Source organism: Paraburkholderia jirisanensis (assembly GCF_054782355.1).
Genome location: NZ_BAAGSQ010000026.1, coordinates 964,613 through 1,021,827, shown reverse-complemented (window position 1 = coordinate 1,021,827; position 57,215 = coordinate 964,613). Strand labels below are relative to the sequence as shown.

Genomic DNA, 57,215 nt, shown 5'->3' with positions numbered 1-57,215 from the left:
CGTGCGGCCGATCTTGGCGATATTGCTGGCCACGTGGTGAGCTCGACCGAAGCAAGTCTGCGCCGGCTCGGACTCGAATGCGTCGACTTTCTGCAAATCCACAATGGCCCGCGCGCCGGCCCTACTGCGCTCGAGGGTCGTGGCTACAAGACGCTGAGCTTTGACGATTTCCTGCGGCCTGGTGGCGCACTCGAAGGACTCGAGCGTGTGCTGCGTGAAGGCAAGGCGCGTCATGTGGGCTTCATCTGCCGCGGCGACGATGGCGCAGAAGTGAATGCGCTGCTCGATACCGGGCTCTTCAGCATGATCAATGTGTCGTATACGTTGATCAATCCGACCGCCGGGTTGGCACGGCCCGCGGGCCTCGCGGTTGAGCGCGACGGCGGCGACGTGCTCAGTCACGCACAACGGCGCGGCTGCGGAGCGGCGATTTTCAGCGCGCTGGCTGGCGGCTTTCTGACCGACGAAAGCGTCGCCGGCGCGAGCCGCCATCCGCTGGCGCGCGGTGTCGATGCTGAAGCTGCCGCGACGCAGGAGGCTCGAAGAAAAGCTCGCGTGTTGCATCGGGTCGTGACCGAACCCGGCTGGACGCTCGCACAGAGCGCGTATCGCTTCGTGCTCGAGCATCCGGGCGTCACGACCGTATTGGGTGGGTTTTCCGCGCTAAGCCAGGTCGAGGAATTATGCGCCGTCTCCGACGCACCGCCATTGCGCAGCAGTGTTCTCGAAGAACTCAATCTGCTATGGCGTAGAAATTTTGCTGGCGCATAACGGGCACCGCAGCCGATACGAACAATAAAACCCCACGGAGACACTATGACAACGCGACGTTCAGTCGTGAAACTGTGCGCGCTGATGCCGTTCGCAGGCTATGCGACATCCGCCTCGGCAAACGAAGCCATTTCGCCCAACATGGCGCTTACGCAGTACACCGGCGCCGACCGCACAGAGCGCATCGAGCGCGCGGCAAAAGAAGAAGGCGAACTCACCTTCTACACGTCGATCGCGCAATCGGATCTCGCGCCGCTCATCGATCCATTCGAGCAACGTTATGGCGTGAAGGTCAATGTATGGCGCGCCGGCGACGAGCAGGTCGTACAGCGCTGCGTGGCGGAAACGCAGGGCCGGCGTTATATCGTCGACGCGGTGCACACCGGCTCGTCGTTTCTCGATGCGTTACGCCGCGAAAAGATCCTGCAACCGGTCGCATCGCCGTTGCATGCGCAACTGATGCCCGACACGCTGCCTGACCACCGGATGTGGGCCTCCACCATGCTGTCGGTGTGGGTGCAGGCGTACAACACGAACGTCATCCAGCGCAGCGACCTGCCGAAGCGTTTCGAAGATTTGCTCGCGCCGCACTGGAGAGGCAAACTCGGCATCGAGGCAAAAAGCGCCGACTGGTTCGCAACGATCGCCACGCAGATGGGCGGCGACTCGGGTGTGCACTTTTTTCGCACGCTTGTCGAGAAAAACGGCGTATCGGCACGAGTCGGCAATTCGTTGCTGACGAACCTGGTGGCTGCAGGTGAAGTGCCGCTCGGGCTTGAGGTCTACAACTACATGCCGGCGCAGGCCAAACGCAAGGGCGCGCCGATCGACTGGTTCCTGATGGAGCCCGCGGCGGCACGCGCAAATGGCGTGGCGGTGACGAACCATGCACCGCATCCGGCCGCCGGCCTGCTGATGTACGACTATCTGCTGTCGATCGACGCGCAGCGCATTCTGGCCTCGCTCGATTATGTGCCGACCAATCGCACCGTGGCCTCGCCGCTGCAAGATACCAAGGTCACGCTGGTGGATCCTGCAATGCCGCTCAAGCAGAAGATGGCATGGACGCAGACCTTCAATCAGATCTTCCTGCACGCGTCGGCCTGAACGGGCCGACATGTTGTGCGATGCAGGTGCGCGTTGAGTGCCCTGCATCGTTGCGCTGGCGCGGCGCTAAAGGACACTAGCGGTGGTTGGCTTTCACGCCGAACTTGCCGCCCACGTATTGTGCGAACGACACGAGCAGCAACAACGCGACCACCAGCATCACACTCAGCGCCGACAGTTCGACATACTGGCCGTTCTGCCACAGCTCCCAGATCACAATCGATACCGTCTCCGAGCCCGGGCTATACAGCAGCACCGAACTCGACAGCTCGCGAATCGATACGATCAGCACATAGATCCAGCCGGCCAGCAGGCCTGGTTTCAGCAATGGCAACACGATCCGGTAGAAGGTCGTAGCCCAGCTCGCGCAGCTCATCGCGGCAGACTCTTCGAGTTCCTTGTTGATCTGCGTCATCGAGACTGACGTGTAACGCATGCCGTACGGCAAAAAGCGCGTTACATACGCGAGCAGCAATATCCACAATGTGCCGTAGATGCCGATGTCGACTTTCAGCGAAACGATCATGAACGACAGGCCCAGCACGAGCCCGGGAAACACCAGCGGCAGCGATGCGAGGTTGTTCAGCAGCGTACGTCCGGGCAGCTTCGTCTTGATCACGATCCAGCTGACCACCGCGCACAGCAACATCACGGCCGTCGCGCAGCCCACCGACAGCAGCAGGCTATTCACCACCGCGCGGCGCAATACCGACAGATGCAGGATGTAGCGATACGCACCGAACGACAGATGCTGCAACGCGTCGAGCGACGGCGAACGATAGTATTTCTGCAGCGACGACCATAACAGCACCGCAAATGGCAGCGCAACCAGCAGCACGAAATACAGCGCAAAGATACCGACGGTCAGATAGCGCCAGCGGCCAATGTCGACTACGCGCGGCCGGAAGCCCTTGCCGGTCATCGTAGAGAAGCGTTCGCTGCGGCCCGTTACACGCGCCTGTATGTACAGGCACAACGACGTAATCACGACCAGCAGCATCGAATACGAGGATGCGAGCCCGACCTGGCTCGGGTACTGCTCGATCGCTTCGTAGATCGATGACGTGAACACTTGCAGCTTGACCGGCAAACCGATCAATGCGGGCACCTCGAACGATTCCAGCGCGCGCACGAACAGGATCAGCAGCGTCGACGCCACCGCGGGCAACGCAAGCCGCAGTGTGATGCGCCACATCGTGCGGCCGAGACCCGCACCGCACATCAGCGACGATTCTTCGAGCGATGGGTCCATGCCGCGAAACGCAGCGGACATCAGCAGGAACGCCATCGTCGAATAATGCAGGCCATCCACCCAGATCATGCCGCCGATGCTGTAGATGTTGAACACCGGCTTCGTGATACCGAACACTGCACCCAGTGCGACGTTCAGCACGCCGATTTTCGGGCTGGTGAGAAAGATCCACGAAATCGTAAACAGGATGCTGGGGATGATCAGCGGCACGATCGTAACCGCATAGAACAGTTTGCGAAACGGCGTGTTGGTACGCTCGATGATCCACGCGAGCACGGCGCCGATCACGAACGAGACGATTGCAGCACCAAACGCGAAGTGCAACGACGTGACAAGCGTATGCAACGTGCGCTTGCTGCCGAACGCAGTGACGTAGTTGCCGAGCGTGACGACCGCCGGCGAGTCGGCGCTCTGTGGCGTGAAGAAGCTCTGCCAGAACAGGAAGGTGAGCGGAATCAGCGCGAGCACCGCAACCACCGCGACCGCGCCGCCGATGATGAACCACTTGCTCGACAGGCGGTTGCGCCTGAGTGCGTCAGGTGCCGCGTCGGTCGTCAATTCCACGTGCTGTCCCCTTCCGAGTCTCGGCCCTGCGTTAGCCCTGCGGCGCTCGAATGCGCATGTTCCGCATCAACGATGACCGGAACTTTATTCTTAGATACCTAAGCATCAGAACTAGAGGAAACCCCGAGGTAGGCGTGGGTCGTTCGGAAAAATGTTCCTGTGCGGGGCGCACGTGGTGAGGTAGTTGTAGTGATGCGCAACCGCCGCGCGTCGCGCAGGGCCGATGTGCTGCGCTGCAGGATTTCGGCACCCGGAACGCCGCGTGCGAGAATCTGGCGAAAAGATTGTCGATTAACGCTCTACGGCGCCTTGAAGCGCATTTTTCTCATGCATGACAAATATCGACGTGTGGATACGCGGCTCGCACTCAGCTTGCGCGCCGCGACGCTGGCCGACGAACCCTTTCTGCTGGAGCTGCGTGGGCTCACGATGACCGAACATCTGGCGCGCGCTGGCGAACCCATCGACGCAGCAACTCATTACGAACGCATGCGTTTTCATTTCGATGACGCGCAAATCATCTGCTATGCGGACGCGGACGTAGGCTTGTTGAAACTCTCGAAGCCCGCTACCGACTGGTACCTGTATCAGATACAGATCCTGCCGAGCCATCAACGCAAGGGACTCGGCACGCAGATCATTCGCGCCGCGCTCGCGCAGGCCCGCGCGGCCGGCGCGACGATTACGCTGCACGTGCTGCGCGGCAACCCGGCGCGGCGTCTATATGAAAACCTGGGATTTGAAGTCGTTTCCGAAAGCGACATCGACTTCGTGATGAAGAGTAGCGGCCAGTAGCACGCTGCCCGTTATTGCGGCCCTGCTTCGTCGATCAACCGGCCCAACAGCTTCTTCAGCTGTTTCGTATTGCGCGGCCCCAGCGCCTGTTCGATCGCATCGTGATGCGCATCGATGCCTGGTTTGAGCCGTGCCAGCAATTCCAACCCACGGTCGCTGATAAATACCAGCACCTTGCGGCTGTCGTAGTCGTCCGCCGCGCGTTGCACGAGGCCGCGACTCACCAGCTTGTCGATATTCTTGGTGAGCGCCGGCAGGTTCAGCAGCACCTGTTCCGCGAGCTCGCTCATCGAGTGCCCCTGCTCGTCCGACACGGCCTGCAGGATGCGCCAATGCTCCTCGTTCACCTGTTCGTCGGCGACCCGCTGCGCGAGGCTCAGCTTCATGTTGCGGTGCGCCGACGCAAGCAGCCACGAAAGGTACTGGGAGAGATCGTTTTCCGGCATGAGAGATGCATTGAGAATCGAATAACGCCGTCGATTCTACGCATATAAATTTTCCGTGGAAAGTATCGGTGCAGAACTACACTGCACCTGTGCCGGCCTGCGCGCACGTGCCCGTTGCTGGTGCATGCGTCGCGGCTTTCCGCGCTTGCATGCATCGACGCCAAGCGGTCCCGTCAGCCTAACTCGCGAAATCCGACCGTCCATGAAACAGCGCTTTGCTTCTCGCCGTAGCAAGCCCGACTCCGAACTGACGATTGCCTTATGCGTGCCGCTCGGCGGTTCGGCGGGCATCTGGGGCCCTTGCGCACTCGCCTCCGCGCGTCTTGCGGTCAGCGAGCTCAATGCCGCATCCGGCATCGCTGGGCGTCCTTGCAAGCTGGTCTGCGTGAGCGCCGGCGACGACGCGCGCGCGCTCGAAACGAGCCTTGCCGAACGGATCGACGATGGCGCCGTCGACGCGCTGGTCGGCATGCACACGAGCGCCGTGCGGCACGATCTGCTCAAAGCGATCGGCGGGCGCATCCCGTTCGTCTATACGCCGCTCTATGAAGGCGGTGAACGTACGCCCGGCGTGTTTGCCATCGGCGAGACCACGCCGAACCAGTTGCGCCCTGCGATCCGCTGGCTTGGCACGCAACACCGGCCGCGGCGTTGGCTGTTCGTCGGCAACGACTATGTGTGGCCGCGCGCGACGCATCGACTGGCGCGCCGCTTTGTCGCCGAAACCGGTGGCGAGGTGCTCGACGATATCTATGTGCCTTTTGGCAGCAACGACTATGGCCATGTGCTCGATGTGATCCGCGCCAGGCGAATCGACGCGGTGCTGGTGTCGCTGATCGGCCAGGATACCGTCGACTTCAACCGCGCGTTCGGCAACGCAGGACTCGCGAACCGTGCGCTACGCCTTTCCTGCGCACTCGGTGAAAACGAACTGTTGGGAATCGGCGCCCCTCATACGACCGATCTCTACGTCGCCTCCGGGTATTTCGCCTCGCTCGAATCCGACGCGAATCTCGCCTTCAAGGAACGCTATCACAGCCATTTCGGCGCTCGCGCGCCGACGCTCGATACCTTCGGTCAGTCAACTTATGAAGGCATCCACTTCCTGGCTGCGCTACTCGACGACGCGCAGCAGCGGCGTCTCGCACAAGGTGCCGGGCTCGCGCAACTCGGCACTGCGCCACTACCGTATCGCAGCGCACGCGGTGCGCTGTACGCGGGTGGCCGCGTGAACCACGTGCCGATCCATCTGGCGCGTGCAGAAGGCCATCGGTTCCAGGTGTTGACGCCCATCTGATCTTGCTCTGCATCGCTCAGCAATTTACTTTCCATGGAAAATATTTTGTTGACGCGGAAAATATGTGTTCATACCATGGCTCGCAGATCGGGGCGCCGCTAGCCGCGCGACCCCGCCCGCCAGCTTGCCGGCTCTGCCGTACCGGCTGGTCTGGTCTATCTCCGATCGAGTGAGGAGCAGCCATGGCAGTAAGACGTCCCACGTCCGCCCAGCTTGATGAAATCGCTTCGAGTCTCGGCATGCATCTGTCGGAACCGGAACTCAAGAGCTATCTGCAGCTGCTGCAGCCGAATTTCGATGCGTACGATCTGATCGATGCGATGCCGGACTACGTGCCGCGCGTCACCTATCCGAGAACGCCCGGCTACCGTCCGACCGGTGAGGAGAACCGCTATAACGCGTGGTACGTGAAGACCGAAATCAAGGGCGCGCCGTCAGGCAAGCTGGCCGGCAAGACGGTCGCACTGAAAGACAACGTGTGCCTCGCCGGCGTACCGATGATGAACGGCGCATCGACGCTCGAAGGCTATGTGCCGGATGTCGACGCGACGATCGTCACGCGTCTTCTCGATGCGGGCGCCACAATCCTCGGCAAGGCGACCTGCGAATACTTCTGTTTCTCCGGCGGCTCGCACACCAGTGCACCCGCACCGGTGCACAACCCGCGGCGTATCGGCTATTCCGCAGGCGGCTCATCGTCGGGCAGCGCGGCACTGATCGCCGCCGGCGAGGTGGATCTCGCCATCGGCGGCGACCAGGGCGGTTCGATCCGCATGCCCGCATCGTATTGCGGCGTCTACGGCATGAAGGCGACGCACGGGCTCGTGCCCTACACCGGCGTCATGCCGATCGAGTTGACACTCGACCACACCGGCCCGATGACGGCCAACGTCAGCGACAACGCGTTGATGCTCGAAGTGCTGGCCGGCCCCGACGGGCTCGATCCGCGTCAATCTGCGGGGCAAACCGCCAAGCCATACAGCCAGCTGATGAAGGAAGGCGCACGCGGCCTGAGAATCGGGGTGTTGTCCGAAGGCTTCGGCTGGCCGCAATCGCTTGAGGCATCCGACGCGAAAGTGCGTGAAGCCGCCGACCGCCTCGCTGCACTCGGCGCAAAAGTCAGCAACGTCTCGATTCCAATGCATCGCCACGGCGCCGCGATCTGGTTGCCGATCGCCGCCGAAGGCGCGACGCAGCAGATGATGAAAGACAACGGCCACGGCTTCAACTGGAAAGGCCTGTACGTGACCGGCATGATCGACTATCACGCGGGCTGGCGCGAGCGCGCAGACGAATTGTCGGAGACGCTGAAGATCACGATGATGCTCGGCGAATATTTCATCAAGCATTATCGCGGGCGTTACTACGGCAAGGCGCAAAACCTGTCGCGCCAGCTTTGCCACGCATACGAAGCCGCGTTCGCCGACTATGACCTGCTGCTGATGCCCACGCTTCCGCTTACCGCTACGCCGCTGCCGAAACCCGGCGCTCCGATCGAGGAAGTGATCGGCCGCGCCTTCGAAATGCTGCCCAACGCCTGCCCGTTCGACCTCACCGGCCATCCGGCGATGAGCGTGCCGTGCGGCAACGTCGATGGCCTGCCGGTCGGCATGATGCTGGTCGGCAAGCACTGGGACGAAGCGACCATCTATCGCGCTGCCTACGCGTTCGAACAATCGGTCGACTGGACCACGCTCTGAAATCCGAACGGCGCGTCCCGAGTGACGCGTCTCGTTCGACGTCTGTTCCCGCCGCCGGCTTGCCTGCCCGACTCACTCAATCAATCGTTGTGTCCACACCGGAACCTTTCTATGGATCGCCGTTCGTTCATCAAGACGTCCGCCATCACGCTTGCCGCCGGCACGGCCGGCACGCTCCCGTTCGCCGCCGCCGCGGCTGACGAGATTCTGGTCGGCAGCATCATCGACATGTCGGGTGGTCTCGACATCTATGGCAAGCCGATGACCGACTGCATGACGCTCGCGGTCGAGGAATGGAACGCGCAAGGCGGCCTGCTTGGCAAGAAGCTGCGTCTGTTGAACTACGATCCGCAATCGAGCATGCAGCTGTACACGCAGTTTGCGCAGCAGGCAGCGCTGAAAGACAAGGTAGCGGTGGTGCACGGCGGCATCACGTCGGCGTCGCGTGAAGTGATGCGCCCGGTGCTCGACCGTTATCGCACGCTTTACTTCTACAACACGCAGTACGAAGGCGGCGTGTGCGACCGCGATACGTTCTGTACTGGCGTGACGCCCGGGCAAACCGTGGCCAAGCTGATTCCGTATGCGATGAAGAAGTGGGGCAAAAAGGTCTACGTGGTCGCTGCGGACTATAACTATGGGCAGATCACGTCGCAGTGGGTGAAGAAGTTCGTGCAGGAAAACGGCGGCTCGATCGCCTCGATCGATTTCTTCCCGCTCGATGTGACCAACTTCGGCTCCACGATCTCGAAGATCGAAGCGGCCAAACCGGACATGCTGGTGTCGGCGCTGGTCGGTGGCTCGCATATGTCGTTCTACCGGCAATGGGCTGCGGCCGGTCTGCACAAGAAAATTCCGCTCGCGTCGACCACCTTCGCCGGCGGCAACGAACAGATCGTGCTGTCACCCGACGAATGCGACGGCTTCCTGGTGTCGTACAACTACTTCGAAAATCTCGACAACCCCACCAACAAGGCGTTCAAGGACCGTTTTCACAAACGTTTCGGCACCGACTATCCGAACATCACCGAACTGGCGATGGGCACGTATCAGGGCTTCAACCTGTGGGCCACTGCGGTAAAGAAAGCCGGCACGCTCGAGCGGACTAAAGTGATCGAGGCGCTCGAATCGGGCATCAGCATCGATGCGCCGAGCGGTAAGGTTGCCGTGGATGCCGCCACGCATCACTGCGTGCTCAACGTCAGCATCGCGGAAGTGCGCAATCACAAGCTGAATATCGTACAGACCTTCGATGCGCAACCGCCGAGCGACACCAGTGCGGTGTGCAACCTGATCAAGAATCCGCGCGACAACCAGCAGTACGTGATCAAGCTGTAATGCAACGGCAACTGTTGCGCGTGCAACCAACGTGACAAGGAGCGGTAGATGGACCTTGCTGTCATTGTGCTGATTCAGGTGCTGTATGCGATTGCAAGCCTGGTCGTGGTATCGGCCGGCCTCGCGGTGGTGTTCGGCATGATGAAAGTGATCAACCTCGCGCATGGCGAATTCATGATGCTGGGTGCGTATGCGGCAATCGAGTCCGTCAGGATCGGCGTGAACCTGTGGGTCGCAATGCTGATCGTCGCGCCGCTGTCGGTCGCTGCGATCGGCGTGCTGCTCGAGCGCGTATTCATTCGCCGCCTGTACGGCCGCATGATCGACACGATGCTCGCTACGTGGGGCCTCTCGCTGCTGCTGATCGGCATCGTCACATCGGTGATGGGCAATACCACCGCCGGCATTTCGGCGCCGCTCGGCAACTTCACGGTGGGTGCGTATTCGGTCAGCAGCTACACGCTCGTGATCATTGTCATTGCGATCGTGCTGGCCGTCGCGCTGCGTTGGGTGCTGTTGCACACGTCCCTCGGCCTGATTGCGCGCGGCACGATGCAGAACCCGCAAATGGCCGACGCGCTAGGCATTAACCCAGGTCTTGTCTACTCGGCCACTTTTGCGCTCGGCGCAGGGCTTTCCGGCCTTGCCGGCGCATTGCTCGCACCGATGACCGGCGTCGTGCCGACCATGGGCGGCGCGTTCGTCGCCAAGGCGTTTATCACCGTGATCGGTGGCGGGCCCGCGATCGTCGCCGGGCTGATCAGTTCGTCGGCGCTGTTCGGCGCAATCAGTCAGGTCGCGACGTTCGCAATGACGCCGGTATTCGGCGAAGTCGCGTTGCTGGCCGGCGCGATCGTGATGCTGCGTTTGCTGCCGCAGGGCATTACCGGCCGCTTCTTCAAAGGTGCACTATGAGCACGCCGCTTCCCGAGCAACGCACGTCGATACCCGTGCCGGGCGCGCTGGAACGCTTTGCGCATTCGTGGAAGAGCGCGGCGCTCACGCTCGCGGTCGGTATTCTGCTGCTTGCAGGACTGCCTTACGCACTCGACGACTTCGCGTTGGTGCAAGCCACCGTCTATGCGGTGATGGCATTGCTCGCGGTAAGCCTCGGCTTCGTGTGGGGCTTCGGCGGCATCCTGTGCTTCGGACAATCGGCGTTTTTCGGGCTGGGTGCCTATACGTATGCGATCGCCGTGACCAATCTCGGCGACAGCACGGTACCGCTACTGCTCTCCATCGTGCTGCCCGCCGCATTCGCGGCCGTGCTCGGCTATCTGATTTTCTACGGGCGGCTGTCCGACGTGTACATGGGCGTGATTACGCTGACTGTCACACTGATCCTGTTCAACGTCGTCAACTCGACGGCCGGCCCCGAATGGAAAATCGGTCATGCGCCGCTCGGTGGCTTCAATGGCATTCCCAACATCGCGCCGCTCAATATGCCCGGCAACGTCGACGATGTGATCGGGCCGCGTGGCATGTTCGAGCTGACGGTGGGCGCGCTGCTGCTGGTTTATCTGCTGCTGCGTGCGCTGCTCGCGGTGAAGCTCGGCCGCGTGATCGTCGCGTGCAAGGAAAACGAGCAGCGGGTCGCGCTGCTTGGCTACGACTCGCGCGCCTATAAGCTGTTTGCGTTCGTGCTCGCGGCAGGCATCGCGGGGCTGGCCGGCTGCCTGTTCGCGAACTGGGGTGCGTTTACCAGTCCGACCATATTCGGCCTCGCGCAGTCTGCGCAGATCATTATCTGGGTGATCGTCGGTGGGCTCGGCACGTTGGTCGGCCCGATTGTCGGCTGCATTGCGATTCAATGGCTGACCACGCAAATCGGCACGCAACAGGCGATCAATTCGAATTTCGTGCTGGGCGCAATTCTCGTTGTGTTCGTGCTGATGGTGCCGAAGGGTATCGTGCCGAGCGCCGGCCAACTCGGTGTGCGGCTGTTAAAGGCGCTACGCAGGGGTAACCGCGCCGGCTCGGCGGGATCGCATGAAGCCACAGCGCAACGTGCATACGGCGCAGCGCCTGCCGCGGAACCGGAGGCCAGTCGCTCCGCACCCAACCGCTCGCGCAAGGAGGCTGCGTAATGACCACGCCGCTTCTCGAAACACGCGATCTGAACGTGCGCTTCGGTGGTGTGCACGCGACGCGCGACGTCAACTTCACGTTGGCCGAAGCCGAGTTGCGCTGCGTAATCGGGCCGAACGGTGCAGGTAAAAGCACATTCTTCAAACTGCTGACCGGTCAGGTACATCCGACGTCGGGGCAGATCCTGTTTCGCGGCAAAGACATCGCCGGCATGCAGCCGCACGAGCCGGCGCGCCTTGGTATCGGTATCAAGACGCAGGTGCCGAGCCTGTTCAACGGCTTGTCGGTATGGGAAAACGTCTGGCTCGCGGCGCGGCGCATCAATACGCCGACGCAAACCGAACGCATCACGCGTGAAGTGCTCGAACGGGTCGGCATGAGTGCGTACCGCGAGGCGCTGGTCGGTCTGCTTGCGCACGGGCAGCGGCAATGGGTCGAACTGGCGGTAGTGATCGCCGCGGACCCGCCGCTGATTCTGCTCGACGAACCGGCAGCCGGCATGAGCGATGGGGAAGTTGCACGCACCGCCGAACTCATTCTGGAGATCAACCGGCGGTACGCGCTGGTGGTGGTCGAACATGACATGAGTTTTATCCGCAAGATCGCCAAGACCGTCACGGTGCTGCATCAGGGCGCGGTGATTCGCGAGGGCACGCCCGAACGCATCATGAGCGATCCGTTGGTACAGCAGATCTATCTGGGCAAAAAGCCGCATTGACGAGGGGTTAGCGATGCTCGAAGTGAACGGCCTGTGTGCCGGCTACGGTTCGATTCCGGTGCTGTACGACATCTCGCTTGAGCTCGGCAGCGGTGAGTCGCTCGGCATTCTCGGCCACAACGGCATGGGCAAAACAACCTTGCTACGCACACTGATCGGTGCGCTGCCGACTAGCGCCGGCTCGATCCGCTTCAAGGGCGAGGACATTACGCGCGCCGCGCCGCATACGCGGGCGCGGCGCGGCATCGCCTATGTGCCGCAAGGGCGCGAGATCTTTCCAACGTTGAGCGCGTACGACAACTTGCGCCTCGGCCTGGTCAAGACCGGCCGCAAGCCCGACGATGCATTGGAAGCCTTGCTCGACGATTTTCCGCGCCTCAAGCCGCTGCTCGAACGGCCTGGCGGCTCGCTGTCGGGCGGCGAACAGCAGCTGCTCGCGCTAGCTCGCGCGCTGGCGGGGGACCCCGTCTTGCTGTTACTCGACGAGCCGACCGAGGGCATCCAGCCGTCGATTATCGAGGAAATCGCCGAGACGTTGGCCACGCTGCGCGACAGCAAGGGCCTCACGATCGTGCTGGTCGAACAGAATCTCGACTTCATTGCCGCCGTATCGCAGCGCGTGCTGGTAATCCGGCGCGGGCAGATCGGCGATGAGATTCCGCGCGAACATCTCGGCGATCTGGAGATCGTTAGCCAGTACACAGGCGTGCACGCCTGACGTGCCATCGGCAACGGGCAGCGCACGCTGCCCGTTGCCCACACAACTTTCGTTAAGGCAGCTCAGCCGCCGATACACCAGCCGGCAAGGTCGCGCCATCACGCACGTAGAGCGGAATCTTGTCCATATCCGGCACGATGTTCAGTGTCTGGGGACCGGTCAGCGTTTGCCCGGTCCAGAAGTCGTGCCACGTGCCCGCCGGCAAATAGACCTGCCGCGCGCCGATGCCGAGCGTGGTCAGCACTGACGTGGCAGGCGCAACCAGCAGATCCGGCCCGAACAGATACTCGTCGTCGGCTGCCACCGCCGATGCGTCGCTCGGGTACGCGAACGGCAGCGGCCGCACGATCGGCGTACCGTCGCTGATATTCTGCTGCGCTGCTGCGGCAATGTACGGCACCAGACGGTCGTGCAACGTCGCATAGCGCCGATACACCGTCACCGCATTTTCGCTGACCCACCACGGCGGCACCGGCGTTTGCATCACCGGAGACAGCGCGCCCAGTTCGGTCCAGCGGATATAGGTGCCTTCAGTCGGCGTCAACAACGGATTGCTCTCGCCCGCCGCGCCGGTGTTCTGACGGCCGCCCGCATAGCCGCCGATGTCGCCGCCGGTAAACGAAAAGCCGCTCATCGCCTGCGATTCAAGACCGCGCAGCGCCTGCGTCAGGCCATCGTCGCCGGGCTCGCTCTGGTTGTCGGCTTCCCAATGGCCGGCCCAGCGCATCGAACCGTTCCAGCCGCCGCGCGCGAGAATCACGAAGTCGCCGGTCGGACGCTCCGTGTGGAATGCATCGAAAATCGCGTGATGGTATGCGTCGATGTACGCATTGTGGTTGAGCCGGTTCGGCAATCCGTTGTGCCATACCGACGTGTCCGACAGGTCTTCTTCGCCACGATCGACCTTGACGCCGTCCACACCGCGCCGGATCAAACCGCGCAAGCCGTCGCGCCACGATGCGTACGCATCCGGATTGGTGAAGTCGACGTGTATGTCGAGGCCTCGCGGCGGATAGTAGGTCGCTTCGTTGTTGTCAGGCCGGGTGCCGGTGATGGTCCAGCCCTTCGCCTGTGCATCGGTGGCAAAGGTGCCGTTGTAGTACGACGACAGCCACACCATCAGGCGTATGTTCTTTGCGTGCAGCTGCTGGATCATCGCGTCCGGGTCGGCAAAGCGCGTCGGGTCGAAATTGAAACTGCCCTGCCCCGCGTCCCATGGATTGTCGAGCCACACCGCGCCAAGCGGAATGTTGCGGCTCTGCATGCCGTCGACTAGCTGGTTGACCGAATCGGTACTCGTGTCGCCGTCCTGCCACACCATCGGGCGCCACATCCAGCTGGGCGGCGTCCATTGCGGGCGGCCGACGCGCGCCGTGTATGCCGACAGGATCTGCGCGGGCGTGCCGCGGTAGTAGACGATGTCGAGCGCGTTGTTTTCGATCGTCGCACGCACCGCGTCGGACCGTTCGTCGCTCTTCGCAAACACGATTTCGCCGCGTGCATCGGAATCGATGGCGGCGCCCGAGCCGGACGGCGACCAGAAGAACGACGCGGCGATTTCATTGGTCGACGTCTGCCGGTTCGAATCCGGACCATGGCTGATCCACAGCGGCAACGCGGTGCCGCGCAGATTCACCGATGAAAAACGCTGGCCGCCGCCGAACCAGGCTTGCCCGCTCGCGCTGGTCCATGCGGTCGACACAGCAGTCACGTTGGCTGCGGCCGGCGCGTAGTGCAGCCTCACGGAGCCATCGGTGGCATAGGTCAGGGTCAACGTTGCGCCCAGGCCGTCATCGGTGTTGACCGACACCGTGGCGACATTGCCTGCCAGCTGCACGGCGCTGACGCCGGTTGCGTAATGCCACTGCGCACCGTTCAGGTAGGCGAGCGGCTGGTAGGTGACTTGCGGCAGCCCCGGGTACGCCTGGTCGATGCCGTCCTGCAAATCGTGGAACCGTGCGTAATCGGGATTGACCAGTTGCATTTGCGCGCCGGACGCCGCGGCAGGTGCGTCTTCGAACAGCGTGCTGCCGCCGGTCGTGCCCCAGCGCGCATGCCAGTCGCCGCGATCGAGTGTCAGTGTCGTCGCGCCATCGGTAATGGTGAACTGCTTGTCCGTTTGCGACAGGCTCAAGCCGCTGGCACTGCTCGTGCCGCCACCACTGCCGGTGGATGCCGGTGCACCGCCATTGTCCGAATTGCCGCATGCGGCAACCACGAGTAGCACACTGGCTGAAAGCACATAGCTCTTTAGCGGATTCATTGCGCTGCTCCATTTAGGCAGTATGGCGACATGCGTACGCATATCGCACGAGCGGGTGCCGGCTCGTTGCGAAGACAAACGGTCATTCGGTTTAGACATCGGTGTGGTTCCGTCAAGCAATCGGGCAGATTTTTTACGCCTTTTTAGCGACTTCAGCCTTGTATGGAGGCCAATGAGGCGGCCATCTTAGTGACACTGAATTTCATTTGCGTGACGAAGCATTTATAGCTTTATGAATGGCTCGTTTGTTCTTTTCATAGGAAACACCGGTATTTTTTATTTCCAGGCGTTTGGAATTTATTTTTCGAACCAATAGGCCATTCATTCGATCGCGGCTGTCATGCACTTGACACCTTAAAATGCAGTAATTCCGCACCTGTCTCAATGCCGTTTGCGCTCGCGCATGGCAATTTTCTAATTCTCATTTAATCTGGAATAGCCAATCATGGACCGCCGCCATTTCCTCAAGTGGAGCAGCCTGATGACTGTCTCGGTCGCCAGCTCGACCGTGCTTAGCGCGTGCGGCGGAGACAACAGCAGCCATAGCGCAAGCAGTGGCGCATCCACCGCGAGCAGCACGCCCAATGCCTTTTCGCTGGGCGTCGCCTCCGGCGATCCGAAAGCGGACAGCGTCGTGCTATGGACACGCGTGGACGGCGGCGATGGCGAAGCGCCGATCAACGTCGCGCTGCAAGTCGCGCTCGATGCGGATTTCAAGTCGGTGGTGCTTGACACCAATGTCAATGCCGAAGCTCAATGGGACTACACGTTGCGCCACAAGGTGACCAATCTGAACGCGGGCACCGTCTACTATTACCGCTTCAGCGCCGGTTCGGTGGTCAGCACGACCGGCCGTACATGGACCACGCCGGCCGCGGGCCAGGCGCTCACGCAACTGCGCTTCGCGGTGATCTGCGCTCAGGACTGGAGCGTCAACCATTGGGCTGCGTTCGACGCGATGCAAAGCGAAGAGCTCGACTTTGTGGTGCACGTAGGCAACTACGTGTACGAACAGATCAATCGTCCCACGTCGATTACGCCGGCGCGCGATCCGCAGCATGGCAGCTTCGTGCTGCCGCAAGGCGCGAAGCTGGCCGACGGATCGATCTACGCAAGCTCGGTGGACGACTACCGGATGCTCTACAAGACCTATCGTTCCGACCCGCGGCTGCAACGCGTGCATGCGAAATGGCCGGTGATCGCGACGTGGGGCGACCACGAATTCTCCAACGACGCATGGCAAGACCACTCGACCTACACCGCTGACGATTCCACGCCGCAGACCGCACGCCGGCGCAATGCGAACCAGGCCTGGTTCGAATTCATGCCCGCCGATGTGTCGCTTTCGACAAGCGACCCATCGTTCCAGAACATCCAGATCTATCGCGCGTTCTCGTTCGGCGATCTGGCTACCCTTGTGATGACGGACGAGCGCCTGTACCGTGCCGACCATGAAGTCGCGCAAACCACGGATAGCGCAATCGGCAGCCGCTATGTAGTTGCAAAAAGCGCGGTGGACAATGCGGAACAGGGGCGCCTCGCCACCGCCGGCAATGCGCTGACGCCGGTATCGATGCTCGGCGACACGCAGCGGCAGTGGTGGCAACAGCAGATGAGCGGCGCCAAAACCGTGTGGAAACTGTGGGGCAATGAAGTACCGCTGCTGCGCATGCAGATCGACGGCTTCAATGAGGTTGTCAATGCGCTCACGCAGGCGGTAGTCAGCACGTCCGCCGCACTCCTGCCGTTCGAGACGACGCTGCGCAGCTTCATGCAAGGCGACCTGTCCGATGCGGTCGCGCAAAACCTGATACCCGCGCCGTTCGCGCGGCTGACGGCCTTCGGCAAGCAAGCGGGCTTTTCCGATGCGGACATCGCCGCAACGGTGGCCGGACTGAACCAGATGCTGCCGCCCTATTCGGCAATGACGATGTTGCTGATGAGCGCGGACCAATGGGACGGCTACAACGCCGAGCGCAAGAACCTGATGCAGTTTCTCGCCAACGGCGCGATCAGCAATGTGGTTGCGTTGAGCGGCAACCTCAATGCGTTCGTTGCTGGCACCGTGATGGACGATTTCGATGCCACGACGCCGCAGCCTGTGATGATCGATCTCGCGACGGCCGGCATTTCGAGTGAATCGCTGTTCCACGACTACGAAGCGATCCTGAACAGCAACGTTGCGACGCAGCCCTGGCTGAATCCGCTGTTTTCGGCTGGCACGCTTGCATCGCCCGACGATCTGCTGAAATCGAACAACCCGTGGCTCGCCTATACGGATACCGATGCGCAAGGCTACACCGTCGTCTCGCTGACCAGCGGCCAGTTGAGCGCCACGTTCAGGAAGGTCAACCCGATCGTCGGCGGCCAGGTGCCGGCCGTGGCCAATGCGATCGCGAGCTCACAGGTGGTGACGGTTGCCGCGAATACGATCGCAGTGAACGTGGTCGCCAGCCAGGCGACTTAGGCGGCGGCCTTCACTTGCGCGGCGCCTCGTTCGCCTTCAGGAAATCGATGAACGCGCGCAGCGGCGCCGGCACGTGACGACGCCCCGGATAGTACAGAAACGGCCCGGAAAAACGCTGCCACCATGGCTTCAGGATCGGCTCGAGCGCGCCGCTGTCCAGATGCGGGCGCAGCGCGTCTTCGTATAGGTGGATCACGCCGAGCCCTGCCACTGCAGTGGTGATCGCCAGATCGATTGCCGCGCCCGGGCGCACCAGCAGCGGCCCGGAGGGGTCGACGCGGATCACCTCGCCATTGCGTTCGAAATCCCATGTCGGTGTCGCGCCACCGGAAAACTGGCCGCGCAGGCACGCGTGTTTCAGCAGATCGCGCGGATGACGCGGCCTGCCGCGTGCCTCCAGGTATGCAGGCGCCGCGGCGGTCGCAAAACGCTGCACACGCGGGCCGATCGGCACCGCGATCATGTCCTGTGCAAGACGTTCGTCGTAACGGATGCCCGCATCGCAACCCGCCGCCAGCAGGTCGACGAAACCATCCTCCACGACTACCTCGACGCGAATCTCCGGGTACGTGCGAAGAAACTGCGCGAGGATCGGCGGCAGCACGATGCGCCCGATGCCGGCCGGCACGTTCAGCTTGAGTGTGCCGGCCGGTTTGTCGCGGTACACATTCAGCACGTCCAGCGCCGCCTCCATTTCGCTGAAGAGCGGCGTTAGCCGTTCCAGCAGGCGCTGCCCTGCCTCGGTCGGCGCGACGCTGCGCGTAGTGCGGTTCAACAGGCGCATGCCGAGCTTCGCTTCAAGACGTCGCACCGCCGTGCTCAGGCTTGCCGGCGATACACCATCGATGCGCGCGGCATCGCGAAAGCCGGCCGCGCGCGCCACCGCGACGAACACAGCAAGGTCGTTCATTTCCATCGCCATTGTTCACCTTTTTGAACAGCCTGTACAAACTGGATGGGATTATCTAACAACTTGCGCCGGCCCATACTGGCGTTCAAATCTTGTCGAGGAGAACGCAATGCCGAACTTCAAACCCGCTACCACGTTCGAAATGGCCGGACGGCCGGTGAACCGTATGGGCTACGGCGCGATGCAACTCGCCGGCCCCAATGTGTTCGGGCCGCCGAAGGATGCGCAGGCCGCCGCCGCGGTGCTGCGCGCGGCGCTCGAATCAGGCGTCGATCACATCGATACCAGCGATTTCTATGGGCCACACGTGACGAACCAGCTGATTCGCGAGGCGCTCGCACCGTATCCGGCCGATCTGACGATCGTCACCAAGCTAGGTGCGTTTCGCGGCGACGACGGTTCGTGGCAGCCCGCGCTCGAGCCGCAAGACCTCGAACGCGGTGCGCACGACAACCTGCGCAATCTCGGCGTCGACGTGCTCGATATCGTCAACGTGCGGATTTTCGGCAATGTGCATACGCCCGCCGAAGGATCGATCGAAAAACAGGTCGAGGCGCTGGCCGAACTGCGGCATAGAGGGCTCGTGCGCCATATCGGCCTGAGCAATGTGACGTCGGCGCAGGTTGCCGAGGCGCGCAGCATTGTGCCGATCGTTTGCGTGCAGAATCTGTACAACGTCGTGCAGCGTGACGACGATGCTTTGATCGATGAACTCGCGGCGCAAGGCATCGCGTATGTGCCGTTTTTTCCGCTCGGCGGCTTTACGCCGATCCAGTCGGACGCGCTGTCAGGCATTGCCACTGCGCTTGGCGCAACGCCGAAGCAGGTGGCGCTCGCGTGGCTGCTGTATCGATCGCCGAACATCCTGCTGATTCCGGGCACGTCGTCGCTCGCGCATCTGCGTGAGAACCTCGCGGCTGCACAACTCGAACTGCCGGACGCAGTGCTTGAGCAGTTGAATGCGCTCAGCAGCAAAGGCGGTGACGCTTGATGGTATGCGAGGCGGTGTGTGGCTGTGCCTGCAGCACACGCAGGCGCTGCGCATCGGTGACGCTGTATTGCGCGAATGTCATCGCCAAGCCACGCGTCGTGTGAATTCACGCCACCGGCGGCGCGCGGCGCACGACCGCAACGCTGAGTGCAAGCGAACCGCGCGACGTCACCGCACGCCGCTCAGGTAACACATCCGGCTGCGCCGCGGCATCCGCGAGGCCGCGGTACAACGCGGGCTGTCGCGCAGCGCGCCAGTGCCGGCCAATGTTTTCGCGTGCCAGCGCGAGATCGAGTTCTGCGCATACGAATGGCGCGTCCTCGTTAGCACCCGCGCCGTTTGACTGGGCGCTATCAGCGAGCAGACTGCCGTGCGGATCGACGATCATCGCCGTACCGCACGGATGCGTACCGTCCGCTTCATCATTGCCGCCGTCGCTGAACACCACGAACGTGCCGTTGTCCAGTGCTCGTCCCGGCCACGTGCGACCCAGCAGTTGCCGCGTGTCTGCGCCGCTGCTCGTCTGTGCGGCCCGGTTGGCGCGATACGGTGCGATCAGCAGGTTCGCGCCCATCAGTGCCGTCATCCGCGCATTCTCGCTCGCATGATTGTCGGCGCCGACCAGAATGCCCGCGTGGACGCCCCAACCTGTATCGAACACGGTGAATGCCGCTCCGCCGGCAATGCTGCGGTGTCCGGCGCAGACGAGCTGCCGATGGCGTACCCGCAGCCCGCCCGGCATACAAACCGCGTAGCTGTTGAACAGGCGCCCGTCGATGCCGCGCTCGAGCCAGCCGACGCCGGCGGCCACGCCAGTGCGCTCTACCGCTTGCGCTACCGCGTCAATCGAAGCGCCTTCAAATGGCTCGGCGAGCGCGTCGAGTTGCGCGCGGCGCTCCCGTGCGCCGATCCTCACACCGCTGACGCTGGCCTCCGGAAACACCGCGAGCCGGATGTCATGCGTCACCGCCCGCTCGAGCGCGGCAACGATCCGTGCGACGTTGTGCGGTGCGTCGCCGTAGCGCGCGCTAAATGGAACCGCCGCAACCCGCAGCGTTGAAACAGGCGACGCACCCATGACGTTCAACCCACCAGTCAAAGAAGCCAGTCGCTATTGAACTGCTACACGATCGATCAGTAAAATGAATTATTCGAGCTGTTCGATTACTATCTGGAATTGAATGAATGGAAATCCGCCTGCTGCGTGCTTTTTTGACCGTCGCCGAATTGCGTCACTTCGGCCGCGCTGCCGACGCACTGGCGCTCAGCCAGCCTGCACTCAGCAAGCAGATCGTGGCCCTCGAGGAAAATGTCGGCGCGCGGCTGTTCGAGCGCGGCCGGCACGGCGCCGAGCTGACGCCATTCGGCGCGGCGTTTCTCGTGGATGCGCAGAGCCTCGTGCGCGACGCCGACGCGGTACTCGCACGTGCCCGCGAAGCAAGCAGCGGTAAGCGCGGCTTTTTGCGGGTCGGCCTTGGGCTGTCGACACTAAGCTTCGCGCCGCCGCTGATCGCCGCATTCCGGCGGCTGCACCCGAATGTCGGCGTGACGTTGAACGATATGTCGTCCGCCGAGCAAACCCGCTACCTGATGTCAGGCAAGCTCGATATCGGCTTCGTGCGCTTGCCGGCCGACCCCGCGCTGGCTTCGTTCGCGGTGGTCAACGAAGCGCTGGCGCTGGCCGTGCCTCAGCATGCGCGCTGGAAACGCCTGCCGGCAGATTTGCAGCAGTTGAACGATCCCGGTTTCATTACGCTCGCCCGCAGTCGCGGGCCAGGGCTCGCCGCGCAGATCGACCTGTGGTGCGGCAAGCGCGGCTTCGTACCAAACGTGATTCAACAGACCGACGATATCCAGTCGGTGCTGGCATCGGTGGCGGCGGGAGTCGGTGCGGCGTTCTTGCCGTCGCACGCACAGTACCTGCTGCGCGATGCGCGCGTGCTGAAACTGGGCGGCGACGCGGCGCAGTGGCAGGTCGGCATCGCATGGCGCGCCGACCGCGACGACCCGGTTACGCAGCGCTTTGTCGCGTATGTGCGGGACGCGGTGAAGAAGCGGAATTGAAGCCGCGGGCGCGCGCCGCGCACACAGCGCAGCAGGGTGAGCTTGCTGCGCTCATGTTGCGTGGCGCGCCGCCCACGTTACGACCGTTGCCGCAGCGTGCCTACCACGCCGCCGTCAACGCATCGACGCCGCGCAGGTTGCCGCGTTTGTTCCAGCTCAGCTGGTCGAGCCCGGTCAGCCTGAGCTCCGGCAAGCGCTCGAGCAACACGCCGAGCGCGGTTTCCAGCTCGATCAATGCCAGCCGGTAGCCGAGGCAATGGTGAATGCCGGCGCCGAAAGTCTGCACACGCCCTTCGTCGCGATCGATGTTCAGGCGGTCCGGCTCCGTAAATTTAGCCGGATCGCGGTTGGCGGCTCCCAGCGACAGGAACAGCACCGTGCCGCGCGGAATCCGCACGCCGGCCACTTCGACATCCTCCTGCGCCGAGCGCACCGTGTTCTGCACTGAGCCGTCGTAGCGCAGGCATTCGAGCACAGCTCGTGGAACTCGCGCGTGATCGCCCTTCAGCAGTTCGAGTTGCTGCGGATTGCGATGCAGCGCGATCAGCATGTTGCCGATCATGTTCGACGTGGTCTCGTGCCCAGCCAGAAACAGCAGGATCACGTTCGATACGATTTCGTCATGAGAAAGCGTCTCGCCGTTTTCTTCGACGGCAATCAGCATCGAGATCAGGTCGCTGCCGGGTTTCGTGCGGCGCGCCTCGATCACCTCGCCGAAATACTGCTCGAGAAGTGCGTATGCATCGCTGCACTTTTGCAGTTCCTCGGCGGCGAGCGGCGCGGGTTCAAACACCTTCGCGATCTGGCTTGCCGCGCTACCCACCCGGTTCGCATGTTCGACAGGTACGTCCAGCATGCGGCAGATGATCTCGACCGGCAGCGGAAACGCGAATTCAGCGCTCAGGTCGGCGCTGCCGCGGCTTTCGAATGCATCGACGAGGCGCTGTGCGGTCGTGTGCGCGATCTCGCGCATGCTTTCGATCTGGCGCGCATTGAAGACTTTCATCATCAGGCTGCGCAAACGCGTGTGCACGGGCGGATTGACCAGCAGGAACATCCGGGCAAAGCCCTGGAACAGCGGCATGTTCGGACCCGCCTCGCCGTAGCGCAGGCGGATGCTTGCCATATAGTCCTTGCCGATGCGGCGATCGGACAACAGCGTGTCGACCACGTCGTAGTGCCCCGACATCAGCGCGTTCGGCCCAATGGGCACCAACGGGCCTGCGGCACGCAGCGCCTGATAGGTTGGGTAAGGATTGTCGAAGAACGCAGGGGTCGCGAGATCAGCGAGTTTCATTGAGGACGGCTCGTCAGATGGAGGTGGGAATACACCGATACCCTTGGAACACCTGATACGAGCATTTATTCCATCGCGCCGCGACGAGCGGCGCGTGCACCTGTCCCCAAGCCTCAGTCAAGCTTCGTCCAGCTCGGCCCCGCGCGTTTCGGGTAGCGCCGTGACGCTCAGCAACAGCAACGCATAAGCGAACACCGCGAACATCGCAATCGCATTGGCCAGCCCGAAGTGTTTCGAGAACAGGCCGACCAGAGTCGGGAACAGTGCGCCCATGCCGCGTCCGAAGTTGTAGCAAAAGCCCTGCCCCGAACCGCGCATCCGGGTCGGATACAGCTCTGTCAAAAATGGCCCGACACCGGACAGGTAACCGCTCGAGAACAAGCCGAGGGGAAAACCGAGCCACAGCACCGCGCTGTTGCTGAGCGCGAGTTGCGTGTAGACGAGCACCGCGACAATCGCGACGATCGAGAACGATACGAATAGCGTTTTGCGGCCGAAGCGGTCGGAAATCCATGCACCGGCCAGATAGCCGGTAATACTGCCCGCGATCAGGAACCCCAGATAACCGGTCGAGTTGATCACGCTCAGATGCCGTTCGGTCTTCAGAAAGGTCGGCACCCACGTCGAGATTGCATAGTAGCCGCCCTGGCAGCCCATCATGAACAGCGAGCCGAGCACGGTAGTGCGCAGGCTCGCGCCACGGAAGATATCGAGCAGCGACGGCGTCGACTCGCTGCGCTCGGCCTTGCCGCGCGCGCGTTCGGCGATGCGCGGCTCGTGCACGTGGCGGCGTGCGTAGATCAGCAGCAGCGCCGGCAGCGCGCCGGCCGCAAACATCGCGCGCCACGCCAGATGCGCGGGCAGCAGAGAAAACATCACGGCCTGCAACAGCACCGCGGCACCCCAGCCGACGCCCCACGCCGACTGCACCGAGCCGACCGCGCGGCCGCGATAGGCCGGCCGGATCGTCTCGCCGATCAGCACCGCACCGGCGGCCCACTCGCCGCCGAAACCGAAACCGAGCAACGCGCGCGCAGTCATCAACTGGTCGAAGTTCTGCACGAACGCGCATACGAGGCTGAAGAAGCAGAACCATGCGACTGTCAGCTGCAAGGTGCGCACCCGGCCGATGCGGTCCGCCAGATAACCGGACAGCCAGCCGCCGACCGCAGAGGTCAGCAGCGTGACGGTCACCGCGAACCCCGCGATGCCCGCATCGACCTGCCAAAGCGCGGTGATTGTGCCAATCACCAGCGGGTAGATCATGAAATCGAGCGAATCGAGACCCCAGCCGAGGAAGCAGGTCCAGAATGCGCGCCGCTCGGGCGATGTCATCTGCCGATAGAACGCGGCGAGGCTGGTGTCGTCTTCGCGGACTGTCGTGCTCATCGAGCCTCCGGGGCAGCGATGAGGTGCAAGTGCGATGTGGTTTGCGCCGTGGTTTTCGACACTGCTGCTGTGCATGCAGCGGCAGCGCCGTGCCCGCCGTGACCCTGACTCATCCGCTCGTCTCCTTCGTTCCGTTCGGGAACGCGTCGTGGGCAAGCCGTCGATTGGCTTTCGGCTTGGGCCCCTCCGCCGGCAACGCAGTGCTGATGCCGTGCGGTCGCGCTATCGTCTGACGGCGCAGTGTGGCGGATGTTCAGAAATATTGTCAATAATCTTGTCGATGAGAAATGGATGGCCTTACAGGGATGGTTTAAGGCCCGGGGTCTTGCGCTCGCGCCACGGCAGCGTCGCGAGAAACTGCTCGATTGCCTCGTTGAGCGCCGCGCGCTTGACGCCGTCCAGTGCTTCGATGGAAAGGCCCGAGAACACCGTAACGCAAAGGCTGGCCAGCGCTTTCGTATCCGCATCGGGGTTCAGTTCGCCTTGCGCTTTCGCCTGCGCAAGCCGCGCGGCAATGGCCTGCGCCACGTTTCGCCTGAGTTTGCGCAAGAATTCGCGCAACTCGGGGTGAGCCGCACTGACGCTCATGCCGCTCAGAAAAATCATGCAGCCGCGTGGCGCCTGCGCCCCCGTAAACAGCGCCACGCTGGTGCGAAACATCGCCCGCAACGCGTCGCGCGCCGATTCGTGCGCCTGCAGTTCGCGGAAAGCCGCGCCGCCCTCTTCCCGCACATATAGTTCGACGGCCTCGCGAAACAGCGTTTCCTTGCTGCCGAATGCCGCATAAAGGCTTGGCGAATTGATGGACATCGCATCGTTCAGATCGCCCATCGAACACGCGTCGAAACCCTTCTTCCAGAAGACCTCCATCGCGCGCCGCAAGGCGGCCGCCCGGTCGAATTCCCGCGGGCGGCCTCGTGGCCGGTGCCCGACACCCTCTTCATTCGTTGACATACGTCACCTTGTTGCGGATTGAGCAACTCATTTATGTATCGATATCGACAAAAATAACTGGACGTGGGACGGCCGTCAATGATTAAATCCGTACCGGTCGTTACATAAATAGGCGGTGCATCTGTAGCTGGCTCGAACCGATCGGGTTTCACGGGTTTGAGCGACTGATCTGCCCTGTTATCCAATCAAGGAGTGAAAGATGAAAGCGATTCTGTCTGCAGTTGCTGTCGCGGCGTTACTCGCCGGCCCCGTCGTGTCGCAAGCGCAAACCGTGTCGCACGACACCGCCAAAACCTATGCGGTATTCGTCGATCAGCCGACTGGCTTCACGTTCGTGAAGATGCCGACCGGCTGGAAGTTCGTGGGTGCGGTTTCGCAGGAAGAAGCGCGTCACGTACCGGCAACCGTGCTGACCAAGGTCAGCGCAGTCGATGCGCCGGCAAGCGTTGAAACGACGGCAGCGAAGTAAGCGTGGCTGCATGGCAGCGCGTGTGGAAGACCGCACGCGCGTGCTGCGGGCCGTTACTGTTTGCTCAAGGTTCGATACAGTTCGTTGGCGCGCGCATGGCTTCGGCGGCGGCCTCGCCATCGCGTCGCGGGATGGCATCGAAGCCCAATGGAGCACGGATAGGTATCCGCCCCCTGTAGCGCGGTTTGCCTGGAGCTCAACACCGGCATCGCCAGCATCGGTGTGTGTGGCACAGCGGCATCAACACGGCGCGCGCCGCTTCGATCACACTATCAGGCACAAGCCTGGCGCGCGATGAATGGATGAAGGCTGAGAGGTTACCCGGAGAGCGCGCCAGCATGCTCTCCGGTGCGAGGTGATACGGGCCAATGGCCCGCGTCGCCGCTGTGTGGTTCAGTTAGAACCGGTGCTGCATGCCGATGCGCAATGCCAGCTGGCTCTGCGCATCGCTACCCGAATTGCCGATGAAATTCGCAGCCTTGCCGATCATCGCCTGCACCGGCACGCCGTTGTTCGAGCCCCCGGCCTTCTGATACGCCGCGAGCAAGTAGACCGTCGTGCGCTTGCTCAGTTGATACTCAACAGAACTGTTGATCTGATTCCACGTGCCGTTCGCCGCGCCGGTGAGCTGCGTATGCGTATAGCCGATGGTGCCGGCGAGCATCGGCTCGAACTTGTAGACCACACCGCCTTCGTAGATATTCAGCATGGCCGCGCTGTGATCGAGATTCTCGAGGCGTGTGTTGGTCCACAGTGCATAGGCAAGTGCTGGCCCGTACTCATACTTCGCCCCGACGCCCAGTGAACGCAGATCGCGCGCGCCAACCGCCGGCACGTTGGCTAGCGTCAGTTTCAGCGCCGGTCCGACCTGCAGCGGATACGAGATGTCCGTATACGCGAACGCCATGCTGAACGGACCATGGTTGTAGTCGACACCGAAGCTATAGCTGCGCGACGAACCGTTCGTACCGCCCACGCCCTGAGAGCCACCGAATTCGCCTGCCTGGTTCGAGAATCCGTACATTGCACCCACTTTGAAGCCATAGGTGCGTACGCTGTCGAATTTCACGGAGTTGTTGATCCGCACCGAGGACAGCAAATCGAGTGTGTTGATGTGATAGAAATAGGCATCGCCCGCGGTCAGACCACCGGTTGAATAACGATTCAGATAGTCGTGCGCGAAAGGATACTGACGCCCCATCGTAAACGTGCCTACTCCAGTCTTGCTCACACCGACGAATGCCTGACGCCCGAATAGCGCACCGCCCTGGCCAAGCGTGCCATTCAGACCGAAACCGTTTTCGAGCGTGAATACCGCCTTATAGCCGCCACCGAGATCTTCGACGCCCTTGAGCCCGAAGCGGTCACCACCATCGATACCATCATCGAATTTGAACAGGCTGTGGCTATGACCGTTCGCCGCAGCAGTGTGGTTCACATAGGTGACACCTGCATCGATCAGTCCGTATAGCGTTACGCTGCTTTGCGCGTGTACTGCTCCTCCAACTCCTCCTAATGCTAACGCACAGACTATTTTCTTCGTTTTACGATTCACGTCTTCGGCCTCCTGAATTTATAAAGCAGATTGAACAAGCCACATAAATTATCTTTTCAACTGATTCCGCCATTCGGGCACTTCATGATGCTGTCTGATCAGACAGTCAGTAATAAGAAAATCACAACAAATCTCACGACTGCCTGTCATCTCATTTTCAACTAAGGGTTCCTAATAAACCATGGCAACATTGCCCCTTCTGCCGAAGCGGAATCGGCGGAATGGAATTGCACGTTATTGGTTATTGACTACAGCAGAATTCGAGTCGAATTGGCACGTTCACCGGATGACCGTCCGATAGCGCCATGCGAACACGCAAAGCCTTCACAGCGGCTCGCGCAAAGGCCACGCACAAAGTGCGTCGCAATAGTAGTGTGTTTATGAATTGGCGTGCGCCGCATGCGCATCAACACTGCGGCCGGCGAGATCATCGCCGTTGCACTGTGAGGCGTCGCGCGAGTTTGTTGCGCAACGCCCCATGGGCTGCCTTAGCTGCCTAGATACGCGCCGCCGTTGGCATGAATCACCTGGCCCGTCAGGTAGCGCGCCTTGTCGCTGCACAGGAATCCGACGACGCTTGCCACCTCTTCCGGCAAGCCGCGTCGGCCGAGCAGGGTCTTGCGTTCCGCGTGGTGCGCCGGCTCCGCATTGCCTGCAGCGCCGCCGCGTTGCGTGGCGATCAGGCCCGGTACCACGCAGTTGGCCGTGATGTTGTCCGGCGCGAGATCGTGCGCGAGCGCGCGCGTCAGACCAACGAGGCCTGCCTTTGCGGCGATCACGTGTGCACGTCCCGCCGAGCCCGCATGCGCCGACATGCCGCCGATATTGACGATCGCACCGCCACCGGCTTTGCGCAGGTACGGCAATGCGGCGCGCGCGCACAGGTACGCACCGTCCAGAATCACCGACATCACTTCGCGCCACTGCTGCCAGTCGAGGTCTTCGAACGCCACTTCGCGCCGCAGCGCTGCGTTGTTCACCAGTATGTCGATCTGCCCGAAACGCCGCGCAGCGGCATCCATCAACGCTTGCGCGCCGTCGAGCTCGCTCACGTCGGCGAGCTCGACTACCGCGCGCCCGCCAATCGCTTCGATTGCACGCACCGTCTCCGCTGCTTCGTCCACCGAGCTGCGTGCGTTCACGACGATCGTCGCGCCCGACGCCGCGAGTTCGAGCGCGATTGCCCGTCCGATGTTGCGTGCGGCGCCGGTAACCACGGCGACGCGTTCGCGCGATACTGCATTCATGACTGTGCCTCCAGAGACTTTGTAGAATTAACAGGTTCGTTGGGCGCCTGCAGGCGACGGTCCGGGCGAATCCAGAACGCGAGGCAGACACCGATCAGCAGCAGCACGATCGACATCACGAACGGCACGCGATAGCTGCCGGTCATGTCGGTCACGATGCCGAACGCGAGCGGCGACACGATCGCGGCAAGGCCCGCTGCGGTGCTGACAAAGCCGCTTGCAACGCCGGCGAATGCAGGCGCCACGTCCATCGGCACGGCCCAGATCGGCCCTTCGGTCGCTTCGAGACAGAACAGCGCGCCGGCAAGGCACAACGTAATCACGGTCGGATTGCGCACGAACAGCACGCACGACAGCAAGATCAGCGAACCGAGGAAGCCGAATACGATTACGTTGCGGCGCGCCTTGTTCACATCGCCGGTACGCCGATAGATGGCGTCCGTCAGCATGCCGCCGGCCGTATCGCCGATTACGCCCGCGAGAAATACGCCCGACGTAAACAGTGCCGAGTGCTTGAGGTCGATCCCATACTCGCCGACGAAGAAGCTCGGCAGCCAGCTCAGATAGAGCCACAGCGTCCATGCGTGGCAAAAAAACACCAGCGTCACCGGCATGATGCGCTTGATCAGCGGCCACCACGGTACCGCCGTGCGATGGCGCGGACCGGTGTAGGCCGGCAGCACGTCGATCTCGGCTTGCGTGACGCCACGGTGCGTGCGCGGATCGTCGCGGAAATAGAGTAGCCACACCGCAACCCACACGAAACTCACGCAACCCAGCGCTCCGAACGAGCCGCGCCAGCCGAGCACTGGGAACAGCAAGACCAGCAGCGGCGGCGTAATCGTCGCAGCTGCGCGCGCGGCTGCGTGCGTAAAGCCCTGTGCAAAACCGCGCCGCGCGACCGGCACCCAGTTCGTCATCGCGCGCGTCGCATTGGGGATGGTGCCCGCTTCGCCGAGACCGACGCACATACGCGCAAACACCAGCGTGCTGAGACCGCCGACCACGCCTGTAGTCAGCGTACCGATCGCCCACAGCAGCCCGGAGATGGCCAACATGCGGCGCGGCCCAATGCGGTCACCCAGATACCCATTGATGATCTGAAACGTCGCGTAGCAGTAACCGAACGCAGACAGCGCGATACCCAGCTGCGTGTTGCTCAGATGCAATTCCGATTTCAACAGCGGAGCGGCAATCGACAGGTTGACCCGGTCGATGTACTCGATGAAATACATCGCGCAGATCAGTATGAAGACGCGCCCCGTTGCGCCTCTGAACATGTTCGTCTTCATCGTGCGTGATCCCGCTGATTGCGTTGCTGCATGTTGCGTCTCCGTATGAGCCGCGCTGCCGTGGCAGCTTGCGCGGCTAGCCTTACAAGTTCGTGATGCTTGCTGGTTGCTCGCTGATGCGTGGTCGCTTCGTTATTGCGTTGCGCGGCGTTGTATTGTGTGACAGATCAGGCAGGGAGATTGACGAGTGTCGCCGGCCGGCGTACGAATGAAGCCCGTCCGCGGACCGGTAGGTGCAACAGGAAACGCCATGGAGTCTCCGACGGAGCGACACACCACCCTACCGTATATTGTCGACAAAATGCGAGTATAGAGTTTAGCCTCGAAATCCGATAGACGTTTGCACCTTGTAGCTTGCGTTTGATTTAAGTATATTGTCGACAATCGTCAGGATGCAAGCGCTAGTGTAAAATTTCTTCATCATCCACCCGGACGCCCGCCATGCAACGCGCTGCCACTTCACTCGAACTTCTACGCTCCGTCACGTTATCCGGCCTCGTGCAGGACGAAATCCTGCGCCGCATCAAGGCTGGCGAGCTTCAAGCGGGTATGAAGCTCAATGAGATGGACCTCGCCGATCACCTGCAGATCAGCCGGAGCCCCGTGCGCGAAGCATTTCGCGCGCTCGAGGAAGCGGGCCTCGTCTGGCTGGAAAAAAATCGGGGCGCATACATCCGCGAGATTTCGGATTCGGAAGCGGCGGAGCTTTATGAAGTGCGCGCCGGTCTCGACGAAATGGCTGGCCGGCGTCTTGCCGCCGTGATCACCGACGGCGAACTGTCGGAGCTGCGCGAGATGCTCGATCGCCTCGAAGCACGCTCGAACGACGGCGAACTGAACGATTACTTTTCGCTGAACATCGCGTTTCACGACCGGCTCGTCGAAATGGCCGGCAATGCGACGATGCTTGCACTGTATCGTCAGGTCATCAACCGGATGCACTTGCTGCGCCGGCGTGGCTTCTCGCACTCAGGCAGCTCGCAGGCATCGCACGAAGAGCATCGGATGATTCTCGAGGCGCTCGCTGCGCGCGATCTCGACGCAGTGGCGCGCACCATGCGCCGGCATGTCGAATCTGGCTTTCAGCGCGCGAGCACGGCCAGCGTACCGGCAGAGGACAAGAACAAACCAGGCGCCGCCGAACCGGGCACCAAGCAACCCGACAGCGCCGAGCGACACGAATAAGAGCAACGCTGCGTGCATGGGATGCATGACGCAGCGTTCGACAGGATTTTTCAATACCATCACTGGAGCGTGACACCGTATGAGCACCGATACCGCCGCTGACACAAAAGTAAGCATTGCTGATCAGCTCGGCAACTGGATTGCAAACATCGATGCGGCGCGCCTGCCCGCTTCCACCGTCGAAGCTGCTCGCATGCTGTTGCTCGACGTGACGGGTCTGTGCGTGGCAGGGCGCGACGAAAGCTATATCCGCGCAATTCTGGCCGCGACTGAACCGGGCAGCGGCAACTGCACGGCGTTCGGCCATAAAGGCAGCTTCAACGCGTTCGATGCCGCATTGATCAACGGCACGGCGGCGCACGGCGAAGATTACGACGACACCTTCGAAGGCGGTCCGGTGCACTCGGGTGCAGTGGTGGTGCCGGCGGTGCTCGCCGCGTGTGAACGCGAACACCTCGGCGGCGACGCGCTGCTGCGCGGGATTGCAGCGGGCGCGGAATTGATGTGCCGCTTGAGCCTTGTCGCGCCGCGCGCAATCCATTCTGCTGGCTTTCATCCGACGGCTGTAATCGGCGCCCTGGCGGCAACGGCTGGCGTGTCGGCAGCGCTGCAGCTGGACGCACAGGCCGCGACGTCCGCGCTTGGCATCGCGGGCAGCATGGCGTCCGGCATCATCGAATATCTCGCCGAAGGCACGTCGACCAAGCGTATGCACGCAGGCTGGGCGGCGCAGTCCGGCATCCGCGCGGCGCTAATGGCGCGCGGAGGGTTCGATGGGCCGCGCACCGTGCTCGAAGGACGTCACGGCTTTTTCAAGGCATTTGCGCCGTCGCGCACACCCGATTTCACGCCGGTGCTCGACCAGCTCGGCCAGTCGTGGATCATGGACACCATCGCGTTCAAACCGTATGCATGCGGAACGATGACGCAACCGTTTATCGACTGCGCGATCGCACTTGCGGAACGCGGCGTGAAAGCTGAGCAGATCCGCGACATCGTCTGCGAGGTCGGCGAAGGCACGGTCCACCGGCTGTGGGAGGAACTCGCGGTCAAGCATCGTCCGCGGACTGCATATGCGGCAAAATTCAGCACGCCGTTTTGTATGGCTGTCGGCTTCTTCGACCGCAAGGCCGGCTTCGAGCAATTCACCGAAGCGCGCATTCGCGATGCGGCCGTGCTTGAACTGGCTGCGAAGATCAGTTATCAGATCGATCCGGAAAACGAGTATCCGACGAATTTCACCGGGCATCTTCGGGCGACGCTGCTTGACGGCACCGTGCATGAGATCAAGCAACCGCATATGCGCGGCGGTGCGCGCGAGCCGCTTTCCGAGCAGACGCTGAATACAAAATTTGTCGATAACGCGAAGTACGGTGGCTGGAACGACGCACTCGCACACGCGGCTCAAGGCTGGTTCGGCAAGGCATTCGACGCATCAACCCTTGATGATGTGACGCAATTCCGGCAGTAAGACCAGGTACGTGGCGCCCGCCAAAGGCAGGCGCCGCGTTGTTTCACTACGCACCCACGGCCACTTTGAAGCCGGCACGATCGCGCACCGCTGTCAGCCAGCGCAGTACCGCAGGCATTTCGGGCTCGGTCGCCAGCACTTGCGCGAAGCGCTCTGCAAGCAGATACCAACGGTGTGCCGCAAGCGCCACCACGATATCGGCCAACGTAAAGCGATCCAGCGCAATGAACGTACGGTTTTGGAGGTGTGTGTCAAGAATCCGCAAAAGCCGTGCGGATTCCTTGAACGACGCACGTATCGCATCGTAATTGCGCTGCGGCTCCGGTGTGCGTGTCAGCCCGAGAAAGGTGATCCGCAGCGTCGCCCAGAGCGTACCTAGCTGCCAGTCCATCCACCTGTCAACCTCTGAACGCGCATCGGCATCGGCTGGAAACAATCCATTTGCGCCGCGCGCCACGGCGAGATAACGCAAGATTGTGTTCGACTCCCAGATCGCTCGTTCGCCGTCGATCAGCGTCGGCACCAGCCCGTTCGGATTGATCGCGAGGTAGTCCGGCGTATCGTTGACGCCGAACTCGAGGCCCGCATCAACGCGCTGGTAGTCGTGTCCCTCGCCAAGACCAAGTTCGGCAAGGCACCATAAGACCTTTTGCACATTGATCGAACTGCGTCTGCCGTAAAGCTGCATCCTGAAGCTCCGTCTAAAAGATCCTGCCGATCGCTACGTTCACCAGGCCCGCACCGAACAGCACGATCAATGGATTCACTTTTGGCCGCGCCATAAAAACAGCAAGCGCAACCAGCGCCAAGCCCCAGATTATCCACGTAGACGAAGCTGCGCGCAGCACTGAGAATGAACTCGCCAGAATCAATCCCGTCGCGATCGGCGCCAGGCCGTGTTCAGCAATTGCATGCCAGGGATGCCGGTCGTGTCGGCTCCACGCAAGCGCCGCTACGTAGGCAAGCAATGACGATGGCACGAAAAGCGCAAGCGATGCGATGAGCGCGCCAAGCCATCCGGCGGTCTTCCAGCCGATCAGCGTCGTCAGCAATGCGCCGGGCCCTGGCGCCGCGCGCGAGATCGCGAACAGATCGACGAACTCCTGTTGCGTCACCCAGTGATGAATAACCACTGCCTGCTGATTGATATCGGCGACGATACTCTGCCCGCCGCCGATCGATAGCAGCGACAGCGGCGCAAATACGGCGATCAGTTGCAGATAAAGATTGTCACGCATCAGCACGGGTCCTCGCAGATATCAGCAATCCGATTGCACCCGCAACGATGGCTACCGGTACGAGGGGCCAACGCAGCACGCCAACTGCGACAAACACCGCGACGATCAGCAGCAACGGCCAGCGCTGCGTCGCGATCGCAGCCTTTGCAGTGCGCAGGCCTACCGAGGCGGTCATGCCGATCGCCGCGGCTGCGATGCCCTCCAGCAAGCGATGCACGATCGAGAGCTGCGCAAACCGGTGAAATACGCTGGCAAATAGCACGATGACCACCATCGGCGGCACTAGCAACGCGGCGACGGCCGCCACGCTGCCGAGCGCGCCGCGCATCCGGTAGCCAACGTAGATGGAGACGTTGATCACGTTCGAGCCTGGCAACACTTGCCCTAGCGTCAGCGCGCCGAGAAACTCCTCATCTTTCAACCAGCCGCGCTGCGTCACCACTTCACGATAAATCCATGCCGACAGCCCACCGCCAAAGCTGGTCAAGCCCACTCGCGCAAACAACATGACTATCTGCATCAGCGACACATGTTGCGTGCCTTGCTTCACCGCTGGTTGCATGCGCATGGCCGTCTCTCGCTCGATCGATTCGCGTTTCTGCGCAGTTCGGCGTGGCTCAGTGTCGCCCATTGGCAAGCTGATGCTCCGCCAGTTGCTCATCCGTTTGCTGGAGCACCTTCGACGGTTTGCGCCGGCTCCAGATCGACGCGATCACGCTGATAGCTGCGCACGTCAGCAGACCCGCGGCAATCGGGCTGCGCACGAATACGGTCGGATCGCCGTTCGATATCGTCAACGCCTGACGGAACGACTGCTCAAGCGTATGCCCGAGAATCAGGCCGAAAAGCAACGGCGCTTTCGGAATGTCGAAGCGGCGGAATGCATAGCCTAGTACACCGAATCCCAGAGCAAGATACAGGTCGAACGTATCGCTATTGAACGAAAACACGCCGATCGATGCAATCGCAAGAATCACGCACAACAGGATGCCCGGCGGCACATACAGGATGCGCGACAGAATTCCGACCAATGGCAAGTTAAGCACAAGCAGCATCAGATTGCCGACATACATGCTTGCAATCAAGCCCCACACGAGATCGGGATTCGAATGAAACAACATCGGACCTGGCTGCAGCCCGTACATGATGAATGCGCCCATGATCACGGCGGTCGCGCCCGAACCTGGCACCCCTAGCGCGAGCAAGTGCACGAATGCGCCGCACGTGTCCGCATTGGTGGCTGCCTCCGGCGCGGCGACACCTTCAATTGCGCCATGCCCAAACTCTTCGGGGTGCTTGGACAGCTTCTTTTCAAGCACATAAGAGAGCATGGCAGCTAGCGTGCCGCCTAGACCGGGCGCAGCCCCACACAAAAAGCCGACCGACGAGCCCCGTAGAATCGCGGGCCGCGCACGTCGCCACTCTTCGCGCGTAAACCACAGCTTGCCCTCGACGCGCACCGTATGCAACGTACCGCCCAGCGTGCCCTCGACCATCCGGGACACTTCGGCAATCGCGAACATGCCCACCACCACGACCAGAAAATTGACCCGATCCAGCAACTGCGTAAAGCCAAGCGTAAAACGCGGCACACCGCTTTGCAAATCGATGCCGACGGTCGCGAGACCAAGGCCCATGAATACAGCGATCATGCCCTTGGCGAGTGAGTTGCCGTTCAGCGCGCTCGCGGTGGATAGCGCAAAGCAGATCAACGCAAAGTACTCAGTCGGACCGAAGTGGAGTGCGACGGCCGCCAGCGGTGCGGCGACAAATGAAAGCGCGGTCACACCGATCATGCCAGCGATGAACGAGCTCACAGCAGCAATCGCGAGCGTGGCTGCCGCACGGCCCTTGCGTGCGAGCGGATAACCGTCGAGCACCGTCATCACCGCTGCTGCATCGCCGGGCGTGTTCAGCAGAATTGCAGTTACCGCGCCACCGTACATGCAGCCGTAGTAAATGCCGGTCAGCATCATTAGCGCGGACATTGGGTCCATGCCGAATGTCACCGGAATCAACAGCGCGATACCCGCCGATGGTCCAATGCCGGGAAGATGGCTGATCATCGTGCCGATGAACACGCCGGCAAGCGTGTAAAACAGATGCATCGGCGTTGCGGCTATCGCAAGCCCATGCAGAATTCCTTGCAGACTATCCATCATGCGACCGCCTCAGAATGGGAGGATGCCTGTCGGCATCGGAACGCTAAGCAGGTGCGAAAAAACCAGATCGAGCACCACCGCCACACCCACTGCAATCGCGATGTTCATCATGACCCGCTTGCGGTTGAAGTAGCTGAGCAAACCCAGCAGGAATACGCTGGTCGCAATCGCATAGCCGGCGCGATCGAAGAAGTAGTAGTAAGCGATCGTCCACAGCACCATGCCAATCAGCACGTAGCGTGGATGCCGGGGCTGATCTTGAGTTTCAGTTTGAATTGGCATCGTCGCGTCGGAAAGCATTGCGCGGCTCGCGGCATCGTGACTGGTGCCGAACTCGGCGAGTTCATCCGCACTGGACCCAACAGCAACCGACGCGGCGTTATGCATGGCTGCCTGCGAATCGGCTTGTGCCTTGGCTTGTTCACCCGCGGCGCGATGCGCATTTGCGGCATGACGCGCCTTGCTATGGCCTTCGAGCAACAACAGCAGCGCGCCTGAAATCAACCCGACTCCCACCAGGGCCGGAAATGCTTTGGGCCCAAGCGGGTCGCTCAGGCGGACTTCCGGCAGATGCATGTCCATGTACAGGTAAATGACGGCACCGACGATGACGACGATAGCCAGCCAGACATCGCCTTTCACGCTTTTCATGTCTCCTCCAGCTGTGAGCGAGCGGCGCAGGCAAAGCCTAAGCAGTGCGCACCTGGTCACTCGTGAATCCTGTGAGGTATGCCGGTTCCGTGGCAGTCGCAAGCCGGCATGGCATGCGGCACTCGAGGCGGAACCGGCGCTGCGGCTGCGAGAGAAAATCGAATGGAGCACGGCGCAGCGCCGCACCCCCGGTTACAGCTTTATTTTTCGTTATAACGGCCCGGCTTGACGACTTCAGCGATGGTGCCGTCCGGTGCGCGGAACTTGAGCGCGCCTTCGCCTTTCGCCGACAGAATCTCACCGCCGTATTGCTTGATCTTCTCGGCAGCCAGTTCCTGATCGTCGACCGTCACGCCCCAGTGATGCAGACGCGGGCCCGGCCCAGCGATTTGCGCTTCATGCGAGTCTTCGCTGTCGTATTTCATCAGCGTGAAATCGATGTGGCCGTCGGTCATGTGACGCGAAATATGCTGGCGATTGCGACCCGTCTTCACTTCCGTGAAGCCGAACACTTCGGTGTAGAAACGGGTTGCCGCCTCGAGGTCATCGACTTTGACGGCGAGGTGAACGATGCGGGACATATGCTTCTCCAGTTCGATAAGTACTGCGGGTTAAAGGAAGGAGATATCACTTGGCGAGGCCGAGATCGCCAAGCAGCGATTTGAGTCGGGCTTGCTCGCTTAGCAGGAACACGCGCGTTTGCGCACTGTTCTTGTAATCTGCGGTCCACAGATTGCGCTTGACCGCAGTCGCCCACTCCGGCGAAGAGGTCGCCTTTTGCAGGACGTTGTCCCACCAGGCGATCTCGGCGGGCGTCATGTTCTTCGGCCCGACCAGCACACGCCACGTGGTGAAATCGATGTCGACGCCCTGTTCTTTCCAGGTCGGTACGTTCGCCAGTGCACCTTGTTCACGCCGCGCGCCGGGAATCGCAATCATGCGTATGCGGCCTGCTTCGCTAGGTCCGAGCACCACGCCGGCCGGCGTCGCAGCCGCGGTTACATGGCCGCCCATTAGCGCAGTCATTGCCTCGCCACCGGAATCAAAGAAGACGACCTTTGCTTTCTTCGGGTCTTGTCCCGCCCCCTTGATGAGGAGGGCCGCAGCATCATGGCTTTGACCGCCCGGCGAACTGGATACACCCAACGTTACGCTAGCGGGATCCTTCTTCAGCATCTTGACGAGATCCGCTCCGCTCTTGATCGGCGAATCGCCCGGCACCGAAAACACCACTTGTTCGGTCACGAACACTGCAAGTGGCGTAACGTCATCGAGCCCAAAGGTGCTGAGACCCGTGATGCGATTGGTAATCAACGGCAAGGCCTGAACCGCCACATAGTGTCCGTCGCCGATGTGCGAGTTGATGTACGCAATGCTGACCGTGCCGCCACCACCCGGCCGGTTGAGCACCGTGACCGGTCTGCTCGACAGGTTCTCTTGCTGAATCGCGCTTTGCAAGGTCCGTGCGACCAGATCGAGTCCGCCACCAGGCGCGCTCGGCACGACGATTTCAACTGGCCGGTGCGGCTGCCATGTTTCCGCAGCGATGCCAGACACCGGGGCAGCAATCGATAGCGCCGCGCATGCACCGCAGATCGCCAGTAAAGCTCGCCTCCTCTTCATTACATCGTCTCCTGTATGCGGGGTTATTCGTAATTCTCGCGCCAACATACTCATGTGCTTCGTGGCTAAAAGCGGAAGCTGTCGAATGTGCTGGCGACGAAGAGTTGTTCCATCGTCACCTCGTTCTGAATCAGCCCGTCGCTTTTGGCGTAGCGCTGCAACGCATCGAGGTCTGCACGGTTTTCGGCAATGCCGTAGCGCCAGAAGTCGGGACCCATCAAGGCACGTACTCGCTCCACTTCGGACACTAGCCACGGATGCATGACGCGCAACGTGTCCATGATCGTCAGTTCGCCAAGCGCGATGTCGCGCGACTTGCAAAACGCCGCGTAGACATTCACGGGCAACCACGGATGCTGTTCGACCAGCGAGCGGCGAATGCCGACCACATGCATCAATGGAAACAGTTTTGTCTTGGCGAACCACGCCTCTTCCGCTGCTCGATACTCAGGAAAGAGCCTTCGTACATCCGGATTGCGACCGAAGCACGATGGTGGCTTCGGAGCGATTACGGCGTCGATTTCGCCGTTCGCGAGCAGTGTCGCAAGCGTTGCATGCGGCCCAATCGACTCGATGTGAATATCTTCAGGCAACCGGTACGGCATGCGTGCCTCGCGTCCGGTCTGCTCGAGCCCGCCGGTCACCCACTGCACGTCGCTGCTGCGCACGCCATATTCGTCGCTCAACATGCCACGCACCCAGATGCCGGCAGTCTGCTGGAAATCCGGCACACCGATCTTGCGGCCTTTCAATTGCTCCGGACTATCAATACCGCGATCGCCGCGCACGTAGATCGCGGAGTGTCGAAACGAGCGAGACAAAAACACCGGGATCGCGACATAACGGCTTTCGCCGCGCGCGGTCGTCATCAGATGTGTGCCGAGTGAGAGCTCAGCGATATCGAACTCGCCGTGCCGAAACGCTCGCTGAAACAATTCCTCCGCTGGGCCATGAATGAAGTTGATCTTGCAACCATCGACAGCGGCCTTGCCGTCGATCAATGCCCTGGTGCGATCCGTGAGTTGACACGCAAGCGAAAGTTCAAGCATACGAAGATGCAACGAGTGACCGATGGAACGAATCCTTGGCGCTTGCCATGGATTCACCGATTAATACGAACGACGCAAAACACAATTTCGTTGTACATAACAACAGGCTTACGACTTACCGCATCCATCAATTCAGCAGGTACGCTGGCAGTGGGGCACCCAGTTCAGCAGGCGGCGTGCGCAACCGGCATCGCCGCTACCGCCGCATGTTCGCTTGTGCGGTTACTGCCTTAGGCGGTGCGGTCGTCGAGTTCCTCTTCGTCGGAATCGACTGCCGTGTCTTTCGCCAGATCATCGAGCGCGTTGAGCATGCGCTCCTTGCCTTTCGATACATGGCTAAAGCTCTTGTCGTAACTCAGCGTTGCGTTGTTAGCCTTGAGCGCCGCGACAATCTCGCGATGCTCATCATTCGACGTCAACAACGCACCGCGCTGAACCATGCCATGCACGCGAAACAGATGAAATTCCTTTACGCACCCGCGATACAGCTTGATCAGCCGTGAGTTCCCAGTCGACTGAACAATGTAATCGTGAAACTCGAGATTCAGTGGGTCGAAACGCGAGAAGTCGCCCTGGTCCGCAGCTTCCTGCATTTCGTCGACGTAGGCATCGAGTCGAGCCGCCATCTCCGGCGTCAGGACCGGCGCAAGCAGAGACGCCGACAATGCCGTAAAACCTGCTCGCAGGTCATAGACCTCAATCGCATCGTCGCGCGTCACTTTCTTGATGAACACGCCACGATTCGGCACCAGGTAAACAAGACCCAGTTCGGCGAGCGCCCGGCACGCTTCGCGCACCGGGCCGCGACTCACCGACAGCTTGTCGGCGACAGCCTTTTCATTTAGTCGCTTTCCCGGCGCGAGTTCGCCGCTCAATATCATTCGCTCGATCTCGTGCTGCACAACGCCGGTCAGCGTATGTGCACGAAACTCTGCAAGCGAAACCGTGGTCGGGTTGTGATCAATTTCCATGAAATCAAGTCTAGGTTGGCATGTGAAAACTGTCAACACTTTACTTTTTACTGTTTCATTTGCGCTTTGCCCCATTCTGCAAGGAAGTCGCAATGCCGCCCCACTGACACTTGCTCCGCGGCATCGCAACCTGTTTCCTGTCAACAAATGCTTGCAGGTACAACCATCAAAACTTGTGCTGGATCCCGACCCGGAACGCCAACTGGTTCTGCGCATCGCTACCCGAATTGCCGAAATAGCTAGTCGTCTTGCCGATCATCGCCTGCACTGGCACGCCCTGATTCGAGCCCGACGCCTTCTGATAGATGCCGAGCAAATACACACTCGTTCGCTTGCTCAGCAGATAGTCGATGCTAGTGTTGATCTGGTGCCACGTTCCGCTTGCTGAGCCAGTCACCTGAGTGTGCGTATACCCGAGTGCCGCGATCAATGCAGGCGTGATGTTGTATACGACGCCGCCCTCGTAGATATTGAGTGTCGCCGCGCTGTGGTCGAGGTTCTCAAGGCGCGTGTTTGTCCACAATGCATATCCAAGCGCCGGGCCGTATTTGTATTTCGCACCTACACCAAGCGTGCGAAGGTCGCGTTCACCGAGTGGATCAATGTTGGCAAGGGTCAGTTTGAGCGCGGGAGCGACCTGTAGCGGATAAGAAATGTCCGTGTAAGCAAACGCCATGCTAAACGGGCCATGATTGTAATCGACGCCGAAGCTGTAAGTGCGCGACGATCCACCGCTGCCATTCGTGCCACTCGTCCCGCCAAACTCCCCGGCCTGATTGGAGAAGCCATACATCGCGCCGACCTTGAAGCCATACATACGCACGCTGCTGAACTTCACCGAATTGTTGATACGCACCGACGTCAACAAGTCGAGCGTATTGATGTGATACATGTAGGCGTCGCCTGCCGTCAGGCCGCCGGTCGCATACCGGTTCAGATAGTCATGCGAGAAGGGATACTGGCGACCCAACGTAAAACTTCCCACATCGTCCTTCGCGACACCGACAAATGCCTGCCGGCCGAACAACGCGCCGCCTTGGCTAATCGATCCGTCCGCGAGGCCAAAGCCGTTTTCCAACGTAAAGATGGCCTTATATCCGCCGCCTAGATCTTCCGAGCCTTTGAAGCCAATGCGGTTGCCGCCGTCGATACCATCGTCGAATTTGACGAGGCTGTGGCTCTTGCCGTTCGCCCCAGCAGCGTTATTCACGTAGCTGATACCGGCGTCGATCAAACCATACAAGGTCACGCTGCTTTGCGCATGCGCGGCGCCTGCCACGCTGCCAAGCGCAACTATGCCTAACATTCGCTGCACCTTCTTGATGCTCACTTCGGTCTCCTTAATTTGTAATTCAGATTGCAAGGACACCCCGCGGCCGGTTCGATAACGGAACCCCACCACGGACCTATAAGTTAAGCAACGATGCGCTGGGTTTGCAAAAGCCATTAGGCGCTCGTGCCTGTCTCCTCCTGTGCGGCGCAACGCTGATCACGCCTCGCCGCCAGCAGCCTGATGCGCCTTGCTTTCGGCGAATCAGCTTGGATCGAAGTGTCTATCGTCTTATGCTAACTGTCAACACTTTTTCAAAGTAAGGGTTTTACCTGACAAGTGACTTCCTGACGTGAGTTATCGAGTCTGCAATCCAATGCGATCGATTGTCGCCGCGCTCCTTTGCAAGTGCGGCGCGTGCTCGTCTAACTTTGGCTTGTCTCCGACCTCGGCGGCGGAAGATCAGATTTTTCGAGGGGGTGTTTCACCTAGCGTTACGGCTGCCCCTCGCAGTTCTCTGCGCCCTCTAATCCGTCAACCCACGCAAGCCTCCGCTTGGTCCAGATTTCCCTAAGCGGGCGGCCCAGTTCGTATCGCTGCTTCAAGGCGCCCACGCGCAACGAATACACCGTAGGGTTTTCGACAGCGCATGAATACACGGGCGTGCCGCAGTTCTCGCAAAACGCGTGAACCCGCCTCACCCCACTGTCGCCAGTCTTCACATACTTTCGCGGAGTGCCGCTCAAGATGTGAAAATGCTCCGCCGGCGTCTGGATATTCACGCGAAACGCCGACCCCGTCAGCATCTGGCAATCGTCGCAATGACAGATTCCAATGCTCCCCATTCGCACCTCGGCTTCGTACCGAATAGTGTTGCAATGACACCGGCCCTCTACTTTCATCGTCCCTCCTCTGTGGAACTGCGGCAGTTACCGATCAACGTTACATACGACCGTGTCAACTTGACTAGCACGGATGTCCATGGCCCACACGAATGGACTATTTCAACGGTCGACGTGTTATCAATGATGGAGTACCCGTCCATCCATGTCGATGCTTAGTCCAAAGGAGTTTTAGTAATGCAAGAAAGCCCTGCGAATCCATCCGCCTACCTTAACAATCGCTTGCAAAAACCTGAAGGGACGAGGATCGGAATTGGCGTCACGTCTCCTTCGCCGGAACTGGTACAAATGTTCGCGCATGCCGGCTTCGACTATGTATTGATCGACATGGAGCATGGCCCGATTTCGATCGAAACTGCTTACCGGATGGTGACCGCCACCATCGGAACGCCTGCCGAAGCATGGATACGCGTGACACACAACGATGCCGCGCAGATCAAACTCGCACTCGACGCCGGCGCGAAGAACATCGTCGTGCCGATGATTACGTGTAAGGAAGAGGCGGAAGCAGCCGTGTCGTACGCAAAATACCCACCGCGTGGCATCCGTGGATGGGGACCGTTTCGCACGCAATACCAGTGGCAAACCAACATGCTCGACTATGCGCAGCGCGCTAATCAGGAAACCGGTGTAATTGCACTGATCGAACATCCGGGCGCGGTGCGCGACCTGGACGCGATTCTCGAGATTGACGGCCTGACCGGCGCAATCCCCGCTCCATTCGACCTGTCCGTTAACATGGGCTTCAGCGACGGCCCGAACCACGAAGAGGTACGCGAAGCAATCGAACTGGTGATGAAGAAGATCAAGGCTAAAGGGATGCGGCTTACGTCTTTCGCGATCACACCGGAACAGGCCGTCGCGGCGATGCGCCTCGGTGTGGACGATCTGTTTCTCGGCTTCGATCCGATGTTCATTCAGGCATCGGTGCAGCTATTCATGTCAAATGTCGCACGTCTGCGCGACGCGACATGATTTGCCGGCGCGACGGGTGTTGCGTCGCGCCTCACTAGTTCACGAACTCGCTGATGCACTGAAGGCCATTAGAATGCGTAATGCGACAACACCGTTCCACCGACACTCAGCCAAAAACGCACAATAGCGAGCAGCCACGTGAACTCTTCCAACGCGGGCGTCAAATTCCTGCATTCCCCGGGTCCCACACACGTACCGGACATCGTGCTCCAGGCGATGATGGCGCAACCCATGGACCTCAGTAATCCGCGCCTCGCTTCGTTGATAGAGAAGTGTGAGCAGGGTTTGCGGCGACTTCTCCATACATCGAGCGCTGAGGTGCTGATGTATGCGTCCAATGGCCATGGCGCATGGGAAGCGGTTATCGCAAATCTGCTTGGACCGGGGCGCAAGGTGCTCGTGGCAGGCAGTGGGTTCTTCGCTGAAGCGTGGGCACAGCACGCGGAGGCCTGCGGCGCACTGGCAATTCGTACCGCTAGCCGCTATGGAGCGCCGATCGATCCCCAACTGATCGAGCAAACGCTGCGCAGCGATACCGCCAGTGAAATCGTCGCCGTATTTGCCGTACAGACCGATACGTCAAGCGGCGTCACAAGCGACATCCGCGCAGTGCGGCAAGCAATCGATCGTGCGAAACATCCCGCGTTGCTTGCGGTAGACGCGGTGGCTTCACTGGCCGCGACACCGTTATTGATGGACGACTGGGGCGTAAATGTCGTAATAGGTGCGTCGCAAAAGGCGCTGATGCTGCCGCCCGGGCTTGCGTTCACTGTCGTCGACCAGCGCGCGCTCGAAGCCTCACGTCGCAATCCTGCGCCGCGCATGTATTGGGACTGGGACAGACGCGTCAGCGACCTGCTGTACCGCAAGTTCTGTGGCACGCCGCCGGAAAATCTGCTGATGGGCCTTGAAGCAGCACTTGCGCAGCTTGAACGCGAAGGACACGACCAGGTATTTGCCCGCCACGCGCGCGTTGCGCGCGCAGTTCATGCCGCCGTCGAACGATGGGGCGAACGCGGCGCACTATGGCTTGCAGTCGATCAACCGTCGGCGCGTTCCGCATCCGTCACTGCAATCAGCGTGCGTGAAGGCATCGATCCCGACCAGCTTTGCCAGGTGGCACGCGAACGCTTTCATGTCGCGGTGGCGGGCGGTGTAGGCCCGCAAGGCGGCACGGTATTTCGCATCGGCCACCTCGGCGACATCAACGAACCGATGATCCTCGGTTGTCTTGCGGGCGTGGAAGCAGCGCTGCGGCATCAGCAAATCCCGCTCGGCAACGGCGCCCTTGACTGCGCCATTGCCGCTCTCGGCGATCCGCACACGCATGACTAAATCGACTGCTTGCGCGTACAACCGCACCACGATTGGCGCATTCAGGCGTTAGTGGCCGCCCGACTTTTCTTGACCCGCTTTACCGTTTTCCTCGGGGCCTTGCCTACCGCATCGGCGACGCGTGAAGAAGAATCCGCGGCAGCAACCGGATTGCCGTTATCGTCCGTTTCGAATGTTTGCGACTGGAATGCAAAGAAGAACGCCAACCACTTGCCGCCCGGATAGCTGAAGAACAGACAGCCGTCCTGGTAGGCTCCGTTATCCCGCTTGAACTTACCGGAATTGCCCTGGTTCATGTGAATGTCGTGGATGCCGTTGCCCGGCACAAACTTGAAATACTGATCGGCTTTCTTCTCGGGACCCCACCTGTCGCCGAACGCATAGACGATTGAACCTTCCTGAGCGACAGCCTTGACAACGGCGTCCTCTAACTTGTCCTTCAGGTCGTTATTCGCGCCGGGTTCGTCGGGCGGCACCTCCTTCATCGTCTTCGGATTGACAAGACCGCCGCGCAGATAGTCCATCGCGAGCCCCCCGGACTTGCTGCGCAGCTTCGTGAAGCCCGCTTTGACGTCAGTGAGTTGCGCGGTCAGCTCCGTGGGCAGCGTCGTCTTCGCCTGGAAGAGCAGAGTCGATGGCGCATTGGGCGCGGACGACTTGACGTTCACTGCAATGCGAAACACCTGTTTCCCAGCATGAACGAGGATCTGATAATGATCGTCATCCGCGTCGCGCAGATGCCCCGCGATTGTCCCCTTTAGCAAACCGTAGTTCAGTGCCATGCGCTGTTCCTGAGAGTGGTTGATTGCGGCTACAACGTTCGATCAAACCATCTTCTTAACGGCGGATCATGACAAGCCTGCGACAATAAGCACGTCTTGCGGCAGCAACGCCTGAGCGGTCAACCCTGCACGTGCGCGTGCCAACCGATGCCGATTGCCAACCCCGCAGCGATGATGGCCAGAACGCTCAACGCGACGGCGAAAAATCGCAACTCCCGGTTGCGGGCAAACACAAACGCCATCGTCGCGACGCGGACCACGGGAAGCGCAATCACCGCCGCGATGCCCGAACGCACCAGTAGCGGTCCAGCCAACGTGACAGCGGCGTTCAGCTGCATGACATCCGCAAGCGCGGTGTCGACAAGCCCTGCCGCGATTAGCGCGCAGCTCAGCCACGTTCCCGCCGCGAGGAGCCGCGCAAGAACGGCATCCATGCGTTCGACGCGGGCTGCCGCCACTGTCTCGCTCTCGAGCGAAGCAACCACTATGCACCTCCCGTCAAAGATACGCCTAGCGCCGAACATCCCATTTGTATCGCGAGCAGTAGCAGCACAATCACAAACAGTACGCGAATCCTTTCGCCCGGTACCTTCATCAGGAGTTTCGCGCCAAGCACTGCGCCCACTACGGAACCCAATGCGACTGGCCCAGCGATCGCGGTGACGATTTCGCCACGGGCAAGGTAAACGCCGGCACTCGCCGCAGCTGTCACACCGATCATGAAATTGGACGTGGCAGACGAAACCTTGATTGGCAGCCGCAGCGCCGAATCCATCGCAGGAATCTTGAGCACACCACTGCCGATGCCGAGCAGCGCGGAAATCAACCCTGCACCGTACATCAGCATCATGCCGAGCCGAAGGCGGTGAATGCGATAAGAGACTTCGACGCCGGCTTGCGTGTCGGGGTAAGTAGAATGCAGCCTTGATTTAAACCATCCGTCTTGCGAGCGCATGTCATCCGGAGCGCCTGCCGGGTTCGACAAGTCGCGACGTTTGATGCCCATCTGATAGGCCGATACCGCCAGCACCACAGCAAAAATGGCGAACAGCACGCGTTCCGGTATCCAGCCCGACAACAAAACGCCTGATAGTGCACCGGCCGTAGTGGCAACTTCGAGCACGATCGCCAACCGCACGTTGGTCAGCCGCGCGCGAAAATACGACGCAGCACCGCCGCAAGAGCATGCAATCACTGAGACAATGCTCGCACCAATCGCCGTTCGCAAATCGAAATGGCCGAACAAGGTCAGCAACGGCACGATGAAAATGCCGCTTGCCATACCTAGCATGCCGCCGAGCGCGCTCGCTGCCAATGACGCAAGCAACAGCCACAGTACCATCGATACGCTCATGCAGCGCGCCCCACTTTGCGCTTTGCGTGTGTTGCCGGCCTGGTAAGACGTGTGACAAACTGGATCTTGTCACCACGGTAATACAGCTTCTCGTAGTCGACTGCGCGGCGCGACGTGCTATACGACGTCCGTTCAATCAGAAACAGCGGGCTGCCCACCGCGATTTTCAATGCGGCCGCAACCATCTTGTCCGCTGCGACGGCCTCCAGCCGGTACTCTGCTTCGCTCAGCGGCGTGTCGTATTCATTTTCGAGCAGGGTGAAAATTGGCTTGATCGCAAGATCGTCCGCAACGATCTTGCGACCGAGGTCGACGGGAAGATAGGTTTCGTCGTAGCTAAGCGGCATACCGTCGGCCAGCCGCACGCGGCGAATCGCAACAACCTCTGCGCCCAGAGGAACACCTAGTTTGCGCGCTACGTCAGCCGGCGCCGGGACGATCGACTTGCCGAGCACTCGCGCCGTCGCCTTCATGCCAAGCGCTTCCATGTCTTCGACAAAGCCCGTCAGACCCGTGAGCGCCTGCGCGATTTTCGGTCGTGCGACAAAGGTGCCTTTGCCACGCCGGATCTCGACGAGGCCCCGCTGCAGCAGATTCTGAATGGTCGTGCGGACCGTCGTGCGACTGACCGAGAATTCCTCGATCAGCTGCTCTTCGGATGGCAACTGGTCACCGACGGCCCACACGCCTTCCTGAATGCGTTGGGCCAGCGTTTCCTCGACCTGCACATACAACGGAAGAGAGGGATGTGGGGTCATGGAAAACATAGTGACATCATGACGTCACTACGTCAACGAGCATCAATCCGGCACACCACCTTCCTTTCAAAACGCTTCTATCGGCGCCATGGCGCGGCAACATGCTGCGGCATGTGATAGAAATAAGCCTGAGTTACCGTATCAAACCACGTCCGATTGCCGTTGTGACAGATCCGCTCGCGTAACCGTTGGCTCTGCGACTGTGCGCACAATGGCTCTAAGGCAAAAATCCAAACGTCTCTATACTGCTAACGTACGCGGAAATGCAGTTCGCCGCACGCGCTGCAAGACCTGTCAAAGCCGACCGTCCTTCGACGGTCGCGTCCACATATTGAACACGCTAAAGACCCGGAGAAACATGGATACCGCAACCTATACCGACACTCTGTTGCTAATCGATGGCGAATGGTGCGCAAGCGCAAGCGGCAAGACCATCGACGTAGTCAATCCCGCCACCGGCAATGTCATCGGCAAGGTCGCGCATGCCGGCATCGCGGATCTGGAGCGTGCCGTCGCGGCGTCCCGCCGCGGCTTCGAAGTTTGGCGCAAGGTGCCCGCATACGATCGCGCGGCCATCATGCGCAAAGCCGCTGCACTGTTGCGCGAGCGCGCAGAGCCGATTGCCCGCCTGATGACGCTGGAGCAAGGCAAGCCGTTTGCAGAAGCACGCATCGAAGTCATGTCGGGCGCCGACATCATCGAATGGTTCGCTGACGAAGGGCGCCGCACCTATGGCCGGATCGTGCCGGCACGCAACCCTGCCGCGCAACAAACCGTGGTCAAGGAGCCGGTGGGCCCGGTAGCCGCGTTTACGCCGTGGAACTTCCCGGTCAACCAGGTTGTGCGCAAGCTGTGCGCCGCGCTGGCCACGGGTTGCTCGTTCATCGTGAAGGCTCCGGAGGAAACACCGGCATCGCCGGCGCAACTGTTGCGCGCGTTCGTCGACGCGGGCGTACCGGCTGGCGTAATCGGCCTCGTGTTCGGCGAGCCTGCGGAAATTTCCCGCTTCCTGATCTCGCATCCGGTGATCCGCAAGGTGACGTTCACGGGCTCGACAGCAGTCGGCAAGCAGCTCGCGGCGCTCGCAGGCCAACACATGAAGCGCGTGACGATGGAGCTCGGCGGACATGCTCCGGTGATCGTCGCCGAAGATGCGGACGTCGCGCTCGCGGTGCGCGCCTCAGGCGCTGCCAAATTCCGTAATGCAGGTCAGGTGTGCATTTCGCCGACGCGCTTCCTCGTGCACAACAGCGTGCGCGAAGACTTCGCGCGTGAGCTCGTCAAGCACGCAGAGAGCCTGAAGCTCGGCGACGGACTTGCCGAAGGCACGACGCTCGGGCCGCTCGCCAATGCGCGTCGCTTGACAGCGATGTCCAGCATCGTCGCCAATGCGCGCGAGAAGGGCGCGACCATTGCTACCGGCGGCGAGCGTGTTTCCGGCGGCGGCAACTTCTTTACGCCAACCGTGCTAACCAATGTACCGTTGGAAGCGGATGTGTTCAACGAAGAGCCGTTTGGCCCGATCGCTGCGGTCCGCGGGTTCGACTCGCTCGAAGACGCCATTGCTGAGGCCAACCGTCTGCCTTACGGGCTGGCCGGTTATGCCTTCACGCGTTCGTTCAAAAACGTGCATCTGCTCACGCAATCGGTGGAAGTCGGCATGCTGTGGATCAACCAGCCTGCAACGCCGTGGCCGGAAATGCCGTTTGGCGGCGTCAAGGATTCGGGTTATGGCTCGGAGGGCGGGCCGGAAGCGCTCGAGCCGTACCTCGTGACGAAGTCGGTGACCGTTATGTCGGTCTAAGCTGTAAGTTCAAGCATACGTTGTGCAGACTGGGGCTTTTTAGCCCCAGTCCGTTTCGGCTTCATCTAATCTGCGCTTTGCGGCAACCTTAAAACCGATGCCGAATACCGGCAATCACGAGTTCCTGCGTCGATTTTCCGCCATCGACGAAAGCATCCGAAATCACCGCCTGGGCGGCGCCCATGCCGTTGCTTCCCGACGCGTGTCCGTAACTCATCGTGCCGTACAAATCCGTGCGCTTGCTAAGCGAGTAGTCCGCCGCGAGCGTAACCTGCTGATAGGTCGCCGATGAATCCCCATGCGACTTCAGATAGTTGTATCCCGTCTCGACCATCCACGCAGGCGTGACTTGCCAGACGACGAACGCAGAAGCGTTGTTGTAACGCTCGGCGGACTGGAAGGTCGAATGGCCATCCGCAAGATACTCCGAGTAGCTGTAGTACCCGCCCAGCGTGACGGGTCCCACTACGTAAGTTGCGCCGGCGCGCGCAATATTGATCGCACTCGCGGTGACGTAAGCATCATTGACAGGCGACAGAAAGATGCTGTCCGCACTGCTCGTTCCGCGAGTCGACAGTGTGGCGTTGCCGTTGTCGGCGTGCGAATAGCCGGCAGCCAACGTCAACGGCCCGCGGTTGTATGTGACGGCCGCGTTATATGCCTGCCCTGACGCGACCGACCCAGCAACTCCGCCGAAGCCATACATTGCCGCTGCCTGCAGCCCACCCCAGGATGGACTCGTCCACTTGACCGCATTGCTGTTGCGCACCGAACCGTCCGCGTTGTCGACATCGCCGGGTGCCGTAAAGTATTCGAGAAAGTTATCGCCCTGAATCGGCAGCACAAGGTCTTGCAGTGTGTCCTGCTGTCGGCCGAGGGTCACCGTGCCGAAATGCCCCGCCAGTCCGACATAGGCCTTGCGTCCGAACAGCAAGCCGGAATTCATTTTGCCGTTGTTGAGGTTGAAGCCGTTCTGCAAGTTGAACAGCGCACTCAGGCCGTCGCCCAGGTCCTCTGTTCCGCGCACGCCCCATTGGCTGATCGACATCTGCCCGGACTGCAGTTTGATTTCGTTGCTCGCGCCGCCCGTGTTGTGTGTGTACTGGATCGATTCATCGATGATCCCGTAAAGCGTCACCGAGCTCTGTGCAAACGACGCGCTGCAGATTCCCGCGGCACATAGGCCTACGGCCGTTGCTACCCATTTCATTGCATCACTCTCCCGTCGTTGTATGGCAAAAAGTCATCCAGACTGTTATTTAGAAAAATCTTCTCTAAATTCGTATACCTAACTTTAATTTTCAGATTGATTTCAGCAGATATACCGCTGTCATCGATCAAACGATCATCGGCGTGCCCGATGTCTGAAAAGACAGATCAACTCGCTCGCCACGTGCGCGGCAGCAAGCGCCGTGATGTCCGCGTGATCGTATGCGGGAGCCACTTCTACCACGTCCGCTCCGACCATATCGATACCCGTCAATCCACGAATGATGGATAGCGCCTGAGCAGTCGACAGCCCACCCGGCACAGGTGTACCCGTACCCGGAGCGAATGCCGGGTCAAGCCCGTCCACATCGAATGTGAAATAGGCCGGCCGATCTCCAACGATTTCCGTAATCCTTGCAATCGTCGCCTTCACACCGTTTTCATGCACCCATGGTGCGTCGAGCACCGAAATGCCCATGAAATCGTCGTTCCACGTGCGTATGCCAACTTGTACTGAGTGCGTGGGATCGATCAAACCCTCCCGCACGGCCTTGTAAAACATCGACCCGTGATTGAGACTGTCGGCCTGATCGTCCGGCCACGTATCGCAATGCGCATCGAAGTGGATCAGCGACAGCGGCTTGCCGAACTTCTCGGCATGAGCGACCAGCAACGGATAACTGATGTAGTGGTCGCCGCCGAATGTGAGCATTCTGGCACCGGCATCAAGGATCGTACGAGCATGCGCGATGATGGTTTCCTTGATCGTCGACGGATTGTGTACGTCGAGCCAGCAGTCGCCGTAGTCGATCACCGCATAGTCGTCGAATGGATTGACGCCCCATGGGTAGGGCAACAACACGCCCAGCTGACTGCTTGCCGCGCGTATCGCACGCGGCCCGAGACGGGCACCTGGCCGGTTGGTCGTCGCGATGTCGAGCGGTACGCCGGTTACCGCAAGATCGATACCGGCCAGGTCTTTCGTGTACAGGCGTCGCATGAACGACACGACGCCCGCGTACGTGTTCTCTTTCGACGAACCATACGGCGATTCGCGCCGGATCGCACCGTCACCGCGCAACACATGCTGCTTTTCCATAGTCCCGAACCGTATCCCGTATGAGCCGCCAAAGACATCCGGCACTCAGATGCCCAGTGCGCAACCATCCTTGCGATGGTCGGATGCACCGATCAACGCACCGTGTTCCCAATCGATCTGGATGGCCTGCGCACCACCGATCGCCCAGTTCGGCGCAACGAGCTCATAGCCACGGCGCGTGAGTTCTTCACGCGTATGCGCGGGCAACGTACCCTCGGCTTCGACGACATGGGTGCCTGGACGCGGGAAGAGCCGCGGCAAGTCCATTGCCGTTTGCAGGTCGAGGCCGTAGTCCAGCACTTTCGACAGGAAATGCGCATGCCCCATCGCCTGGTAGTGGCCGCCCATGACGCCGAACGTCATCTGTACTTTGCCGTCGCGAGTGACCATGCCGGGAATGATCGTGTGCATCGGTCGGGCATGCGGCGCAATTGCGTTCGGATGCCCCTCCTCCAGCGTGAAGCTCTGCCCGCGGTTGTGCAGCATCACACCGGTTTCTGCAGACATGATGCCGCTACCGAACGGATGGAATAGCGAGTTGATGAAGCTCGCGCAATTGCGATCCTTGTCGACTACGCAGATATAGACCGTGTCCTTGTGCTCCACGGGTCTTGCCAATGGCAGGTCACGCGACGCTTCCCGCTTGCCGATCTTTGAACACAACGCGTCGATGGACTCACCGGAAAGCAATTGATCGACATCCAACGCGCCATTGCGCGGATCGCCGAGCGACGCATCGCGGAGTGCATATGCAATACGTGTCGCGTCGATTTCTCGCTGCAGACGGTCAGCGCCTAGTGGATCGTCATTCGCGTCGAAGCGCTCGAGGATCTTCAAGATCAGCAAGGCAATAATGCCTTGCCCATTTGGCGGGCACTCGTGCACGTCATAGCCACGAAAGTTCGCTTTGATCGGCTTTACATACTCACCGTGAAATGCCGCGAAGTCGGCCATCGTATGCAGCCCGCCCGCCGCTCGAAGCGTTGCGACGATATCTTCGGCGATGAAGCCTTCGTAAAACACTCGCGACCCTGCTCGTCCAATTGCCTCAAGCGAACTAGCCAGCAACGGCTGCCGATGTACGCTACCGGCACGTGGTGACTGCCCATCGATCAGCATCCGTTCCCTGCTGGTTTTATCGCGCGACAACAATTGTGCCTGATGTGCCCAGTCGGACGCCGCGCGCGGCGCAACCGCATACCCATCTCGTGCAAGCTTGATTGCGGGCGCAAGCAGTTGCCCGAGCGGAATCGAGCCATGATCGCGGGACAGCGTCGCCCACGCGTCGACTGCGCCGGGTACCGTCACGGCATGCGGAGAGTGCCGGTCGATTGCAGTCACACCCAGCGAGCGAAGCGACGCGACGCTGGCCGCGGCAGGCGCCCAGCCCGAGCCATTGAATGCGACGATGTCATCCGTGCCACGACGGGAATACAGCGCAAAGCAGTCGCCACCGATGCCGGTCGATCCTGGTTCGACCACACACTGCACCGCGCAAGCAGCAATCGCCGCATCCATCGCGTTGCCGCCTGCCTCGAGCACTCTCACTGCAGCGAGCGTCGATGAAGGATGCGACGTCGCAGCCATACCTTCCGTGGACATCACCAGCGAACGTCCCGGCTGTTCAAAATCTCTCATTGGTCTGCTCCGTTCAACGCTTCGCAAGCGACATACGCCATGCGAGCGTGTCGTCCAGCGCCTTTTCCGACGCATCGAACATCTCGTCGATCTGCTCGTGCGTAATGATCAGCGGCGGGCAGAAGTTGAACGTGTCGCCCAGCGCGCGAGTAATCATGCCGTATTGCAAGGCGCGCGTACCAGCGTAAGCCGCCACGCCCTCGGACGGAGAAAACGCCTCTTTGGTTTCCTTGTTCGCAACCAGTTCGACTGCCGCGAGCAGGCCGGCACCGCGTGCCTCGCCAACCAGCGGATGCTTGCCGAGTTCGGCCAGACGCTGCTGGAAGTGCGGCGTGATGCTTCGCACGTGCTCGAGAATGCCGTCTTCTTCATAGATGCGCAGCGTCTCTAGCGCGACCGCCGCACACACTGGATGACCGCTATACGTAAAACCATGCCCGAAGGTGCCGATCTTTTCGCTTTCCGTCACCAACCCTTGATACACCGCTTCATTGACCATCAGCGCCGATATCGGCAAGTATCCGGCGGAAAGCTGCTTGGCCATGACGATCATGTCGGGACGCATGCCGTACGTTTGCGAGCCGAACATGTTGCCGGTGCGGCCAAACCCGCAGATCACCTCGTCCGCCACCAGCAGGATGTCGTACCGTTTCAGAACGGCCTGAATCTTCTCCATATAAGTGACCGGCGGCACGATCACGCCGCCGGACGCCATGATCGGCTCAGCGAAAAACGCCGCAATCGTATCGGCACCTTCTCTCAGGATCAGTTCCTCGAGCGACTGCGCGCAACGCGTTGCAAACTGCTCCTCAGATTCGCCAGGCTTGCCATATCGATAGTAGTGCGGGCAGTCGGTATGCAGCACGCGGTCGATCGGCAGATCGAAATCGCGGTGATTGTTAGGCAACCCTGTCAAGCTAGCCGAAGCAATCGTTACGCCGTGGTAAGCACGTGCGCGCGAAATGATCTTCTTCTTGTTCGGCCGCCCGAGCGCATTGTTGTAATACCAGATCAGCTTGACCGCGGTATCGTTGGCTTCTGAGCCGGAATTCGCAAAGAAAACCTTCGACATCGGCACCGGCGCCATCGAAATCAGCTTTTCCGCGAGCAGAATCGAAGGCTCCGAAGACTTGTGTCCGAATGAGTGATAGAACGGCAACTTCCTCATCTGCCGGTCTGCGGCATCGGCGAGCCTCGCTTCGCTAAAGCCAAGCGACGCGCAGAACAGACCTCCCAGGCCTTCGATATAGCGATTGCCTTCGGTGTCGTACACATAGACGCCTTCGCCGCGATCGATCACCATCGGCCCAACTTCGCGATGCAAGCTCAGGTTTGTATACGGGTGAAGATAGTGGTTAATGTCGTTCTGTTTCAGGTTTTGCATTGGAACCGTCCTTGGATCGTCTCGTCCATGATTTCGTCGCGCATTGCGATAGCCGGATCGCCATCACTACGACTTGGGGCACGACCTATTTCATCGCGCCGCATAAGAATTTCTGCAGGCGTTCGCTGCGTGGAGTCTTGAGTACCTCGCGCGGGTGCCCCTCTTCTTCCACCACGCCCTGATGCAAGAACACGACATGGTTCGACACCTCGCGCGCAAAGCCCATCTCGTGCGTGACGACGATCATCGTGCGTCCTTCTTCGGCAAGATCGCGCATTACCTTCAGCACATCGCCAACCAGTTCAGGATCGAGCGCCGAGGTCGGCTCATCGAACAGCAGCGCCTCCGGCTCCATCGCGAGCGCACGCGCAATCGCTACGCGCTGCTGTTGCCCGCCGGACAGATGCGCCGGGTATGCATTGGCGAAACGCGACATGCCGACCTGTTCGAGATAGCGCTGTGCACGCTCCGTGGCTTCTGCACTGCTCAGCTTGAGTACATGGCGAGGCGCTTCGACAACGTTTTCCAGCACCGTCATATGCGCCCACAGGTTGAAATGCTGAAACACCATCGCGAGCCGGGTGCGCATGTTGCGCAACTGCGCCGGATCGGAAATGCGTGTCCTGCCGCTCTTGTCGATCAAGGTCCGGACTTCCCTGCCATTGAGCGTGACGCATCCCGACGACGGCGACTCGAGGAAGTTGATACAGCGCAGCAGCGTGCTCTTGCCGGAGCCGGACGATCCGATCATGCTGATCACGTCGCCACGCTTCGCGACGAGCGAGATGCCCTTCAGCACCTCGTTATCGCCATAGCGTTTATGCAGGTTCTCAACGGTTAATGCGTTCATTGATATCGCTTCAGCCTCTGGCAAGGTTGGCAAAATGTTGTGGCCGCAGATGAACGAGGTATTTGCGTTCAGTCAGGCGGATCAGGAACGTGAGGATCGCAGTGAGCCCGAAATACACCGTTCCAACCGAGATGAACGCCTCGAACGGCGCGTAATAGTTCGCATAGAAGTCGCGTGCGGCGCCCGTCAGATCGACCAGCGTAATCGCACTGACAAGCGACGTGCCATGCAGCATCAGGATGACTTCATTGCTATAGGCCGGGATAAAGCGGCGTAGCGCGGAAGGCAGAAGAATTCGCCGCCACGCGGTGAACCGGTTCATTCCATACGCTTGTGCCGCTTCAATCTCGCCGTACGGCGTTGCCCTTAATGCACCAGCGAGAATTTCGGTCGTATAGGCGCAGGTATTGGCAACGAGTGCGATCAGCCCGCAGCTGAACGGATCACGCAGCAGCAACAACACAGGATTGCCGCGCTGCCATGCGTCCTGCACCCATTGAAACTGACCAAACCCGTAGTAGACGATCATCAGTTGCGCGAGCAACGGCGTGCCGCGAATGAACCATGTGTAAGCAGCCACCGGTCCGCTAAGCAGCCGGTTAGGCGAGACGCGCAATACCGCCAGCGGAATCGCGATTAACAGACCGAGACCGAGGGAATAGACGGTCAGTTGAACCGTCACCCAAAGTCCGCTGGCGTATGCCGGAAACAGTTGGGCGATTTCGTCGTAACTCATGAATGCAGTCTCCCTTCACGTACGCCGCGGTTCAGTTGTACACGCGTGCGCGCAAGGGCTGCCGTCGAACCCGTGGTCACCAGCAGATAGACCACGCATGCGGCGAGATAGAAAGTCATCGGCGCCTGTGTAGTGCGACCCGCCTGGTCAGCGATGAACATCACGTCGTGCAGACCAATCAGCGATGCAATGGCGGTTGTCTTCAATAGCACCAGCCAGTTGTTGACCGCTGCCGGCAACGCAAGGCGCACCATCTGCGGAAACAGGATGCGGCGAAACGCGAGCCAACCGGAAAAGCCATACGCGCGCGCAGCCTCCATCTGGCCGCGCGGCACATTGAGAATGGCGCCGCGGAAAGTCTCGGTATAGTAAGCACCGAAAATAAAGCCGATCGTGAACACCGCGGTTGCAAAAGCATTCACGTCCGGCGCATGGAAGCCAAGTGCGGATGAAATGCGATTCAGGATGATCTGGCCGCCATAGAACACCAGCAACATCATGACGAACTCAGGCACGCCACGAATCAGCGTGGTGTACGCGGTAGCGAGCGACACCAGCACACGCGAGTTCGACAGTTTGGCCATTGCGCCGGCCATGCCTACGCATACCGCCAGCGCGACCGACAAGATCGCAAGCGCAAGCGTAAGCTCTGCGCCTCTGACTAGTGCGGGCAAATATTGCTGCAGTTCTGACATGACCATCCTTCGGCGTCGTCTTCAGGCACCCGGCATTCCGGAAATCCGCAACCTCACGCTATGCATCAATAGATGTCGAAATCGAAGTACTTCTTTTCGATCGTCTGGTATGTGCCGTTCGCGCGAATCGCACTGATCGCCTGGTTGAACTGCTGCTGCAGATCTGCACCGGACTTGCGCACCGGAATGCCATAACCTTCGCCAAGCAGCGTCTTTTGCTCCGGGGTCGCGCCGACGAGCGGTGCGCCGACGAACTTGTAGTTGGCGCCTTCTGGCTTCGTCAGAAACGCGGCATACGCGGCCGTCGCGTCCTGCAGTGCCGCGTCGATGCGGCCGGACTTCAGGTCGAGGAACACTTCATCCTGCGTTTGATAGCGCACCA

General features: G+C 60.7%; 53 protein-coding genes (2 of these 53 running past the window's edge). 19 read left to right on the top strand and 34 right to left on the bottom strand.

All coding sequences use genetic code 11. From position 1 onward, the window contains the following. Both ACYVNQ_RS20870 and ACYVNQ_RS20865 read left to right on the top strand, forming a co-directional pair. Positions 1-771, top strand: partial view of an aldo/keto reductase gene (locus ACYVNQ_RS20870; RefSeq protein WP_460904478.1) — the 3' portion only. 252 nt of this gene lie to the left of the window's left edge; the window shows 771 of its 1,023 coding nt (coding positions 253-1,023); the start codon falls outside the window, past its left edge; it ends in the stop codon at positions 769-771. Between the two features lie 45 nt (positions 772-816). Next, positions 817-1,878 carry an ABC transporter substrate-binding protein gene (locus ACYVNQ_RS20865; protein ID WP_460904477.1) on the top strand — a complete coding sequence of 354 codons (1,062 nt, stop codon included), beginning with the start codon at positions 817-819 and terminating at the stop codon, positions 1,876-1,878. 76 nt (positions 1,879-1,954) lie between these two features. On the opposite strand, the gene ACYVNQ_RS20860 is transcribed toward ACYVNQ_RS20865, so the two are convergent. After that, complete coding sequence (locus ACYVNQ_RS20860) at positions 1,955-3,694, bottom strand: ABC transporter permease (protein WP_460904476.1); 1,740 nt, start codon at positions 3,692-3,694, stop codon at positions 1,955-1,957. Positions 3,695-4,021: 327 nt separating this feature from the next. Between ACYVNQ_RS20860 and ACYVNQ_RS20855 the strand changes: the two genes are divergently transcribed. Further along, entirely contained in the window at positions 4,022-4,489 is a 468-nt protein-coding gene (locus tag ACYVNQ_RS20855; protein WP_460904475.1) for a GNAT family N-acetyltransferase, read from the top strand. Positions 4,490-4,500: 11 nt separating this feature from the next. On the opposite strand, the gene ACYVNQ_RS20850 is transcribed toward ACYVNQ_RS20855, so the two are convergent. Beyond that, complete coding sequence (locus ACYVNQ_RS20850; protein ID WP_460904474.1) at positions 4,501-4,935, bottom strand: MarR family winged helix-turn-helix transcriptional regulator; 435 nt, start codon at positions 4,933-4,935, stop codon at positions 4,501-4,503. Between the two features lie 202 nt (positions 4,936-5,137). On the opposite strand from ACYVNQ_RS20850, the gene ACYVNQ_RS20845 reads away from it, so the two are divergent. The 7 genes from ACYVNQ_RS20845 to ACYVNQ_RS20815 all read left to right on the top strand — a co-directional run bounded on the left by ACYVNQ_RS20845 (position 5,138) and on the right by ACYVNQ_RS20815 (position 12,794). Next, positions 5,138-6,232 (top strand): substrate-binding domain-containing protein, encoded by a 1,095-nt coding sequence (locus ACYVNQ_RS20845; RefSeq protein ID WP_460904473.1) that lies wholly within the window; start codon positions 5,138-5,140, stop codon positions 6,230-6,232. A gap of 182 nt (positions 6,233-6,414) precedes the next feature. After that, a complete protein-coding gene (locus ACYVNQ_RS20840; RefSeq protein WP_460904472.1) occupies positions 6,415-7,932 on the top strand; it encodes an amidase in 1,518 nt (505 codons plus the stop codon). A 111-nt stretch (positions 7,933-8,043) separates the two neighbouring features. Further along, complete coding sequence (locus ACYVNQ_RS20835; protein ID WP_460904471.1) at positions 8,044-9,270, top strand: urea ABC transporter substrate-binding protein; 1,227 nt, start codon at positions 8,044-8,046, stop codon at positions 9,268-9,270. A gap of 48 nt (positions 9,271-9,318) precedes the next feature. Next, the gene (locus ACYVNQ_RS20830; RefSeq protein WP_460904470.1) at positions 9,319-10,185 is read left to right on the top strand and encodes a branched-chain amino acid ABC transporter permease; all 867 of its coding nucleotides are present in this window, start codon (positions 9,319-9,321) and stop codon (positions 10,183-10,185) included. Then, the gene (locus tag ACYVNQ_RS20825; protein WP_460904469.1) at positions 10,182-11,357 is read left to right on the top strand and encodes a branched-chain amino acid ABC transporter permease; all 1,176 of its coding nucleotides are present in this window, start codon (positions 10,182-10,184) and stop codon (positions 11,355-11,357) included. The genes ACYVNQ_RS20830 and ACYVNQ_RS20825 overlap by 4 nt, the downstream gene beginning before the upstream one ends. Continuing rightward, positions 11,357-12,076, top strand: coding sequence for an ATP-binding cassette domain-containing protein (locus tag ACYVNQ_RS20820; protein ID WP_460904468.1), 720 nt, complete (start codon positions 11,357-11,359; stop codon positions 12,074-12,076). Before ACYVNQ_RS20825 ends, ACYVNQ_RS20820 begins: the two co-directional genes overlap by 1 nt. A 13-nt stretch (positions 12,077-12,089) precedes the next feature. Then, positions 12,090-12,794: an ABC transporter ATP-binding protein gene (locus ACYVNQ_RS20815; RefSeq protein WP_460904467.1), complete on the top strand. Its 705-nt coding sequence runs from the start codon at positions 12,090-12,092 to the stop codon at positions 12,792-12,794. A 52-nt stretch (positions 12,795-12,846) separates the two neighbouring features. On the opposite strand, the gene ACYVNQ_RS20810 is transcribed toward ACYVNQ_RS20815, so the two are convergent. Then, positions 12,847-15,057, bottom strand: coding sequence for a TIM-barrel domain-containing protein (locus ACYVNQ_RS20810; protein ID WP_460904466.1), 2,211 nt, complete (start codon positions 15,055-15,057; stop codon positions 12,847-12,849). Between the two features lie 445 nt (positions 15,058-15,502). Between ACYVNQ_RS20810 and ACYVNQ_RS20805 the strand changes: the two genes are divergently transcribed. Beyond that, a complete protein-coding gene (locus ACYVNQ_RS20805; RefSeq protein ID WP_460904465.1) occupies positions 15,503-17,524 on the top strand; it encodes an alkaline phosphatase D family protein in 2,022 nt (673 codons plus the stop codon). A 10-nt stretch (positions 17,525-17,534) separates the two neighbouring features. Here the strand turns inward: ACYVNQ_RS20805 and ACYVNQ_RS20800 are convergent, their stop codons facing one another. Next, entirely contained in the window at positions 17,535-18,440 is a 906-nt protein-coding gene (locus ACYVNQ_RS20800) for a LysR family transcriptional regulator (RefSeq protein WP_460904464.1), read from the bottom strand. A 103-nt stretch (positions 18,441-18,543) separates the two neighbouring features. On the opposite strand from ACYVNQ_RS20800, the gene ACYVNQ_RS20795 reads away from it, so the two are divergent. Further along, the gene (locus ACYVNQ_RS20795) at positions 18,544-19,425 is read left to right on the top strand and encodes an aldo/keto reductase family oxidoreductase (protein ID WP_460904463.1); all 882 of its coding nucleotides are present in this window, start codon (positions 18,544-18,546) and stop codon (positions 19,423-19,425) included. 106 nt (positions 19,426-19,531) lie between these two features. Here the strand turns inward: ACYVNQ_RS20795 and ACYVNQ_RS20790 are convergent, their stop codons facing one another. Further along, on the bottom strand, positions 19,532-20,503 hold the full coding sequence (locus tag ACYVNQ_RS20790) for a nitrilase-related carbon-nitrogen hydrolase (protein ID WP_460904462.1): 972 nt from the start codon (positions 20,501-20,503) through the stop codon (positions 19,532-19,534). A gap of 107 nt (positions 20,504-20,610) precedes the next feature. Between ACYVNQ_RS20790 and ACYVNQ_RS20785 the strand changes: the two genes are divergently transcribed. Further along, positions 20,611-21,489, top strand: coding sequence for a LysR family transcriptional regulator (locus ACYVNQ_RS20785; RefSeq protein ID WP_460904460.1), 879 nt, complete (start codon positions 20,611-20,613; stop codon positions 21,487-21,489). A 100-nt stretch (positions 21,490-21,589) separates the two neighbouring features. On the opposite strand, the gene ACYVNQ_RS20780 is transcribed toward ACYVNQ_RS20785, so the two are convergent. The 3 genes from ACYVNQ_RS20780 to ACYVNQ_RS20770 form a co-directional block, all read right to left on the bottom strand. Further along, positions 21,590-22,786: a cytochrome P450 gene (locus ACYVNQ_RS20780; protein ID WP_460904459.1), complete on the bottom strand. Its 1,197-nt coding sequence runs from the start codon at positions 22,784-22,786 to the stop codon at positions 21,590-21,592. 117 nt (positions 22,787-22,903) lie between these two features. Then, the gene (locus ACYVNQ_RS20775) at positions 22,904-24,175 is read right to left on the bottom strand and encodes an MFS transporter (RefSeq protein WP_460904458.1); all 1,272 of its coding nucleotides are present in this window, start codon (positions 24,173-24,175) and stop codon (positions 22,904-22,906) included. 297 nt (positions 24,176-24,472) lie between these two features. Further along, complete coding sequence (locus tag ACYVNQ_RS20770; protein WP_460904457.1) at positions 24,473-25,129, bottom strand: TetR/AcrR family transcriptional regulator; 657 nt, start codon at positions 25,127-25,129, stop codon at positions 24,473-24,475. Between the two features lie 199 nt (positions 25,130-25,328). On the opposite strand from ACYVNQ_RS20770, the gene ACYVNQ_RS20765 reads away from it, so the two are divergent. Then, entirely contained in the window at positions 25,329-25,598 is a 270-nt protein-coding gene (locus ACYVNQ_RS20765; RefSeq protein WP_460904456.1) for a hypothetical protein, read from the top strand. A 397-nt stretch (positions 25,599-25,995) separates the two neighbouring features. Here the strand turns inward: ACYVNQ_RS20765 and ACYVNQ_RS20760 are convergent, their stop codons facing one another. From ACYVNQ_RS20760 to ACYVNQ_RS20750, 3 genes are all read right to left on the bottom strand, one after another. After that, a complete protein-coding gene (locus ACYVNQ_RS20760) occupies positions 25,996-27,153 on the bottom strand; it encodes a porin (RefSeq protein WP_460904455.1) in 1,158 nt (385 codons plus the stop codon). A 488-nt stretch (positions 27,154-27,641) separates the two neighbouring features. Then, the gene (locus tag ACYVNQ_RS20755; protein ID WP_460904454.1) at positions 27,642-28,400 is read right to left on the bottom strand and encodes an SDR family NAD(P)-dependent oxidoreductase; all 759 of its coding nucleotides are present in this window, start codon (positions 28,398-28,400) and stop codon (positions 27,642-27,644) included. Beyond that, the gene (locus ACYVNQ_RS20750) at positions 28,397-29,692 is read right to left on the bottom strand and encodes an MFS transporter (protein WP_460904453.1); all 1,296 of its coding nucleotides are present in this window, start codon (positions 29,690-29,692) and stop codon (positions 28,397-28,399) included. Before ACYVNQ_RS20750 ends, ACYVNQ_RS20755 begins: the two co-directional genes overlap by 4 nt. 441 nt (positions 29,693-30,133) lie before the next feature. Here ACYVNQ_RS20750 and ACYVNQ_RS20745 point away from each other — a divergent pair, with 441 nt between their 5' ends. Next, positions 30,134-30,877, top strand: a complete 744-nt coding sequence (locus ACYVNQ_RS20745; RefSeq protein WP_460904452.1) for an FCD domain-containing protein — start codon at positions 30,134-30,136, stop codon at positions 30,875-30,877. A 79-nt stretch (positions 30,878-30,956) separates the two neighbouring features. Continuing rightward, positions 30,957-32,348, top strand: a complete 1,392-nt coding sequence (locus ACYVNQ_RS20740) for an MmgE/PrpD family protein (RefSeq protein ID WP_460904451.1) — start codon at positions 30,957-30,959, stop codon at positions 32,346-32,348. 46 nt (positions 32,349-32,394) lie between these two features. On the opposite strand, the gene ACYVNQ_RS20735 is transcribed toward ACYVNQ_RS20740, so the two are convergent. From ACYVNQ_RS20735 to ACYVNQ_RS20685, 11 genes are all read right to left on the bottom strand, one after another. After that, the gene (locus ACYVNQ_RS20735; RefSeq protein ID WP_460904450.1) at positions 32,395-33,036 is read right to left on the bottom strand and encodes a glutathione S-transferase family protein; all 642 of its coding nucleotides are present in this window, start codon (positions 33,034-33,036) and stop codon (positions 32,395-32,397) included. Positions 33,037-33,049: 13 nt separating this feature from the next. Next, positions 33,050-33,586, bottom strand: a complete 537-nt coding sequence (locus tag ACYVNQ_RS20730; RefSeq protein WP_460904449.1) for a chromate transporter — start codon at positions 33,584-33,586, stop codon at positions 33,050-33,052. After that, positions 33,579-34,154: a chromate transporter gene (locus ACYVNQ_RS20725; protein ID WP_460904448.1), complete on the bottom strand. Its 576-nt coding sequence runs from the start codon at positions 34,152-34,154 to the stop codon at positions 33,579-33,581. Before ACYVNQ_RS20725 ends, ACYVNQ_RS20730 begins: the two co-directional genes overlap by 8 nt. A gap of 49 nt (positions 34,155-34,203) precedes the next feature. Continuing rightward, positions 34,204-35,748: a tripartite tricarboxylate transporter permease gene (locus ACYVNQ_RS20720; protein WP_460904447.1), complete on the bottom strand. Its 1,545-nt coding sequence runs from the start codon at positions 35,746-35,748 to the stop codon at positions 34,204-34,206. Between the two features lie 9 nt (positions 35,749-35,757). Continuing rightward, the gene (locus tag ACYVNQ_RS20715; RefSeq protein ID WP_460904446.1) at positions 35,758-36,399 is read right to left on the bottom strand and encodes a tripartite tricarboxylate transporter TctB family protein; all 642 of its coding nucleotides are present in this window, start codon (positions 36,397-36,399) and stop codon (positions 35,758-35,760) included. Positions 36,400-36,599: 200 nt separating this feature from the next. Further along, on the bottom strand, positions 36,600-36,980 hold the full coding sequence (locus ACYVNQ_RS20710; RefSeq protein ID WP_460904445.1) for a VOC family protein: 381 nt from the start codon (positions 36,978-36,980) through the stop codon (positions 36,600-36,602). Positions 36,981-37,026: 46 nt separating this feature from the next. Further along, entirely contained in the window at positions 37,027-38,022 is a 996-nt protein-coding gene (locus ACYVNQ_RS20705; protein ID WP_460904444.1) for a tripartite tricarboxylate transporter substrate binding protein, read from the bottom strand. Between the two features lie 65 nt (positions 38,023-38,087). Next, the gene (locus tag ACYVNQ_RS20700) at positions 38,088-39,071 is read right to left on the bottom strand and encodes a PhnD/SsuA/transferrin family substrate-binding protein (RefSeq protein ID WP_460904443.1); all 984 of its coding nucleotides are present in this window, start codon (positions 39,069-39,071) and stop codon (positions 38,088-38,090) included. Positions 39,072-39,301: 230 nt separating this feature from the next. Beyond that, positions 39,302-40,117, bottom strand: a complete 816-nt coding sequence (locus tag ACYVNQ_RS20695) for an FCD domain-containing protein (RefSeq protein WP_460904442.1) — start codon at positions 40,115-40,117, stop codon at positions 39,302-39,304. Positions 40,118-40,208: 91 nt separating this feature from the next. Then, on the bottom strand, positions 40,209-41,348 hold the full coding sequence (locus ACYVNQ_RS20690; protein WP_460904972.1) for a porin: 1,140 nt from the start codon (positions 41,346-41,348) through the stop codon (positions 40,209-40,211). Between the two features lie 458 nt (positions 41,349-41,806). Beyond that, positions 41,807-42,214 carry a GFA family protein gene (locus tag ACYVNQ_RS20685; protein ID WP_460904441.1) on the bottom strand — a complete coding sequence of 136 codons (408 nt, stop codon included), beginning with the start codon at positions 42,212-42,214 and terminating at the stop codon, positions 41,807-41,809. A gap of 177 nt (positions 42,215-42,391) precedes the next feature. Between ACYVNQ_RS20685 and ACYVNQ_RS20680 the strand changes: the two genes are divergently transcribed. Both ACYVNQ_RS20680 and ACYVNQ_RS20675 read left to right on the top strand, forming a co-directional pair. Next, on the top strand, positions 42,392-43,189 hold the full coding sequence (locus tag ACYVNQ_RS20680; RefSeq protein ID WP_460904440.1) for an HpcH/HpaI aldolase family protein: 798 nt from the start codon (positions 42,392-42,394) through the stop codon (positions 43,187-43,189). A gap of 138 nt (positions 43,190-43,327) precedes the next feature. Then, positions 43,328-44,524, top strand: a complete 1,197-nt coding sequence (locus tag ACYVNQ_RS20675) for a pyridoxal-phosphate-dependent aminotransferase family protein (RefSeq protein WP_460904439.1) — start codon at positions 43,328-43,330, stop codon at positions 44,522-44,524. Positions 44,525-44,565: 41 nt separating this feature from the next. Here the strand turns inward: ACYVNQ_RS20675 and ACYVNQ_RS20670 are convergent, their stop codons facing one another. The 4 genes from ACYVNQ_RS20670 to ACYVNQ_RS20655 form a co-directional block, all read right to left on the bottom strand. Beyond that, positions 44,566-45,306, bottom strand: a complete 741-nt coding sequence (locus ACYVNQ_RS20670) for a DUF2278 family protein (RefSeq protein ID WP_460904438.1) — start codon at positions 45,304-45,306, stop codon at positions 44,566-44,568. A 119-nt stretch (positions 45,307-45,425) separates the two neighbouring features. Then, positions 45,426-45,791 carry a DUF1634 domain-containing protein gene (locus tag ACYVNQ_RS20665; protein ID WP_460904437.1) on the bottom strand — a complete coding sequence of 122 codons (366 nt, stop codon included), beginning with the start codon at positions 45,789-45,791 and terminating at the stop codon, positions 45,426-45,428. Then, complete coding sequence (locus ACYVNQ_RS20660; protein WP_460904436.1) at positions 45,791-46,660, bottom strand: sulfite exporter TauE/SafE family protein; 870 nt, start codon at positions 46,658-46,660, stop codon at positions 45,791-45,793. The genes ACYVNQ_RS20665 and ACYVNQ_RS20660 overlap by 1 nt, the downstream gene beginning before the upstream one ends. Beyond that, the gene (locus ACYVNQ_RS20655; protein WP_460904435.1) at positions 46,657-47,427 is read right to left on the bottom strand and encodes a GntR family transcriptional regulator; all 771 of its coding nucleotides are present in this window, start codon (positions 47,425-47,427) and stop codon (positions 46,657-46,659) included. The genes ACYVNQ_RS20660 and ACYVNQ_RS20655 overlap by 4 nt, the downstream gene beginning before the upstream one ends. A gap of 349 nt (positions 47,428-47,776) precedes the next feature. On the opposite strand from ACYVNQ_RS20655, the gene ACYVNQ_RS20650 reads away from it, so the two are divergent. Continuing rightward, positions 47,777-49,222, top strand: a complete 1,446-nt coding sequence (locus tag ACYVNQ_RS20650) for an NAD-dependent succinate-semialdehyde dehydrogenase (RefSeq protein ID WP_460904434.1) — start codon at positions 47,777-47,779, stop codon at positions 49,220-49,222. Between the two features lie 88 nt (positions 49,223-49,310). Here ACYVNQ_RS20650 and ACYVNQ_RS20645 read toward each other — a convergent pair whose 3' ends face one another. From ACYVNQ_RS20645 to ACYVNQ_RS20610, 8 genes are all read right to left on the bottom strand, one after another. After that, positions 49,311-50,432 (bottom strand): porin, encoded by a 1,122-nt coding sequence (locus ACYVNQ_RS20645; RefSeq protein WP_460904433.1) that lies wholly within the window; start codon positions 50,430-50,432, stop codon positions 49,311-49,313. A 135-nt stretch (positions 50,433-50,567) separates the two neighbouring features. Continuing rightward, positions 50,568-51,530 carry an agmatinase gene (gene speB / locus ACYVNQ_RS20640; protein ID WP_460904432.1) on the bottom strand — a complete coding sequence of 321 codons (963 nt, stop codon included), beginning with the start codon at positions 51,528-51,530 and terminating at the stop codon, positions 50,568-50,570. Between the two features lie 45 nt (positions 51,531-51,575). Next, the gene (locus ACYVNQ_RS20635) at positions 51,576-53,168 is read right to left on the bottom strand and encodes a gamma-glutamyltransferase family protein (RefSeq protein ID WP_460904431.1); all 1,593 of its coding nucleotides are present in this window, start codon (positions 53,166-53,168) and stop codon (positions 51,576-51,578) included. A 13-nt stretch (positions 53,169-53,181) separates the two neighbouring features. Beyond that, positions 53,182-54,552 carry an aspartate aminotransferase family protein gene (locus ACYVNQ_RS20630; protein ID WP_460904429.1) on the bottom strand — a complete coding sequence of 457 codons (1,371 nt, stop codon included), beginning with the start codon at positions 54,550-54,552 and terminating at the stop codon, positions 53,182-53,184. Between the two features lie 85 nt (positions 54,553-54,637). After that, positions 54,638-55,402, bottom strand: coding sequence for an ABC transporter ATP-binding protein (locus ACYVNQ_RS20625; protein ID WP_460904428.1), 765 nt, complete (start codon positions 55,400-55,402; stop codon positions 54,638-54,640). Between the two features lie 10 nt (positions 55,403-55,412). Beyond that, complete coding sequence (locus ACYVNQ_RS20620; protein ID WP_460904427.1) at positions 55,413-56,138, bottom strand: ABC transporter permease; 726 nt, start codon at positions 56,136-56,138, stop codon at positions 55,413-55,415. Next, a complete protein-coding gene (locus ACYVNQ_RS20615) occupies positions 56,135-56,833 on the bottom strand; it encodes an ABC transporter permease (protein WP_460904426.1) in 699 nt (232 codons plus the stop codon). Before ACYVNQ_RS20615 ends, ACYVNQ_RS20620 begins: the two co-directional genes overlap by 4 nt. Before the next feature lie 65 nt (positions 56,834-56,898). Then, positions 56,899-57,215, bottom strand: the 3' portion of a protein-coding gene (locus ACYVNQ_RS20610; RefSeq protein ID WP_460904425.1) for an ABC transporter substrate-binding protein. 469 nt of this gene lie beyond the right edge of the window; 317 of the gene's 786 nt are visible here — the last part of the coding sequence; the start codon falls outside the window, past its right edge; the stop codon is at positions 56,899-56,901.

Coding starts and splice junctions, on each gene's coding strand:
- ACYVNQ_RS20865 (WP_460904477.1), top strand. CDS start 817: ATGACAACGCGACGTTCAGTCGTGAAACTGTGCGCGCTGATGCCGTTC.
- ACYVNQ_RS20855 (WP_460904475.1), top strand. CDS start 4,022: ATGCATGACAAATATCGACGTGTGGATACGCGGCTCGCACTCAGCTTG.
- ACYVNQ_RS20850 (WP_460904474.1), bottom strand. CDS start 4,935: ATGCCGGAAAACGATCTCTCCCAGTACCTTTCGTGGCTGCTTGCGTCG.
- ACYVNQ_RS20845 (WP_460904473.1), top strand. CDS start 5,138: ATGAAACAGCGCTTTGCTTCTCGCCGTAGCAAGCCCGACTCCGAACTG.
- ACYVNQ_RS20840 (WP_460904472.1), top strand. CDS start 6,415: ATGGCAGTAAGACGTCCCACGTCCGCCCAGCTTGATGAAATCGCTTCG.
- ACYVNQ_RS20835 (WP_460904471.1), top strand. CDS start 8,044: ATGGATCGCCGTTCGTTCATCAAGACGTCCGCCATCACGCTTGCCGCC.
- ACYVNQ_RS20830 (WP_460904470.1), top strand. CDS start 9,319: ATGGACCTTGCTGTCATTGTGCTGATTCAGGTGCTGTATGCGATTGCA.
- ACYVNQ_RS20825 (WP_460904469.1), top strand. CDS start 10,182: ATGAGCACGCCGCTTCCCGAGCAACGCACGTCGATACCCGTGCCGGGC.
- ACYVNQ_RS20820 (WP_460904468.1), top strand. CDS start 11,357: ATGACCACGCCGCTTCTCGAAACACGCGATCTGAACGTGCGCTTCGGT.
- ACYVNQ_RS20815 (WP_460904467.1), top strand. CDS start 12,090: ATGCTCGAAGTGAACGGCCTGTGTGCCGGCTACGGTTCGATTCCGGTG.
- ACYVNQ_RS20810 (WP_460904466.1), bottom strand. CDS start 15,057: ATGAATCCGCTAAAGAGCTATGTGCTTTCAGCCAGTGTGCTACTCGTG.
- ACYVNQ_RS20805 (WP_460904465.1), top strand. CDS start 15,503: ATGGACCGCCGCCATTTCCTCAAGTGGAGCAGCCTGATGACTGTCTCG.
- ACYVNQ_RS20800 (WP_460904464.1), bottom strand. CDS start 18,440: ATGGAAATGAACGACCTTGCTGTGTTCGTCGCGGTGGCGCGCGCGGCC.
- ACYVNQ_RS20795 (WP_460904463.1), top strand. CDS start 18,544: ATGCCGAACTTCAAACCCGCTACCACGTTCGAAATGGCCGGACGGCCG.
- ACYVNQ_RS20790 (WP_460904462.1), bottom strand. CDS start 20,503: ATGGGTGCGTCGCCTGTTTCAACGCTGCGGGTTGCGGCGGTTCCATTT.
- ACYVNQ_RS20785 (WP_460904460.1), top strand. CDS start 20,611: ATGGAAATCCGCCTGCTGCGTGCTTTTTTGACCGTCGCCGAATTGCGT.
- ACYVNQ_RS20780 (WP_460904459.1), bottom strand. CDS start 22,786: ATGAAACTCGCTGATCTCGCGACCCCTGCGTTCTTCGACAATCCTTAC.
- ACYVNQ_RS20775 (WP_460904458.1), bottom strand. CDS start 24,175: ATGAGCACGACAGTCCGCGAAGACGACACCAGCCTCGCCGCGTTCTAT.
- ACYVNQ_RS20770 (WP_460904457.1), bottom strand. CDS start 25,129: ATGTCAACGAATGAAGAGGGTGTCGGGCACCGGCCACGAGGCCGCCCG.
- ACYVNQ_RS20765 (WP_460904456.1), top strand. CDS start 25,329: ATGAAAGCGATTCTGTCTGCAGTTGCTGTCGCGGCGTTACTCGCCGGC.
- ACYVNQ_RS20755 (WP_460904454.1), bottom strand. CDS start 28,400: ATGAATGCAGTATCGCGCGAACGCGTCGCCGTGGTTACCGGCGCCGCA.
- ACYVNQ_RS20750 (WP_460904453.1), bottom strand. CDS start 29,692: ATGAAGACGAACATGTTCAGAGGCGCAACGGGGCGCGTCTTCATACTG.
- ACYVNQ_RS20745 (WP_460904452.1), top strand. CDS start 30,134: ATGCAACGCGCTGCCACTTCACTCGAACTTCTACGCTCCGTCACGTTA.
- ACYVNQ_RS20740 (WP_460904451.1), top strand. CDS start 30,957: ATGAGCACCGATACCGCCGCTGACACAAAAGTAAGCATTGCTGATCAG.
- ACYVNQ_RS20735 (WP_460904450.1), bottom strand. CDS start 33,036: ATGCAGCTTTACGGCAGACGCAGTTCGATCAATGTGCAAAAGGTCTTA.
- ACYVNQ_RS20730 (WP_460904449.1), bottom strand. CDS start 33,586: ATGCGTGACAATCTTTATCTGCAACTGATCGCCGTATTTGCGCCGCTG.
- ACYVNQ_RS20725 (WP_460904448.1), bottom strand. CDS start 34,154: ATGCGCATGCAACCAGCGGTGAAGCAAGGCACGCAACATGTGTCGCTG.
- ACYVNQ_RS20720 (WP_460904447.1), bottom strand. CDS start 35,748: ATGATGGATAGTCTGCAAGGAATTCTGCATGGGCTTGCGATAGCCGCA.
- ACYVNQ_RS20715 (WP_460904446.1), bottom strand. CDS start 36,399: ATGAAAAGCGTGAAAGGCGATGTCTGGCTGGCTATCGTCGTCATCGTC.
- ACYVNQ_RS20710 (WP_460904445.1), bottom strand. CDS start 36,980: ATGTCCCGCATCGTTCACCTCGCCGTCAAAGTCGATGACCTCGAGGCG.
- ACYVNQ_RS20705 (WP_460904444.1), bottom strand. CDS start 38,022: ATGAAGAGGAGGCGAGCTTTACTGGCGATCTGCGGTGCATGCGCGGCG.
- ACYVNQ_RS20700 (WP_460904443.1), bottom strand. CDS start 39,071: ATGCTTGAACTTTCGCTTGCGTGTCAACTCACGGATCGCACCAGGGCA.
- ACYVNQ_RS20695 (WP_460904442.1), bottom strand. CDS start 40,117: ATGGGGCAAAGCGCAAATGAAACAGTAAAAAGTAAAGTGTTGACAGTT.
- ACYVNQ_RS20690 (WP_460904972.1), bottom strand. CDS start 41,348: ATGTTAGGCATAGTTGCGCTTGGCAGCGTGGCAGGCGCCGCGCATGCG.
- ACYVNQ_RS20685 (WP_460904441.1), bottom strand. CDS start 42,214: ATGAAAGTAGAGGGCCGGTGTCATTGCAACACTATTCGGTACGAAGCC.
- ACYVNQ_RS20680 (WP_460904440.1), top strand. CDS start 42,392: ATGCAAGAAAGCCCTGCGAATCCATCCGCCTACCTTAACAATCGCTTG.
- ACYVNQ_RS20670 (WP_460904438.1), bottom strand. CDS start 45,306: ATGGCACTGAACTACGGTTTGCTAAAGGGGACAATCGCGGGGCATCTG.
- ACYVNQ_RS20660 (WP_460904436.1), bottom strand. CDS start 46,660: ATGAGCGTATCGATGGTACTGTGGCTGTTGCTTGCGTCATTGGCAGCG.
- ACYVNQ_RS20655 (WP_460904435.1), bottom strand. CDS start 47,427: ATGTTTTCCATGACCCCACATCCCTCTCTTCCGTTGTATGTGCAGGTC.
- ACYVNQ_RS20650 (WP_460904434.1), top strand. CDS start 47,777: ATGGATACCGCAACCTATACCGACACTCTGTTGCTAATCGATGGCGAA.
- ACYVNQ_RS20645 (WP_460904433.1), bottom strand. CDS start 50,432: ATGAAATGGGTAGCAACGGCCGTAGGCCTATGTGCCGCGGGAATCTGC.
- speB (WP_460904432.1), bottom strand. CDS start 51,530: ATGGAAAAGCAGCATGTGTTGCGCGGTGACGGTGCGATCCGGCGCGAA.
- ACYVNQ_RS20635 (WP_460904431.1), bottom strand. CDS start 53,168: ATGAGAGATTTTGAACAGCCGGGACGTTCGCTGGTGATGTCCACGGAA.
- ACYVNQ_RS20630 (WP_460904429.1), bottom strand. CDS start 54,552: ATGCAAAACCTGAAACAGAACGACATTAACCACTATCTTCACCCGTAT.
- ACYVNQ_RS20625 (WP_460904428.1), bottom strand. CDS start 55,402: ATGAACGCATTAACCGTTGAGAACCTGCATAAACGCTATGGCGATAAC.
- ACYVNQ_RS20620 (WP_460904427.1), bottom strand. CDS start 56,138: ATGAGTTACGACGAAATCGCCCAACTGTTTCCGGCATACGCCAGCGGA.
- ACYVNQ_RS20615 (WP_460904426.1), bottom strand. CDS start 56,833: ATGTCAGAACTGCAGCAATATTTGCCCGCACTAGTCAGAGGCGCAGAG.